Origin of the sequence: Devosia sp. 2618 (genome assembly GCF_040546815.1) — a bacterium.
Classification (GTDB): domain Bacteria; phylum Pseudomonadota; class Alphaproteobacteria; order Rhizobiales; family Devosiaceae; genus Devosia.
In genome coordinates, this window is record NZ_JBEPOO010000001.1 from 1,683,268 (window position 1) to 1,737,152 (window position 53,885).

A 53,885-nucleotide genomic window follows, 5' to 3' on the forward strand; every position below is an offset into this window, starting at 1 on the left:
AGATGACCGGGACAAGGGGCATTGCCCCGGTCAGTTGGGCGCTCGCCAGGGAGTTTTCGGCGAGCTGCGCCGCGCGGAGACTGACTTGCCCACGGGAGGAGGATGCGGACAGGGCAAACGCACGGAATGAGGATATGAGGGTCACGCCTGCACCTCCAACTGGAGGGATTCAGGCCGAGGGACGCCAGCAGGCCATTTGGTATCAGCAGGCCAAGAACTCGACAGCCACGCCATCGCCTTCTCATATCTGCCGGTTGTGACGTCGGCGCCATCACGAAGGCGGCCTAGAACCTTGCCATCGTTAAAAACCATCGTGGAAACGCGAGACTCGCTAAGCCGCTGCGCTTCCGCAAAGGCTTTGGAGACCAGAAGGAGCTGTGCTTTGAGCGTCATCATGCCAAAGCGGTACGATATATTTACCGCAACCGTCAACGGTAAACTTACAGCTACTGCAGTTGCGTCGGCGCGGTTAGATTACCGCGTATGAGTGACACCCTTGCCGCGCGCGTACAGCAACGCCTGTCCGAGCTTCACAAGTCCCCGCGAGCAGCCTCGCTTGAGACCGGGCTGAGTGACGCCTTTGTGTTGAATATCCTAAACGGCAAGTCCCGCTCACCGAGATCTGACAACCTCGCAAAGCTAGCCGTGGTGCTGAACACGACTGAGGCATGGCTTATTCACGGCGGCGACGACCCAACCTCAAACGTGCGCCATGATGTTTTCAAACCTGAACTCATCACGGGTAACTCACTAATCACCAATGACCGCAGCTTGCCGATCTATCCGGCCGCCATGGGCGGCGACGGACACGTGGTGATCACTTTCGATCCAATCGAATACGTGAAGCGACCGGCAATGCTTGAGCACGTGAAAGATGGATACGGCGTCTATATCGTCGGAGAATCTATGATCCCGGCTTACAAGCCAGGTGAGACGGCCCTAGTACACCCCCGCCTTCCACCTGCACGCGACACAGACGTGGTGCTTTTCCACACCCCGCCTGATGCTGACGCAGAATGCATGATCAAGCAGCTCAATGGCTTCAACGATGAAGTATGGCACCTGGAACAATTCAGACCGGCCAAAACCTTTGACGAGTTTCGTAAGGAATGGCCGATCTGCCATCGCGTTGTCGGCAAGTACAATCGTCGCTAAGCCGGGATAAGCATCGCCTCGATCACGTCATCTGGCACTTCCCCAAATCGAGCAAGAAATTTCGGGTCATCGAACTCATCGAAGTCGTTCGCCACTCGCATGAACGCCACGGCGCCGGCCCTCCTCCGTGCCAAGACTTCCGCCCTGCGTACCGCAGCCGCTTCACTGGCAACAACCTGCGGCACCTCCTCGATCAGCACCCCCTTGTTGCCTTTCTTGTACGACTGCACGGCGAAGTAGCTAGACATGCGGACTGCTCTCCTTCTCACAACCTGCGCCAATGTGACTCACCAAAAGAGAACATTACAAGAACAAACTGATTCGCATTTGACGGACTGTGGATAACAGCCCTAGCCGGCACCACAGGCCGCGTGCGGTATATTTATCGTATGACATTGACGCGGTATATTTATCGCATTACGTTTTCTCCAGTTTCATCGCTGGAGAGCACCATGTTTGTTTCCGCATCCCCCATCGAGCCAATCCGCAAACTCGCCGACAGCGCCCCCGCGCTCGACCGCATGGCGGACCTGTTTATCCGCAACAAGCGCAACGGCTACGACACCGACCTTGCCGACCTTCGCGCCGAGGACTTCAGCGAACACGAGATCCTCACCCTGCCCGCCAAGGCCCGCAAACTCGCCGATAAGGCATTGGCTGACCGCGACACGCGCGACGATGCAGTCACCTATGACCGCCCCCGCCGCATCGAAAAGCTGTCCACGCTCTTGCTTGGCCTGTTCGACAAGGACGGTGACGCTTGGGCACTGGCCCGCCGCTCTGGCTTCTCCACCCGCGAACTGACCGACCTTTGGCCCGATGCCCGTCACCGGATCGGCGAAATCATCGAAACCATCGGGCGGGAGGCGCACTGATGGGCACCCGCACTGACAAACGCAGCCGTTCCGGCGCCCACGTTCCCTGCCCCACCTGTGGCAAGCGCGTCCGCACCGCCAAGGGCCTGATCATGCACATCGGTGAAGTCCACCCCGACGACGACCAGGCCCGCGCCGCCGTCGAGGGATCGCCCCTTCCAGACGCCAATGAAGCGGTGCAGCCATGAGCCCGGAACAAGTAGAATTGGCTCGCCATGCGCTGGGGCTGCCCAATCGAAGCAACAAGAGTTACCGCAACCGGTTTGTCACCGCAGAGGATGACCCGAACTGGTGCGAAATGGTTCGCAATGGAGAGGCGAGGATGCGCTCTGCCAAAACCCTACCCTTCGACGGTGATGCCTTGTTCTGGCTGACCATCAAGGGCGCAACAGCAGCACTCAAGGGCAGGGAGACACTGTGCCCTGAAGACTTCCCGGTGGTGGTAGCATGAAGCCCTCTCAAGTCACTGTCTGGCTACGGAATGGCGACAACGCCTTTATCGCCCTGCAGTTCGTCATCATGCCGCCCTTACTGGCGCTTATCGTGATCGGGTTCTTCTGATGGCCCGCAAACCCGCAGACAAACCCGCAGACAAACCGGCTATTACCGCGTGGTTTCCCGAAACCGATCAGTTTCGCTTGGCCGTATTGGGCAAGCTTGCCGAGGAAGCCAGCGAACTATCCGCCCGCGCCTGCCGCTGCATCATCCAGGGCCTCGACGAACGCGACCCGGAAACCCAGCGCCTCAACCGCGAAGAACTGGCCCGCGAGGTCGCAGACGTTACCGCCTGCCTCGAAATCCTCCGCGAAGTCCTGAGCATCGTCCCCAGCGACACCCGCATCGCCAGCAAAGCCAACGGCTTCCGCAACTGGCACCACCTCATCGCAGGAGCGGACTGATGGTCCAGATCACCTTGAAGGGAAACGTGCCCCTCGACCCTCGGCAAAGAGTATTGGCCATCGAGGCTGCCGTTGAAGCACTCTGCCGCAGTGCCGGCGAGGACCCCGCAGACGCAGTAATGACCCTATTAACGGCAGCCGCGCATATCTGCCTCAAACAGACCGGCAAAGGACTGGACGAAATCACACCTACAATGGCGGAGTGCTTGGGCGCCGCGCTGATGGCGGCCGATGGATTTTTCACGTTGAGGGATGCAAATGCCTGACCGTATCCAGCTATCCCGCCAGAAGGGCTGGCGCATGCCACTCAACACCATCAGCGTGGCTCGACCCGGCAAATTCGGCAATCCGTTCACAGTTGCCAGCCTCCGAGAAACTGGCATCCGGTTGACCGAAGAACAGATGCGCTCCCGCGTCGTCGATAGCTTCCGCCGCTGGCTGGAAGGGAGTTCGCGCGACTGGATGGGGCCAGAGAGTGACGCTGCCCGCGCAGCCATGCTCGCCGCCCTCTCCGAGCTGCGCGGCAAGAACCTCGCCTGTTGGTGCAAACTGCACGGCCAGCCTTGCCATGCCGATGTTTTGTTGGAGAAGGCAAATGCATGACGCAAAAGACCAGGTGATCACCCGCGCCCGCACCCTGCTCGATGCCGTCACCTATGACAGCGACGGAATCATGATCGGCCACCAGCGCCAGGGCGGTAATGGCGGCCTCCTGTCCCGCGACAGCCTCAAAGCCGCCGACCAACTGCGCAAGGCCCTCGATGCGCTCGATAGCACACCAATCACCAAGGAGGTGGACGGCAACAAGCCGTCCTGACGACATGGGGATACGCTCATCAGCCCTTGCCGAACTGTCGGCCCCATCCCTGCCCCGCATCGGCTACACCCGCTCTGAGGCCGCCGAGATCGTCGGCGTGGGCACAGACCTGTTTGACCGCGCCGTCGCCGCCGGCGCCATGCCGCCGCCGCGCCAGCTGGGCAAGCGCCTGCTTTGGGACATTGACGAATTGGTCCGGGCGTTCCGCGACCTGCCGCACAAAGGCGCTTCCAATGCTGATGACGGCGAGTCATCCTCCGTCGACAAAGACATGGTCTGATGGAAGCTCAATTGGAAGAAGACAAGCGCGCCAAGGGGCTGATCAAGGATACTGATCGCCATGGCAATGACCGCTGGTATTTCCGGCGCAAAGGCATGCCGAAAGTGCGCTTGCGTGAAGCCTATGGCTCAGATGGCTTCTGGGAAGAATACTCGGCCGCCGTGCTCGGCGTCCCATATATCAAAGGCGGCGCCAAGCCGAAGCCGATCAGGATTGGCGCCAAGGCTACGCCCGGAACCTTCCGCCATCTCGTTGAGCAATATATGGCGCGCGCGGTTATCAACCAGGCGCCGCACACCAGATCGCGCAAGCGCCTCGTGCTTGATGAAATCTGCCTAGAAACCTGCCTCAGCAAATCCGGTGAAACCACCACTGGCGAGTTCGCCTATCGCAAGATGGAACCGCGCCATATCGCCATCATCCGCGACCAGAAGCCCGGACGCCCAGCAGCTGCGAACAATCGGCTAAAGATCGTCTCCGCGATGTTTGAATGGGCCATCGTGCCAGAGGTGGCCTTGGCCACGTTCAATCCCGCGCGAGGCGTCAGGAAGCTGGAAGAAAGCAGAGACGGTCATCACACCCTCACCGAGCAGGAACTGGCCGCCTACGAATCCCACCATCCCCTTGGCACCAAAGCACGGCTGGCCTTTGCGATCTTCCGTTACACTGGCCTGCGGGTCTGCGACGCTGCCGTGTTCGGCCGCCAGCACCTCTACCTCAACAGGCTCAATGACGGGACGGAAGAAGTTCGCTTCCGCATCACGCCTAAGAAAACCAGCAAGTCCACTGCCGTCGTGGTCGACATGCAGGTTCTGCCCCCGCTGGCCGACGCCATTGCGGCACTACCATTGAACGATCTGACGTTCCTCACGACAGAATGGGGCAAGCCATTCAGCGAAAAGGGCCTCGGCAACAAGATGCGGGATTGGTTCGATGAGGCCAAACTATTCCATTGCTCATCGCATGGCATCCGCAAGGCAGACGCAACGATCGCAGCAGAAAACGGCGCAACCGGACATCAGCTCATGGGAATGATGGGCTGGACGACGCTGAAACAGGCCGAAATTTATACCCGAAAAGCCGAGCGAAAGAAGCTCGCGACCTCTGGCGCACCCCACCTGCTCAAGCGCGGCTGAGAGTACGATTCGGGAACAAAAGTGTCCCACCTTTTAAAGGGTGGTGAGAAGTGGGACGAAAAGCCCCAAATTCTCTTTTAATATCAATGTCGGGAAAAAATGCTGGAGGCCTCGTCCGGAATTGAACCGGAGTACGCGGATTTGCAATCCGCTGCGTCACCACTCCGCCACGAGGCCTCTGGCGCGGGGTTCTAAGCCAGCGCACTTTCTTATGCAAGGGATCGGGTTGCCAAAGCGTTATTTTCCCGCAGCTATTGCAAATGGGCGTTTTGACGGGTTTCGAGCTTCACCAAGCCGTTGGGCTTGCATAGGCTGGCCGCGCAATACTTGAGGGGGCGTGGGTGAGCGAACAAACTTTGTCCGGCGGGGGCCGGCGCGACTATTTGCAGCCGGTGATGGCAGGGGCGCTGGCGGCCATTGTTGGTTATGCGAGTACGTTCACGCTGGTGCTGGCGGCGCTGACGGCGGCGGGGGCTTCGCCGCAACAGGCCGGCTCGGGGCTGATGTCGGTGTGTATCGCCATCGGCATTCTCAATATTGTGGTGAGCTGGCGGGTGCGGCTGCCGGTGAGTTTTGCCTGGTCGACACCGGGTGTGGCGTTCTTGCTAACGGTCGGGGAGCCGGTGGGCGGCTTTCCGGCGGTGGCGGGCGCGTTCCTCGTAGCGGCGGGGCTGATCCTTCTTACCGGGCTCATCAAGCCGCTGGCCAAACTGATTGGGGCCATCCCTGCCCCGATTGCCAATGCCATGCTGGCGGGCATGCTGCTGACGCTGTGCCTCGCGCCGATTACGGCAGTTGGGGAAATGCCAGCGCTGGCGCTGCCGATCGTTTTGGCCTGGGCCATCGGGATGCGGTTTGCGCGACGCTATGCGGTCCCGATTGCCGTGGTGGTGACCGGGATTTTGCTGGCGACGACGACTCACCTGCCGCCCGGTGCGCTGGACGGAACGTGGCCAAGCTTTGTGCCGGTGATGCCGGTGTTTACGCTGGACGCGATCATCCGCATCGGGCTGCCACTCTATATAGTGACCATGGCATCGCAGAATCTGCCGGGGCTGGCGGTGATGAAGGCCAACGGATTTGTGCTGGCCCCTGCTCCGCTATTTATCGTGACCGGCATCGCCAGCGGCGCGACGGCGCTGTTTGGCGGGCATACCAGCAATCTGGCGGCGATCACGGCGGCGATTTGCGCCGGGCCTGAGGCGCATCCGGACAAGAGCAAGCGTTGGCCTGCGCCAATTTCAGCGGGCGTGGTTTACCTTCTGCTGGCGCCAGCAGCGAGCCTGGCGGCAGCTTTCATCGCTGCATCGCCACCACTGCTGATTCAGGCGGTGGCGGGGCTGGCGCTGTTGTCGAGTCTGGCAGCGGCTTTGTCGGGCGCGCTGGCGGCTGAGGAGACGCGGTTGCCCGCCGTGCTGACCTTTGTAACGACGGCCTCGGGCATTACCATTATTGGCGTGGGCGCACCGTTCTGGGGGCTGGTGGCGGGAATCGGCATGATGGTGCTGCTGAGCGCCGGGCTGAAACCCGTTCGCGACATTACCGGGAAATGAGCCTGCCCCACGCCGTCATCATTGCCGGCGGCAAGGGCGAACGGCTGGGCGGTGTGCGCAAGGCGGATTTGCGAATCGGCGGTCGACGGTTGCTGGATCGGGTGATCGAATCGCTTGGGGCCGTGGCAGCGCCATTGATGCTGTCGACGGGGCCGACGCTGTCGATCAGCAGCGATTGTGTGAGTGTGGCGGACCTCAACGCTGACGTGGGCGGGCCTTTGGCCGGCTTGGCGGCGGCGGTGGCGCATTTGGACAGGGAGGGCGTTAGCAAGGGGCTGCTGGTTTCGGTGGCTGTTGATACGCCGTTTCTGCCGCGGGACTTCGTGGCGCAGATGAAAGATCGGCTTGGTGATTCCGCTGCAGCGTTTGCGGCATGGGAGGACGACTTTTATCCGCCCAATGCGATCTGGCGGATCGAGGCGCTGACTGACCTTCCGGAACGTGTGAGGCGCGGGAAGGCTCCGAACAGCCTTAAAGCCTTGCAGGTCGGGCTTTTTGCGCGGCGGATCGACTGGACAGAGGCCGGTGGCGAGAACCCATTTCGCAATATCAATACGATTGCCGACCTCTTGAGCCTGGGGAAAACTCTGCGCGGCTGAGCCTTCCACAGCAAGTTTTGCACACTGGGGGCTATTGGGGCTTGGCAAACCAAATCAAGTCCGTTACATGGACCTCGTTCTCGCAAGAGGGCACACGAATAGGTATTCCGCGGTAGCTCAGTGGTAGAGCAATCGGCTGTTAACCGATTGGTCGTAGGTTCGAATCCTACCCGCGGAGCCATTCGTTTCCAGTGACTTAGGTCACTCACCCCTCCCCCACAGACCACAAGTTTTCATGCAGCTGCTACCGGCAGGCTGAAGGTTTTGTGCTGTCAGGACATGCCGATCCAGAGCGGCCCGGCGGCCGAACCATAGATGGTGGTGGCGGGACTGGCGCGCTGTATGGGCAGGCTGGATGTGTGGCCGCGCGACAGATCGGCGACCAGGGTAAGGCTGTCGCCATTATGGGTGCGGCGGAAGGCCAGCAGGTCGGGGCCCAGGTCAATCGCCTCGTAATTTCCCTCAGAGAAGAGACTCGGCAGGCGGCGGCGCAGTTGCAGCAGGGTTTGGGTCAGAATCATTTTGTCATCGCGGCCCTCGAAGGGTGCTGCCAAGGCCTTGGCGAGCCTGGTGAAATCGAGCGAACGGCGATTGTCCGGATCGACGAAGCTTTGTTCCCAGTCTTCGGCGCCGCGATAAATGTCGGGTACGCCGGGCATGGTGAGTTTGAGGCCGAGCTGGATCAGCGCCTTGCGGCGGCCGATCGCGACGAGCGGTTCGTGGACGCTGTGGAAGCTGGCGAGAAATTCGGGGTTGGCCAGCAGGTCGTCTATTAGATCGGAAACCTTGCCCTCGTATTCGGCATTGATGACGGCCCAATCGCTGTGTTGGCGGGCTTCGCGGGCAGACTTGGTCATGGCGGCTTTGAGTCGGTTGGCGAAATTTGTGAGATCGCCGTTGATCAGCCACCCACCCAGCATGAGTTGCAGCAACAGATAGAGATCGCTGGCGGCGATGGCGTGCGGGGGAAGCATGGCTTGCCATGCCCGTGTGGCTGCGTGCCAGATTTGGGGTTCGTCACCGATGGCGGCGATGATGGCGCGGAGGTCTTCGCCGTGCTTGGTGTCGTGCGTCGAAGTGGCGAGCATGCTGTGCGGATGGGTCTTGAGGCGGCGTCGATTGCTGTCGTGGAAGGCGGCGATGGAGGTGCTGAAGCGATCCGGATGCGCGCCGACTTCGTTGAGCGCGACAAGGCGGTTGTAGCGATAGAGGGCGGTGTCCTCGAGGCCCTTGGCCATGACTGGGCCGGTATATTGCTGGAAGCGGCCGATGGCGGCGGTGATGGCAGCGACGTCGTAGGCCGGTGGCAGATTTCCGCATAGGAGCGCCGCGACGAAATCGAACACGGCGGCTGGGGTGTGCGGGCGCGTGAGCAGAGCTTTGGCTATGGCGAGGGCGATTTCGCGATGGTCGCGCGGCGACATGCCCTTTTCGTCGGCATAGGTGCGGTAGACGCTCAGGTGGGCGATGATTTCGCGCAGGGCGCGGCGGAGGGCGGCTTCGGTGAGGTCGGCTGTGAATTTGGATGACCAGGCGATAGCGGCGACTTGGCGCGTTAGCGTGGTCAGTTCGGCGGATAGTTCGTTGTCCATGATGCGGAGTTTGCAGCGGAATTCTTCTTCGGCTGGCGAGGTGACGGGGCCGATGAAATCGGCATAGGCGGTGCTGAGTTTGTGCTCGGCTTCGGGGCGCACGAGCACGCGGGTGAGCATGGCCCCGACTTCGTAGCCAGTGGTACCCTCGACCGGCCATTCGGCGCGGAGTTGTTCGTGCGGGGCGAGGATTTTTTCGACGGCCAGATAGATCGGGCGTGGCGACCTGGCACGCAGGGTTTGCAGGTAGGCTGTAGGGTCGAGCAGGCCATCGACGTGATCGATGCGGAGGCCGTCGACGTGGCCCTCGCCGATCAACGCGAAAATCAGGCTGTGGGCGTGGTCGAAAACCTCGGGGCGTTCGATGCGGATGCCGGCCAGTTCGCTATTGATGAAGAAGCGACGGTAGTTGATTTCGTCGGAGGCGACGGTGAAGTGGGCGATGCGCCAGTGCTGGTTGGCGATAAGGGCATCGAGTGCCGACCAGCTTTCGGCATTGCCTGGAATGCCGGTGTGGGCGGCGATGGCGTCGAGCGACAGCTTGGCGGCGTCTTCGTCGCGGATGGGCAGTTTGTGGGTGTCGTAGGCCCATACGGCAAAGCCGTCGCCATCGGGCTTGAGGCGTAACGAACCGGTTACCAGAGCCTCGGCGTAGCTTTCGCCGAGGAAGGGCACCAGAATTTTGCCCTGCATGCCGGGGCGCGCGGCATTCCAGTCGATATCGAACCAGTCGGCATATTGGCTGGCCGAGCCGTGCTTGAGAACGTCGAGCCAGAGCGTGTTGTCGGCGCCGCCGACGCCCATATGGTTGGGCACGAAATCGAGGATGATGCCCATGCCGTGCTGCTTGAGCACGTGGGCCAGCGCGCGGAAATCATCGAGCGTGCCGAGCTCGGGATTGATCTGGGTGTGATCGACCGTGTCATAGCCATGCGTGCTGCCGGGCTGTGCCTTGAGGATGGGCGAGAGGTAGGCGTGGCTGATGCCCAGGGCGTTCAGATAGGGCACAAGGGCCTTGGCGTCAGCGAAGGTGAAATGCTGGTTGAGCTGCAAGCGGTAGGTGGCGCGCGGCACAGTCATGGGCGCGGCTCGCTTTTCAGCAAGAGTGCTGTGTCGCCGGGGAGAATCCAGAATTGTGCGGGATCGAACGGGCGACGACCGGCGCCATCATAGTCGGGATGTTCGCTCGACCAGACGGGGCTCCATTTATGGCCGCGTGGCGGGGCGAGCAGCGGTTCGGCGACGACACCAATTTGCAGGTCACGACCAAGATTGACCAGCAGCAGGCGATGGCCTGCCGGGGCTGGCGTCAGATAGCGGATGAGCAAGGCGGCATCCCCGATGACGGCGCCGTCGATGCGGCGGTCGGTGGTCTGGGAGAAGGCAGGGTCGGTGCGGCGGAGCCTGAGCAGGTCGCGGTGTAGCGCGAGGACGGCTTTGTTCTGGGCGGACCAGTCGAGTTTGCTGAGCTTGAAGGTTTCGGTCGCGGCGGGATCGGGCAACAAGAGCTGCATGGCGGGATCAGCGACGCTGGGGAAGTTGGTGAGGGAATGGCGGCGGCCTTCTGCGACGGCCTTGGCATCATCGCCGTCGAGACCGAAGAAATAGAGGAATGGATTGGTAGTGCCGAATTCCTGCCCTTGGAACAGGCATGGGGTTTGCGGGCCGAGCAGGAGCAGCGCGGTGACGGCGCGGACGCGGGCTGGCGAGGTCAGCGCAGCCAGACGAAAGCCGCGGGCGGAATTGGCGACCTGATCGTGGTTTTCGAGGAAATGGACGAAGTGCTCCGGGGCGGTATCGAGATTGTCGGTGCCATAGGCCTTGTCGCGCATGTCGGAGCGCTGGCCCTGATAGAGGAAGCCGTATTTGATCGCTGACACCAGCTCCTGCGGCGAACCGAGATAGTCGCGATAGTAGAAATCGTTGTGGCCGGTGATGGCGACGCGGACGGCATGCTGGAAATCGTCGCTATACATAGCATCGAGGCCATAGCCGCCCCGCTCCGGGGAATCGATCATCCGGTGTTCCTGCGGCTGGTTTTCGACCACGAGATAAAGCTGGCGTGAACCGGCGGCGGCGCGGATGGATCGCGAAATTTCGGCGATGATGTGGTCGTCGCTGGCGTCGAACATGGCTTGGGCAGCATCGATGCGCAGGCCGTCGAGGTGGAAGTCGCGGACCCAGTAGACGGCGTTGCCGACGATGAAATCGCGCACGGCGCGGCTGCCTTCACCATCGAAATTGAAGCTGGCGCCCCACTCGTTTTCGTAGCGGGTGGTGAAATAGTGGTCGCTATAGGCGTGGTAGTGATCGCCGAGGCCGACGTGATTGTAGACGACATCGAGAATGACGCCGATGCCGAGGGCGTGGGCGGCATCGATGAAGGCGCGCATGTCGTCGGGGGAGCCGTAGGGCGCGAAGGGGGCGTAGGGAAGCGTGGTGTCATAGCCCCAGCCGAAACGGCCCTTGAAGGTAGCGACGGGCATGATCTGGAGGACGGTGACGCCGAGATCGTGCAATGCGGCGAGGCGCGATTTGGCGGATTGCCATGTGCCTTCACTGGTGAAGGCGCCGATGTGGAGCTCGTAGATGACCTGATTTGGGCACTGCACCCCGGGCCAGAGGGCGTCGGTCCATGGGAAGGCCGAGTCCGTCACCATGGAGGCGCCGTCATTGCCGTTCGGCTGGCAGCGCGAGGCTAGGTCCGGGTAGAATTGACCGCCGTCGATGCTGAAAGTGTAGCGGGCGCCGGGGCGGACATTGGGCACGTGGCCCGTGAAATAACCGTCGCCGACGGCAGAGAGTGCGAAGGTGCCCTGCCCGTCGATTTTGACCGAGGCCGAGGATCGCCCCAGGGCCCAGAGCGTGAAGCGTGTACCGGCTGCATCGGGCACGGCGCCCAGCGAGTCAGAATAGGACATGGATGCTGAACCGACCGGTAGGAGGAACTGGCAGAACGGGCCTCCGCGCCGTTCGTTCCTCCGGCCATGATTTGTCTGACGAATTTGGGCTTTTGCGGCCCAAATGCGGGCTGGATCGGCGCTTTTGTCACGAACCGGGTCGCGCGGTCGTCGGCGCGGCTGCAAGCCATTGCCAGCGCTCAGTTTGCGCGCTAGGGCTGCTCATAATTCAGGCAATCGGATTATTTCCCTCATGGACGCGGTAACGAGCAAGGCCCCTCCGGCCGTGCGTACTTCGCACAACATCATTCTGGCCGTCAGTGCGTCGCATCTGATCAACGACCTGATTCAATTTCTGCTGCCGGCGCTCTATCCGCTGCTGCGCGCCAACTATGAACTGGACTATTTCCAGATCGGCCTGCTGACCCTTGCGCAGCAGATCACGGCCTGCGTGCTGCAGCCGCTGATGGGGCTGTATGGGGATTCCAAGCCAAAGCCGTATCTGCTGGCAGTGTCGCTGCTGATCGTGACGCTGGGTGTGATCATGCTGGCGACGGCGAACAGCTTCCTGTTGCTGCTATTGGCGGCGGCGGTGCTGGGCGTTGGTTCGGCATTGTTCCATCCGGAAGCCTCGCGTGTTTCGCGGCTGGCCTCGGGCGGCAAGCTGGGCTTTGCCCAGTCGGCCTTCCAGGTGGGCGGCAATGCGGGCACGGCCATTGGCCCAATTGCGGCGGCACTGATCGTGTTGCCGCTCGGGCAGATGAGCACGGTGTGGTTCGGTTTTGTCGCCGTGGTTGGCATTTTGCTGCTGACGTATGTCGGTCGCTGGTATGCTGCCCATCAGCGTCAGGCTGCGGCGGCCGGTCCGATTGCCAAGCCGATCAAGCCTGCGATTTCGCGCAATCGGCTGATCGTGGCGTTCTCGGTGATCGGGGCGCTGCTGCTGAGCAAGTACGTCTATATCGAGACGTTCAAGAGCTATTACACCTTCTTCCTGATCGAGAAGTTCAACCTGCCGGTGCAGGACGCGCAGTTCTATCTATTCATGTTCCTGGGCGCGATTGCGGTGGGCACGTTCTTTGGCGGGCCGATCGGCGACCGCTTCGGGCGGCTGACCGTGATCTGGGGATCGATTGTTGGCGCCCTGCCCTTCACGCTGGCAATGCCCTATATGGACCTTTATGGAACGGCGGCGATGAGCATCATTGTCGGGCTGATCCTGTCATCGGCGTTTTCGGCCATCGTGGTCTATGCGCAGGAACTGGTGCCGGGCAAGGTGGGCATGGTCTCGGGCTTCGTGTTCGGATTTGCCTTCGGCATCGGCGCCATCGGCGCGGCGGTGCTGGGCGCCCTCGCCGACGAAATCGGCATGGTGCAGGTGTTTGCCTACTGCGCTTTCCTTCCCATATTGGGTTTTCTCACCATCTTCCTGCCACGGACCGCAGAATTGCGCCGGCAGGTTTCGCCTAAGTCTTAGGAGACATTATGAGCAACGGCATGGATATCGACGGCGAAAGCCAGATCACGCTGACCCGTACCATCGACGCCCATATCGATGACGTGTTTGCCGCCTGGACCGATCCGGCACTGATCGAACAGTGGCAGGCCGACGAGGCCGAACTCGATGCGTTCGAGGGCGGCGAATACAAGTTCACCACCTTCGGCGATGACGAAGATCCGGAAGATCACGTCGTCAGTGGCGAGATCCTGCAGTTCGTCGAAAACGAAAAGCTGGTCATGTCCTGGGTGCACAAGGACGATGAGGAAGACGGCGAAGACCTGATCTTCGTGCTCGAAATCGCCTTCCAGGCAATTGGCGAAGACCAGACACGGCTGACGCTGACGGAACGCGGTCTGGCCCATACCGACCCAGAATCGCGCATTTTCTCGATCGAGGCGTGGAGCGCCGCGCTCGAGCATCTTGCCGAAGTGATGGAATAGGCTGAACCAAAAGGGCCTCCGGGGCGTATCAGCAGCGGAGGCCTTTTCATGACATCGACGAGCTTAGTCTGGCTGCGCAACGATCTGCGCATTGCCGATAACCCCGCCCTCAGCGCAGCCGTCCGCGCGGGCGATGTGGTCATTGCCCTCTACATTCACGAGACGACCAAGGGTGTGCGCGCGCCCGGCGCTGCTGCGCGCTGGTGGCTGCATCACAGCCTTGTCGATCTGGGTGCGGCCTTGGCCGAGCGCGGCATTGCGCTGGTGGTCGAGAGCGGCAATGCGCTCAAGCTGGTGCCGGAACTGGTAGCGCGGCACAAGGCGGGCGCGGTATTCTGGAACCGGCGTTATGCGCCTTGTCAACGGGAAGCCGACGCGGCGATCAAGGCCAGTCTCAAGCAGGATGGCGTCAGCGTTGAGTCGTTTGCGGCCAATGTGCTGGTCGAGCCGTGGGATATCAAAACCGGTCAGGGCAAACCCTATTCGGTGTTCACGCCATTCTGGAAAACGCTTCGCGACATGCCGATCCCGCAGCCATTACGGCGGCCGGATGCGGGCGGGCCGATCAAGGCCATGCCGGTGGACTCGGACTATCGTGAACCCCATTGGAGCCCCAAGATGGCGCCGTATTGGGCCATTGGGGAAACTGCTGCGCAGCTGGCGCTGGTGGATTTTCTGGACGAGCGGCTGGACGGCTATAAAGACGGGCGCGACGTCCCTGCCAAGGAGGCAACGTCGCGGCTGTCGCCCCATTTACGGGCGGGCGAGATCAGCCCACGGCAGATCTGGTACGCGGCACAGGCGATTGCCCATGGCGATCACACCAAGCAGGAAGCGGTCGACAAATTCCTGTCGGAAGTGGCGTGGCGCGATTTCAGCTATCACCAGCTCTATCATCGGGCAGATATCGCCAGCGTGCCGATGCAGCCCAAATATGCGGGCATGCCGTGGCGCGGGGCCGAGGACGATCTGATCGCCTGGCAGCAAGGGCAGACCGGGTTGCCGATTGTCGACGCGGGCATGCGCGAGCTTTGGGAAACCGGCTATATGCAGAACCGGGTGCGCATGTTGGTCGCCTCGCTTTTGGCCAAGAACTTGCTGGTGGACTGGCGGCTGGGCGAAGCGTGGTTCTGGGATTGTCTGGTCGATGGCGATGTGGCGAGCAATCCGGCCAGTTGGCAATGGGTGGCCGGTTGCGGGCTCGATGCCGCGCCGTACTTCCGCATCTTCAATCCGGTAACGCAGGGCGAACGGTTTGACGCCAGCGGCGACTATGTGCGGCGCTGGGTGCCGGAAATCGCGGCGCTGCCAGACAAATGGGTACAGCAGCCAGCCGATGCGCCGGCAGATGTGCTCAGGAAAGCTGGCGTCGTGATCGGCAAGACCTACCCGGCCCCCATCGTTGACCTCAAGACATCGCGGGTTCGTGCGCTGGAGGCATCCAAGCATCTGTAACTGGCGGAATGGTATTGCTCGAAATCAACATAGGCGCACAGGCGTTGCGTTGGGGAATGTGCTCGCGAAAAGCCTTGCCGTGATGACCGTATAGGGTTGCGGGTGGCGAGCACGGCACCTACCATAAGTCACTCAAAGACCAGCCAGATTGATCCATGTCCAAGCACCAAGATCTCATCGCCGCCATTGGCAATACGCCGCTGATCCGTCTCAATCGCGTGTCCCAGCTCACGGGATGCGATATTTGGGGCAAGGCCGAATTTCTTAATCCCGGCCAGTCGGTGAAAGATCGTGCGGCGCTGTTCATCATCCATGATGCTGTCAAATCCGGCGCGCTCAAGCCCGGCGGCACCATCGTCGAGGGCACGGCGGGCAATACGGGCATCGGGCTGACGCTGGTGGCCAATTCACTGGGCTTTAAATCGGTGATCGTCATCCCCGATACGCAGAGCCAGGAAAAGAAGGACGCGCTGCGCCTTTATGGCGCCGAGCTGATCGAAGTGCCGGCCAAGCCCTACAAGGACCCGAACAACTACATCAAGATTTCGGGGCGGCTGGCCGAAAAGCTGAACCGCGAACTGCCCGAAGGCGCGGTCTGGGCCAACCAATTCGACAACACGTCCAACCGGCGCGCGCATATTGAAACCACCGGGCCGGAAATCTGGCAGGACCTGAATGGCCGGATCGACGGCTTTATCTGCTCGGTCGGTTCGGGCGGAACGCTGGCTGGCGTGGCGGAAGCGCTGCGGTCACGCAATTCGGACATCAAGATTGGCCTCGCGGACCCAGAGGGTGCGGCGCTCTACAATTTCTACGCGCATGGCGAGCTGAAATCGTCGGGCAATTCGATCACCGAAGGTATCGGTCAGGGCCGCATTACGGCGAACCTTGAAGGCCTCAAGATCGACTATCCGTATCAGATTTCGGACGGCGCGGCCCTGCCCTACATTTACGACCTGCTCGAGCATGAAGGTCTATGCCTTGGCGGTTCGAGCGCCATCAATATTGCGGGTGCAGTGCGGCTGGCGCGTGATCTGGGTCCTGGGAAGACCATCGTCACGATCCTTTGCGATTACGGCAATCGCTATGCCAGCAAGATTTTCAACCCGGTCTTCCTGCGCGAAAAGGGCCTGCCCGTGCCGCGCTGGACGGAAGATCGTGCGCCCATCGACATTTCGAGCGTGATCGAGCCGGTCGTCGCCTGACGGGCGGGATTGTCCAAACATTCTGCGCTGATAGAGTGCGGCCCTACCAACCAAGCAGGGCCCATTGATCGGCATTGATGACTTTTTGCGCGCGATAATTGCTGACCTGCACATCGTCGCGGCCATAACGGCCGCGATTTATCTTTTGGCGTTTGTCTGCGCCGTGCGCGAGATCATGAATTCGCGCACCTCGCAGGGCTCCATTGCCTGGATATTGGCGCTGGCCCTGCTGCCGATGCCGACGGCGTTTTTGTACCTGATCTTTGGCTGGAAGGCGTTTGACGACTACGCTACCGACCGCATTCGCAATGGCCGCTCGGCCCGCCCGTTGCGCGCCAAGGACCTGGCGCTGATAGACCGCGAAACCAGCCACAAATGGCCGGTACAGGTGAAGGTGTCGGAAGTGCCGTTTCTCAACGGCAACGAGGTGGAAATCCTTGTCGACGGCAAGGCGACGTTCGACTCAATTTTCGAGGGCATCGCCCAAGCCAAAAGATACCTGCTGGTGCAGTTCTACATCGTGCGCGACGACGCGCTGGGCAAGGAACTGGCTGAGCGGCTGATCGAACGCGCCAATGCGGGCGTCGAGGTCTTTCTGCTCTATGACGATATCGGCAGCACCGGCATGCCGCGCCGCTATCGGACGCAACTGCGCGATGCCGGCATCAAGGTGGCCGGGTTCAATCAGCGGCACAAGTTCCTGCGCTTTTACGGTCCGACGCGGATCAACTATCGCAATCATCGCAAGATCGTGGTGGCCGACGGCGAGCATGCCTGGGTTGGTGGGCACAATGTGGGCGTCGAATATCTCGGCGAAGACCCGCGCTTCGGGCGCTGGCGCGATACGCATGTGCGGGTGTCGGGGCCGGCAGCGCTAGGTTGCGCGCTGCTGTTTCGCGAGGACTGGGAATGGGCGACGGGGCAGTTTCTGGCCGACGCACCCCCTGAAACGGTAGCGACGCCCGGCGATCAGTCGGTGCTGGTGATGGGCAGCGGGCCGGCGGACAAGCTCGAAGAATGCGCCATTGCGTTCACCGACATTATCGGGCGGGCGCGGGAGCGGCTGTGGATCGTCAGCCCCTATTTCGTGCCGGACACCGATATTCGGACGGCCCTGTTTGCCGCCAAACTGCGCGGCGTCGATGTGCGCGTGATGTTGCCCAATGAACCGGATCACAAGATGGTTTGGCTTGCCTCGATCGCCCATGCCGATGCGATGATCGAGCATGGCGTATCGATCTATCGCTATCAGAACGGTTTTCTGCACCAGAAGGTGGTGCTGATGGACGACGAAATCGCCACCATCGGCAGCGTCAATTTCGACAACCGGTCCTTCGCCATCAACTTTGAAATCACGCTGTGGTTTGCCGACCGGCAGACCATCGACAATGTCGAGGCGATGCTGACCGAGGACTTCAACCATTGCCGCAAGGTCGATATGGATGAGGTCAAGGGCCGGACCTGGCCGATGCGTTTTCTCACGCAGGCCGCGCGCCTGCTTTCTCCCCTGCTCTGAGTATTTTCATGACCGAATTTTTGTTCCGCGAAGACAGCTATCTCCAATCCACGCCAGCAACGGTGGTGGCCATCACCGAGGACGGTGGCGTGGTTCTCGACAAAACGGTGTTTTACGCGGCGTCTGGCGGCCAGCCGGGCGATAGCGGCACGATCCAGCTGGCGGATGGCACATTGGTTGTGATCACCAGCGCGGTGCATCCGGACGGCGACAAGACGCGGATCGTGCATGTGCCGGCCGAGGGCCAGACTCTGCCCAAGGTGGGCGATGAAGTGGTCGCGACCATCGACTGGGAGCGGCGTTATCGGCTGATGCGGATGCATACGGCGCTGCATCTGCTGTCGGTGGTGTTTGCCTTCCCGGTGACGGGCGGTTCCATCGGCGAGGACAAGGGGCGGCTCGATTTCAGCATGCCGGAAGTTCCGGCCGATCTGCCCGCGCTTGAGGCCCAGCTCAATGCGATGATTTCTGCCGGTCACGCGGTGACGCAGGAATGGATCACCGATGAGGAAATGGCCGCCAATTCCGATCTGATCAAGACGATGAATGTGAAGCCACCGATGGGTCAGGGCCGCGTTCGACTGATCCGTATTGGCGATGTCGATCTGCAGCCGTGTGGCGGCACGCATGTGCGCAATACGTCCGAAATCGGCCGGGTGACGCTGGGCAAGATCGAGAACAAGGGCAAGCAGAACCGTCGGGTCAACCTGCTGTTTGCAGACTAAGGCCTAGCGCACGGGCGGCGCGTAGAGCCGCCCACCATTGGTCCAGAGGGAGTTCTGGCCACGCAGCAGCGCAGCGCCGGTCTGCGGGCCGAAGTGGCGATCATAGAGTTCGCCATAGTTGCCGACGGCACGGATCACATCGGCCATGAAGGATTTGCTCAGGCCCAGCGGCGTGCCGTAGTCGCCATCAACGCCCAGAATACGACGAATGGACGGGGTGCGGGTCGCCATCAGGGATTCGACGTTTTGCGAGGTGATGCCGACTTCTTCGGCATTGATCAGGGTGAACATGGTCCAGCGGACGATGTTGAACCATTGGGAATCGTTGTCGCGCACCACAGGGCCCAGCAGCTCCTTGGAGATGCGTTCGGGCAGGATGCGATGCGCCGACGGCACGGGCAGCAGCCGGCGGATGGCCTGAAGCTGGCGGCTGGACGCCGAAATCACATCGCAGAAGCCAGCCTGATAGGCGGCCGACAGGTCGGCGACGTCTTCATAAGGTACGTCGGAATAGCGAGCCTGATTGACGAAGAAGAAGTCCTGGATGCGCTCCATTTCTTCGCCGCCATCGAGGACGCAGACGCTGACATCGTCGAGCTCAAAGGCGGAGACGACGCCGAGGGCCTGGGGCACAAGGAAGGCCTGACCGTCGAAAAACGCCGTGCCGACATAAGTGGCGCCATAGACGGTGTCGCGGCGTTCGGTCCATGGACCACTGCGGGTCAGCACATCGACGGCGCCGGTTTGCAACGGGGCGAAGCGCGTTTCGCCGCGTAGCGAGCGGAACTCGATCTTGTCGGGATTGCCGAAGACGGCGGCGGCGATACCGCGGCAGAGGTCGACGTCAAAGCCAGACCAGCGACCTTCAGCATCTTGTTGAGAAAAACCGGGCAAGGGATTGGTGGCGCCGCAAATCAGGAAACCGCGCTCGCGCACGGTTTCGAGTGTGGTGGCGCGGGCGGGCAGCGCGGCAAGCGTCAGCGCGCAGGCCAGGCCCGCCGCCATAGTCAGTACACGCTTGAACACACCAGTCACTCTAGGGGCTTCCCCTGTTATTGGCGCTATATTGGCAGGCATGATCTGAGGGTCAACCCGCGCGGCCCAATGGCTTGTGCGAAAGCGGCAGGTCAAGCGGTATATTGGTGTGGGGGAGCAATGTGCGATGGGGCACCCACCACCATCTCAATATGGATCCCGGCCCAAGGCCGGGATGGCATCGCGGTTGGGAGGCATTCGGTGTGAATGATTGACGCACACCGAACGCTATTCTTGGTCCGACCTCAGTGCAGGATTTGGCTGAGGAAGAGTTTAGTGCGTTCGTGCTGTGGGTTTGAAAAGAACGCTTCGGGTTCGTTCTGCTCGATGATCTGGCCCTGATCCATGAAGATGACGCGGTTGGCGACCTGACGGGCAAAGCCCATTTCGTGGGTCACGCAGATCATGGTCATGCCTTCTTCGGCGAGGTTGATCATCACCTCGAGCACTTCCTTGACCATTTCTGGATCGAGGGCCGAGGTGGGCTCATCGAACAGCATGATCTTGGGCTGCATGCAGAGCGAACGCGCGATGGCGACGCGCTGCTGCTGGCCACCGGACAATTGACCGGGGAACTTGTTGGCCTGTTCTGGAATTTTGACGCGCTCCAGATAGTGCATGGCAGTCGCCTCGGCCTCTGCCTTGGGAATGCCGCGCACCCAGATGGGGGCCAGTGTCAGGTTCTGCAGGATTGTCAGATGCGGGAAGAGGTTGAAGTGCTGGAACACCATGCCCACTTCGCGGCGCACTTCGTCGATGCGCTTGAGGTCGGCGGTCAGTTCGGTGCCATTGACGATGATCTGGCCCTGCTGATGCTCTTCCAAGCGGTTGATGCAGCGGATCAACGTCGACTTGCCTGAGCCCGAGGGGCCGGCGATGACGATGCGCTCGCCCTCCATCACCTTGAGGTTGATGTCGCGCAGCACATGGAAATCGCCATACCACTTGTGCATGTCGATCACTTCGATGGCCACGTTGGTCTGGGAGACCTTCATGTGCGAGGTGTCGATACTCCGATCGACGGTGGTTTCGGAGACTTGGCTCATGGCTTACCTCTTATGCCCAGTGTCCAGGCGGCGTTCCATATACATGGAGTAACGGGACATGGAGAAACAGAAAATCCAGAAGACGAACGCGGCGAAAAGATAGCCGGTCATGGCCTGGGTGGGAGAACCCCAGACGACATCGGACGCTGCTGACTGAACGGCATTCAGCAGATCGAAGATGCCGACGATAGACACCAGCGAGGTGTCCTTGAACAGGGCGATGAAGGTGTTCACGATGCCCGGGATCACGTGCTTGAGCGCCTGTGGCAGCACGATGAAACCCATGGATTTCCAGTAGCTGAGGCCAAGCGACGACGCCGCCTCGTACTGGCCACGCGGCAAAGCTTGAAGGCCGCCGCGCACCACTTCGGCAAGATAGGCCGAACTGAACAAAGTGACGCCGATCAGGGCCCGCAGCAGCTTATCGACCGTCGTGCCCTGCGGCATGAACAGCGGCAGCATGACCGAGGCCATGAACAGCACGGTGATAAGCGGCACGGCGCGCCACAGCTCAATGAACATGATGCAGAGCGTCTTGATGATCGGCAGCTTGGACTGTCGCCCGAGGGCGAGCAGAATGCCCAGCGGGATCGAGCAGATGATGCCCACCAGCGAGATGATCAGCGTGACCAGCAAGCCGCCCCACTGTTCGGTCGGCACCGAGCGAAGACCGAACACACCACCATTGAGCAGGTAGAAGCAGACGACCGGATACACGACGAAGAACAGAACGGCGTTGATGACCTTGAACGGCGCCCGTGGGATCAGCAGCGGCACGATCAGCAGCGCGCCGAGCAGGAACACCAGATTGGGGCGCCAATACTCGTCGGGTGGATAAAAGCCGTAGATGAAGAAGTTGATGCGGGCGCCGATATAGGCCCAGCACGCCCCTGCCCCTGGCACCCGACATGCATCCGGCTCAAGGCCGAACGGAATGGCGTGGCCACCAAAGGTGGTGGGAACGAGGAAGAAGAACATCGGCGGGACGATCAAGAACAGCAGGCCGAGCACCACCAGCGACATGATGGTGTTGGGAATGGATGAGAACAGGCGTGTCCTCAGCCACAGGATGGGTCCGCTGGTGCGATGGGGTGCGGGTTGGGCTGGCACCATTTCCGAACGTATGAAGTGCGTGGTCATGGGCGGCTCCTAGCGTTCGACCAGCGCAACGCGGCCATTGTACCAATTCATGAAGGCCGAGGTGAGCAGGGAGAAGGTGAGATAGACCAACATGGTCATGCCGATGACCTCGATGGCCTTGCCCGTCTGATTGAGCGTGGTGCCGGCAAAAACGTTGACCAGTTCGGGATAGCCGATGGCGGCACCGAGCGATGAGTTCTTGGTCAGGTTCAAGTACTGGCTGGTCAGCGGTGGAACGATGACGCGCATTGCCTGTGGCAGAACCACAAGACGCAGGCGGTCGCCTTCCTTGAGGCCAAGCGATTCCGCAGCCTCTGTCTGGCCACGGCTGACCGCCTTGATGCCGCCGCGCACGGTCTCGGCGATAAAGGCCGCCGTGTAGATCGACAGACCGAATGCCAGAGCGACAAATTCGGGTGGAAGCTCAAGACCGCCACGGAAATTGAACCGCTGCAGTTCAGGAAAGTCGAAACTTACGGTCGCGCCGCTGAGCAGGAAGACCGCCAAGGCGATCAGAATGCTGCCCCCGAGGGCCGTCAGAAAGACCGGGAAACGACGACCTGTTTCAAACAGCCGACGGCGAGCCCACCGACGCAGGACGAAGCAGAACACGACGACGATGGCCAGAGCCAGCCACATCCAGACGATGCGCTCATCCCAAACCGGACGCGGCACGAAAAAGCCGCGCTGATTGAGGAAAGAGCCGAACGGCAGAGCCAGACTATCGCGGACTGCGGGCATGGCCTTGAGGACCGCGAAATACCAGAAGAACAGCTGCAGCAGCAGCGGGATATTGCGGATGATTTCGACGTAAAGCGTAGCAAGACGCGACACGAGCCAGTTCGACGACAGGCGCGCTATGCCGATGGTGAAGCCGAGGATCGTGGCAAAGAAAATGCCGATCGCGGCCACAAGCAGCGTGTTGAGCAGACCGACGACAAAGGCCTGCCAGTAATAGGAGGTGCGGTCGAAGGGGATGAGCGTGAAGCTGATCGAAAAGCCGGACGTGCGTCCGAGGAAGTCGAAACCAGTCGACTTGTTTTGCGCTGCAAGGTTTTGGGCCGCGTTGATGACGATCCAGGTAAAGAACCCGATCACCAGAACGGCAACCAGCAGCTGGTAGATATATCCCCGAATGACGGGGTCGTTATAGAAAGTCGTTTTTGGTGGGTTGCCTGAGGCACCATCCAGAGCGGCCATCGCGTCGCACCTAATGTCTGTGGCTGTTTGCTTCGGCTAACAGGCTGCAATTGCAGGGCAAAAAGCCTCTGCATCGGGCACGCGTGCCCGTTACATCTGAAAGACGAAGTGTAAAACCAAACTGGCGCCGTCCTTTGGGGGACGGCGCCAGCGTGATGGCTTACTAGCGGATTGGCGGCGAGTATTGCAGGCCGCCCTGGTTCCACAGAGCATTCAGGCCGCGCGGCACACCAATCGGGCTGCCTTCACCCATGTTGCGGTCAAAGGTTTCGCCGTAGTTGCCGACGAGCTTGACGATGCGATAGGCCCAATCATTGGTGAGGCCGATTGGAGCACCGAATTCACCTTCGACGCCCAGCAGGCGACGGACGGATGGATTGTCGGAGCCGAGCTGCTCATCGACGTTAGCCTGGGTCACGCCCAGTTCTTCAGCTTCGAGCAGTGCGTAATAGACCCAACGACCGATGTTGAACCACTGTGGATCGCCCGAACGGACGGAAGGCCCAAGCGGCTCCTTGGAGATGATCTCTGGCAGCAGGACGTGCTCGCTTGGATCCGCGAACTTGGTGCGGTCCGATGCCAGCTGGGACGCATCCGAGGTCAGCACGTCGCAACGGCCGTCTTCGTAGGCCTTGAGCACTTCGGGCTTGTCGACGAACACGACTGGGTTGAAGTCGAGATTGTGCGACGCGAAGTAGTCAGCAGCGTTCAGTTCTGTGGTGGTGCCGGATTCGATGCAGATAGCAGCGCCATCGAGGTCAAGTGCCGAGGCAATGCCGTCCGACTTGCGAACCAGGAAGCCCTGACCGTCATAGTACATCACGCCAGTGAAGCTGATGCCCAGATCGGTATCGCGGGACATGGTCCAGGTGGTGGTGCGCGACAGAACGTCGATTTCACCAGCAGACAGAGCGGCGAAGCGCTCCTGCGAGGTCAGCGGGGTAAAGCGGACGGCCTGCGCGTCATTGAAGATGGCGGCGGCGATGGCACGACAGTAGTCGACTTCTAGGCCGCTCCAGTTGTTGTTGGCATCTGGCTGCGACATGCCGGGCACGCCGGCGGTAACACCGCACTGGACGAAGCCCTTTGCCTTCACAGCATCCAGAGTTTGCGCCTGCACAGCAGTCGCGCCCAGGCCCATCGATGCTACAACCGCCATCGTTACGAGCGTTTTTTTCATTGTGATTGCCTTTGTTTCCTGACTTTTTTCCCCGAAGCTCATCAGGCTTGCGCCAGCGTCCCCGGTGGCACCGCCGCCTTTGTCTGGCGGGTGTGATGCTGCTAAGCATGCAAGCGTCTATTGACCTTCGCGTCAAGGGCCGAAGCCAGTATGGGACAGTACAGCTGTCTTTTTATTAGCCATATATACCCAACTGATCTGAATTTGAGCACCGAGCCTAGCATGAGTGATAATAAAAGCGGCAACCCCGCCAAGCTATCGATCGAGACAGCACTGACCCATCTCGGTCGTTCGCCCGATGATCATTTTGGATTTGTGAATACGCCCGTCTATCGCGGGTCGACGGTGTTGTTCAAAACGCTCGATGATCTCGACGCGCAAAACCAGCGCTTCCTTTATGGCCGCGCCGGCAACCCAACGACCGATGGCGTCGAGGAAATCGTCAACGCACTCGAAGGCGGCTACCGCACGCGGCTCCTGCCCTCGGGCGTGGCCGCGATCACGGTTGCGATCCTGAGCTGCGTGCGCGCAGGCGATGAAGTGCTGATCTGCGACAATGCCTATGAGCCCGGCCGGCAGTTCGCCGACGACTTCCTAGAGCGCTTTGGCGTGACGGTTCGCTATTACGATCCCCGCATCGGCGCGGGAATCAGCGAACTGATTTCGCCGCGCACGAAAGCGATTCTGGCCGAGAGCCCCGGCTCGCTGACCTTTGAAATGCAGGACATTCGGGCTTTTGCGGAAGCCGCCCATGCTGCGGGCGCCAAGCTGATCGTGGACAATAGCTGGGCATCGCCGCTCTATTTCAAGCCGCTGGAGATGGGCGCCGACATCGTGATTCATGCGGGGACCAAGATGTTCGTCGGCCATTCGGATGCGTTTGCCGGAACGGCAACCGCGACCGAGGAACGCTGGGGCGAGCTGGAGCTGACGCGGCGTCGACTTGGCTTTTTCACCTCAGGCGACGAGGCCTTTCTGGTGGCGCGTGGCTTGCGCACGCTTTCTATCCGCATGGCGGAGCATCAGAAGCGGGCCCTGGACATTGCCAGCTGGCTTGAGGGGCAGCCAGAAGTGGTTTCGGTGTTGCACCCTGCCCTGCCCAGCCATCCCGATCATGCGCTGTTCAAGCGCGACTTCACCGGGTCCGGCAGCCTGTTCGGCGTGATTCTGGCACCGGCCCCGCGCGCCTCGGTGGCGGCATTTGTCGATCAGTTACAGCTGTTCACCATGGGCTATTCATGGGGCGGCTATGAAAGCCTGTGCCTGCCGGTGAACCTCAAGGGCATCCGCACCGTCAAGCCATGGATGAATGAGGGGAACCTGTTCCGCCTGCATATCGGCTTTGAGGGCGTCGATGACCTCAAAGCCGATTTGAGTGCAGCAATGGAGCGCTACGCCCGGGCGCGCTGAAACGCACGCCTGAGGACGGCGAATCGCCGACGGACGATTCGTCCGTCGGGCCTGATGGTGAACAGCCAGCCGCGCCGCGCGAAGAAATAGCGCACCAGATAGGCGCCGAGCATGCCGACGATCAGGCCGGCAAAGACGTCGGTTGGGTAGTGCATGCCCACGGGCACGCGGGAAATCCCCACCACGACGCCGATTGCCAGAAACAGCAGGAAGAATCGCGGCCACAGAAAGCCGATGACGAAGGCCAGGGCGATGGCGGTTGTCGTGTGGCCGGATGGAAAGCTCTGGAACTGCCAGTCGTTGAGGACGTGCTGGAACGAAAAGGCCCCGTATGTCTCAAATTCCACCGGACGGACGCGACCAATGAGTCGCTTGAGCAGATTCGCCATCAATCCGGGGGCGCCGACCCCGAGAAAAAAGAAACTTGAGAGCAAGGCGACGTGCCGCGCGATGAATCTGGGCTGGTTTCGCAGAATAAACGCGGCGGGAATCGCGATGATCGTCACGATCAGCGACGGAATCAGCACCCAATCGGACAATCCGTAGTCCGTTATGAGGAAAAATGGCGCTCGCCACTGCTCTGGCCAGCCAATTGCGCCCTGCGAGGCCCACACATCAATCTGTGACAGCAGAGCCACGCCAATAATGACGCCGAGGCAAAAGAGCGGCCAGCGTCGGCTATTCAGCCCAAAAGGCCAGGGTTTGGTGAGATCTGTCATGGCGCGTTTTTGCGTGTCCACAGGCTATCCCGTCAATAGTGATGATAGTTGCAAACGACGCTTGCCCTTTTCAAATCCATTGGTTAGAGAGGCGCTGTCTCGGAGTGTAGCTCAGCCTGGTAGAGCACCGGTTTTGGGAACCGGGGGTCCAAAGTTCGAATCTTTGTACTCCGACCATACTTTTTATCGCCGTTAGCGCATCGTGTTGAGGACCTTGCATGACTGCCCGAATTTACCGACCGGCTCCCAACGCCATGCAATCGGGTAAGGGCAAGTCAAAGCAGTGGGTCCTGGTCCACGAGTTGGCTTCGCAGCGCGGTATTGACCCACTGATGGGTTACACCACGTCCACTGATACGCGTCAGCAGGTTCGCCTGAGCTTTGATACGCTCGAGCTGGCCGAAGCCTATGCGCACAAGAATGGCATCGCCTATTCCGTGCAGCCTTCGCAGGAAGCCACGCCCAAGCGTCAGAGCTATCCAGACAACTTCCGGTCTGACCGCAAGACGCCCTGGACGCACTGATCGTCCCACAGATAGATTTTTCAATGCGCCGCAAGTGATTGTGGCGCTTTTGTTTTTGGGGACCTTTGTTGGACGCAAGCCTCTTGATCATCCTGGCGGGCGCTGCCGCAGCTGGCTTTGCGCAGGGCGTGTCAGGTTTTGCGTTCTCGCTGGTGGCGCTGTCGATCTGGGCCTGGGCGATCGAGCCGCAAATGGCAGCACCCATGGCGGTGTTTGGCGCGCTGGTGGGGCAGCTGGTCGCCCTGCCCTGGGTGTGGCGCGGCTTTGAGTTCAAACGACTGCTGCCACTGGTTGTTGGCGGGCTGATCGGGGTGCCACTTGGCGCATTCCTGCTGCAATGGCTGGACCCGGTGCTGTTCAAATTCGCGCTGGGCGTGTTCCCGCTGATCTATTGCCCGCTGATGCTGCTGCTGCCGCCGGACTTCTCGCTGCGCCATGGTGGGCGCACGGCTGATTGGGCGGCAGGCTTTGTTGGCGGGGTGCTGGGCGGGCTGGCGGGCATCTCGGGACCGATCCCGACGCTGTGGACGACACTACGCGGCTGGGACAAGGACACGCAGCGCGGCGTGCTGCAGGCCTTCAACATCGCCATGCATGTGACGACGCTGACGGTCTATGCGCTTTCGGGCAGCATCACGCAGCAGACGCTGGTGATGTTTGGCTGGATTACGCCGGCACTGGCGATCCCGGCGGTGTTGGGTGTGCTGCTGTTTCGGAGGCTCGCGACGCGGACATTCCGTCGCCTGATTCTGGTGCTGCTTTTGCTGTCTGGCATGACCCTTGTCTGGGGCAGCGTGGTGCAGTGGCTCTAGCGGTTGGCGCGGCGTGACCTATCTGTCAGGCTAGCCCGTCCAAGGAGAAGCCCACGATGAAGCTATCAGCGCGCCGCCTGATCACCGCAATTGTCGCTCTTGGAATGACGTTGCCTGTCCACGCCGCACCGGCTTTGTGGGAAGTCAGCGACGATGACAGCAGCGTTTGGCTGTTTGGCTCATTCCACATGCTGCCCAGCGACATCGAATGGCGAACGCCTTTGTTTGATTCGGTTCTGGCCGACGCGGATGCCGTGGTGTTTGAGACCGATGTGCGTCCATCCGCCATGGCCGTGATCGGCGGGAAGTCATTCGCGCGCGGCATGTATACCGACGGAACGCTGCTCTCCGAAGTCATCGGGGCACAGACCGAATCTGATCTCCGAAGCTGGGCTGACCAGATGGGCATGCCGATGGGCCCATTGCTGGCGATGAAACCGTGGATGGCCACGATGACCATTTCCGCCGCTGCAACCGCCGATATTGGCTTTGATGGCGAAGGGGTTGAGTTCTCGCTGCTGCCCGAGCTGACCGATGACCAGTTGGTGTTTCTCGAAACCGATGACGAGCAGCTCGACGTGCTGGCGGGCGGCACGGAGGACGAACAGGTCGCCTATCTGCGGGCAACGCTGGACGAGCTTGGCTCGATGTCCAAGGTCATGAGCAAGATGCTGACCAATTGGGCCAAGGGCACGCCGGAAGCGCTGGAAAAGATGTTCGCGATGGAAATGGGCGGCTATGAGGGCGAGTTTCTCAACCGACTGATCTTTGAGCGCAACGAGAACTGGATCGCGCCGATCGAGGGCATGCTGGCGGACAATCAGCACAACCTGATCGTGGTCGGGGCGGCGCATCTGATCGGCGATGGCAGCGTGGTCGATCTGCTGGAAAAGGCGGGGTATCAGGTCAAGCGGATACAGTAGGTTTGGAGGGGATACCCCCGCCTAGCCTCCCCCTGATAGGGGGAGGAATCTGGCCAGCGGGCATGGCGCGATCGTGCCACACACTCGATAGGCTCCTCCCCCTTTTCAGGGGAGGTTGGATGGGGGTACTCTTAGACCTCGCTGAGCTTGGTCCACTTGCCGTCATTGCTGCTCGACTGCACCGAGGCGACGATGAACTGCATGCCTTCGATGCCGTCGGCCATGGATGGCAGCAGCCCTTCATAGGCTGCACCCTCGCCGCGGATGACGGCGGCAAACTGGCTATAGAGCGTGGCGAAAGCTTCGAGATATCCCTCGGGGTGACCGGACGGAACACGTACATTCATGGTCGAGGCGGGCTGGCCGGTGATCGAGCCGCCGCGGGTCAGCAACTGCTTGGGTTTGCCGAATTCGGTGAACCACATGTAGTTCGGATTATCCTGACGCCATTCAAGTCCGCCCTTGTCGCCATAGACGCGCAGCTGGAGGCCGTTCTCGTTGCCGACGGCAACCTGGCTGGCCCAGAGCATGCCCTTGGCGCCGCCTTCGAAGCGCAGCATGATGTTGACATTGTCGTCGAGCTTGCGGCCCGGCACGAAGGACGTCAGGTCCGCCGAGACGGCCGAGGTCTTGAGGCCGGTGACGAAGCGCAGCAGGTTATAGGCGTGGGTGCCGATATCGCCGATGGCGCCGCCAGCGCCGGAACGAGCCGGATCGGTGCGCCATTCAGCGCCAGGGGCATTGCCGGACTGTTCGACGGCTTCGGTGAGCCAATCCTGAGGGTATTCGGCCTGCACGACGCGGATATTGCCCAGAGCGCCCGAAGCGACGACTTCGCGGGCCTGACGCACAAGCGGATAGCCGGTGTAATTGTGGGTCAGCAGAAATTTGGCGCCGTTCTTGGGCTTGATCTCGGCCAGCTTGCGGGCGTCTTCGAGCGTGCTGGTGATCGGCTTGTCGCAGATGACGTGGATGCCAGCTTCAAGGAAGGCCTTGGCCGGGCCGTAATGCATGTGGTTTGGCGTGACGATGGCGACGGCTTGGATGCCATCGGGACGCGCGGATTCGGCGCGGGCCATGTCTTCGTAGGAGGTGTAGATGCGGTCATCGGCGAGGCCGAGATTGCGACCGGATTCCTTGGCGACTTCGGCGCGCGACGACAGCGCGCCAGCGACGAGGTCGTAATCACCATCAATGCGGGATGCGACGCGGTGAACGTAGCCGATAAAGGCTCCCGTGCCGCCGCCAACCATGCCCAGGCGAATGCGCTTTGCGCCGTTCTCAGCCATATTCTTGTCTCCTCAATTCTTGTCTGTGGCGAAGTCTGTGCCACGCCCTCGTGGTTCGAGGCTCGCGAAGTGCTCGCACCTCACCATGAGGGCTGCTGTTACACCAAGCTCAAAGTAGCCCTCATATTGAGCCAGGCAGTGCTGCAATCCCATCCATCTATCGTCACCACCCGGGTTGTCCGGGTGGTCCATGGATTGCCCGGACAAGCCGGGCAATGACGGCGTACCGGATATCCTACTGGACTACGAGAGTCCCAGGATCTTGCGATTGGCGGCGGCGTCGGTGCCGGCGGAGGCGAAATCGTCGAAGGCGTGTTCGGTGACGTGGATGATGTGGTTCTTAATGAACTCGGCACCTTCACGTGCGCCATCTTCGGGGTGCTTGATAGCGCATTCCCATTCGAGCACGGCCCAGCCAGCGAAATCATATTGGGCCATCTTGGAGAAGATGGAGGCGAAATCGACCTGGCCGTCGCCGAGCGAACGGAAGCGCCCTGCCCGATTGATCCAGCTCTGGTAGCCCGAATAAACGCCCTGACGACCGCTTGGGTTGAACTCGGCGTCCTTGACGTGGAACAGCTTGATGCGCTCGTGATAGATATCGATGAAATCGAGATAATCGAGCTGCTGCAGCACCATGTGGCTTGGATCGTAGAGAATGTTGGCGCGCGGATGGTTTTTGACGCGGTCGAGGAACATCTCGAAGGTCACGCCATCGAACAGGTCTTCGCCGGGGTGCAGTTCGTAGCCGACATCGACGCCGTTTTCGTCAAAGGCATTCAGGATCGGGGTCCAGCGGCGGGCCAGTTCGTCGAAGGCCTCTTCGACCAGACCGGCCGGACGCTGTGGGAATGGATAGAGGAACGGCCAGGCCAGCGCGCCCGAGAAGGTCGCGTGTTCGGTGAGGCCGAGGTTTCTCGAGGCCTTGGCTGCCCAGTGGAGCTGCTGGACCGCCCATTCCTGACGGGCCTTTGGATTGTTGTGCACCGCTGGCGGCGCGAAGCCATCGAGCATGGTGTCATAGACCGGGTGCGCTGCAACAAGCTGGCCCTGCAGGTGGGTCGACAGTTCGGTGATTTCGAGACCATGGCTGGCGGCGGTGCCCGTGAGCTCGTCGGCATAGGTCTTGGAGGTCGCGGCCTTTTCCAGATCGATCAGGTTGGTAACCCAGGTCGGGATCTGGACGCCCTTGTAGCCATAGTTTGCGGCCCAGCCGCAGATGGCGTCAAAGGTGTTGAACGGCGCAGCATCGCCCGCGAACTGTGCCAGAAAGATTGCGGGACCCTTGATGGTGCGCATGTCGTCTCTCCTCTGTGGGCGCTTGGCGCCTCGGTTTTGTATCATGTCATGAAAACAGGCGACGAGTGACCGCCGCCTGTCTTTATTCCTCACCATAGTTTTGACCGGCGCATGACGCCTGTCAATGAGGTACGCACCTCATTACTTCAGCAGCGCCCGTGCATCGGCCGGACCGAGGGCTAGCGGACGCTCGCAGGTGGTGGTCAAGGTGATCACCTGCCCGCTTTCGCCTGCCTTGAGCAGGCTGGTCATGACGTCGACGACATGCAGCGCCACATCGAGGCCGCAGCGGGCGCGGTAGCCGCCTTCAATGGACGCCATCATGTCGGCGAGGCCTGCCGCGCGGTAGTTGGCGCGCGGGATGGGCTGGTCGAGTTCCTGATTGGCAACGCCAAAGGGATGGTCCCATGGCGTAACGTTGGTGCGTTCGCCGGCAATGTCGGCCGTCACCAGATCGCCGCCGAAGAAGTTCGGGTCGGGCAGGAAGATCGAGCCGTCGGTGCCGTAAAGCTCGATATTGTGGTGACCATGCGCGGCCACGTCCCAGCTCGCACCGATGGTGACGATGGCGCCGGAGGCAAATTCGAGCACGCCATGAATGGTGGTGGGCGTGGCGACCTTGACGAAGGTGCCCTTGCAAGGGCCCTCGGCGGTCACTTCGCGTTCGGTGCGGGCCATATTGGTGAAGGCCGACAGGCGTTTGACCGGACCGAGCAGATGGATCAGGTCGGTGACGTAGTAAGGACCGAGATCAAGGATCGGGCCGGCGCCGGGCTGGAAGAAGAAGTCCGGGTTGGGGTGCCAATGCTCCATGCCACGGCTCATGACGTGGGTGGTGCCACTCATAATCTTGCCGAGCTGGCCGCTGTCGATGATTTCGCGGGCCTGCTGATGCGCGCCGCCCAGGAACGTGTCCGGCGCCGAGCCAACCTTGAGGCCACGTTCGTCGGCAGCTTTACGGAGGGAGACACCCTCCTCCAGCGACAGCACGAACGGCTTTTCGGAATAGGCGTGCTTGCCGGCCGAGACGATATCCATCGACACCGCATAGTGGGCCGATGGGATGGTCAGGTTCACGACGACGTCGATTTCGCTGTTCTTGAGCAGCTCATCGGGCGTCTGCGCGGCGACGCCAAACTCGGCGGCCTGCTTCTGCGCTGCGGCGGGAGCAATGTCGGCGATGGCGCGGACATCGAGCCCCTTGAACAGCGGCGCAAGGCGGAGATAGGCGCTGGAAATATTGCCGGCACCAATGATGCCGACGCCAAAAGTCTTGGCCATCTGGATTACTTCCACTTGCTGGCGGTTGCGATCGAGCGCGCGGCGAAGCGCTGCTCGTCCGACGGCTTGTCGTGTTCGGCGACGAAGTACTGCGCCTTGGTCTTGGCCTGAACGGTTTTGATCAGCTCATCCCAGTTGAGCGTGCCGTGGCCGATATCGGCCCAACCATCTTCATCGAGCGCTTCGCCGACGGGAGCGATGTCCTTGACGTGGACGGCGCTGATGCGATCGCCGTATTTGTCAAACCAGGCGATCGGGTCGGACTTGCCGCGTACGATCCAGGCAATGTCGGCTTCCCATTCGATGTGCGGCGCACCCTCAAGGATGATGTCGATGGGCAGACGGCCGGATGTGGTGGGCACGAACTCGAAGTCATGGTTGTGCCAGCCGAAGCCATAGCCTTCCTTGGCGTAAGCCGCGCCTGCCTTGGCGAGAATATCGGCCAGTTCGAGCCACTTGGAGTCGTCGGCGCTGCGCTGTTCGGGCGTAATATAGGGGCAATAGATGCGCTTGATATCGAGGGTTTCGGCGGTCTTGAGCGTGGTGGCGACGTCCTGAATTTGGTCGAGGCCAAAATGGCCAGTGGGCATGGCCAGACCGTGCTTTTTCAGAGTGGCGGCAAGCGTCGGCGCGTCGGCATAAAGCCCGCCGTAACCCTCGACCTGCCTGTAGCCAAGGGCTGCCAGTTTGGCGAGAAAGTCCTCAAGCGATGGGGTGTTGCGGGCGCTGTAGAGCTGGAATGACAATTCGGTCATTGTGGCCTCGTTGGTAACGTTGTGGCTACGGGTCGTCGTATGGCGACCGAGGCAGCCTGTTGTGGTTTGTTGCTGGAATGCAGGCGTAGAAGGCCGCGCGGCGCCGTTGGACGTCGCAGCGGAAGGGGTGTTTGCGCTCAGAGGCGGTTGGTGGTTTCCGAGCTGAAAATCGAGCCGCGACCGGGGTCAAAACCGATCACCAGCTTCTGGCCGGGATGCAGCGGAACATCGCTGGCGGCGCGGAAGGTGACGGGGTGGCCGGCGATCTTGGTCCAGGCCAAGGTGTCCGAACCCATCGGCTCGACGATCTCGATTTCCACCTCGGCCGAGTACGGCATTTTCGCTGCTTCGGCGCCCAGTACGATGTGTTCGGGACGAACGCCGAGTACCGCCTTGGTCGCGCCACTGGCGGGTGTGCTGAACTCGTAGCTGCCGACGGGGACGACGGTGCCGTCGTCGGCCGTGAAGGTGGAGCCCTCCAGCGCGCCTTGCAGCATGTTCATCGAGGGCGAGCCGATAAAGCCGGCGACGTAGAGATTGACCGGCTTGTTGTAGATCGTGTGCGGATCGGCCAGCTGCTGGATGACGCCGTTTTTCATCACGGCAATGCGGTCGGCCAAGGTGAGCGCCTCGATCTGGTCGTGGGTGACGTAGATCATGGTGTTCTTGAGCCGCTGGTGCAGCCGCTTGATCTCGACGCGCAGGTCCGAACGGAGCTTGGCGTCGAGATTGGAGAGTGGCTCGTCGAACAGGAAGACGTCCACATCGCGGACCAGCGCCCGGCCGATGGCCACGCGCTGACGCTGGCCGCCCGACAGGGCCGCCGGCTTGCGGTTGAGCAGCGGCTCGATCTGGAGGATTTCGGCGGCACGGGCGACGCGACGCTCGATCTCGTCCTTTTTCATGCCCGAGACGCGCAGCCCGAAGCTGAGGTTTCGCTCCACCGTCATCTGCGGATAGAGCGCATAGGACTGGAACACCATGCCGATGCCACGATCCTTGGGCTCGGCCCAGGTGACGTTCTTGCCGTTGATGAAGATCTGACCTTCGGTGACTTCGAGCAGGCCAGCGATGCAGTTCAGCAAGGTGGACTTGCCGCAACCCGACGGCCCAAGCAGCACGACAAACTCGCCCTGCTTGATGTCGATGTTCATCTTTTCGAGGACGCGAACGGCCCCGAATGCGACGGACAAGTCCTTGATTTCTACACTGTTAGTCATTGGCTTAGCCCTTCACGGCGCCGGCGGCGATACCGCGGACGAACCATTTGCCGGAGATGAAGTAGATCGTCAGGGGGACCAGGCCAGTGAGAATGGTGGCGGCCATGTTGACGTTGTATTCCTTCACGCCCTGCATCGAGTTGATGATGTTGTTGAGCTGCACGGTCATCGGGTAGTTCGACGTGCCGGCAAAGACGATGCCGAACAGGAAGTCGTTCCAGATGCCCGTCACCTGCAGGATGACCGCGACCACAAAGATTGGCAGCGACATCGGCACCATGATCTGGAAGAAAATCCGCCAGAACCCTGCCCCGTCGACACGTGCCGCCTTGAACAATTCCTGCGGCAGCGACGCGAAGTAATTGCGGAACAGCAACGTCAGGATCGGCATGCCGAAGATGGTGTGGATCACGATCACGCCCTGCAGCGTGGCGAAGATCTTGGCCTGCGACAGCAGGATCACCAGGGGATAGAGCATCACCTGATAGGGGATGAACGAGCCAAAGATCAGGATCGCGAAGAACACTTCGGAGCCCTTGAAGCGCCAGTTGACCAGAGCGTAGCCATTTAGCGCGGAGATAAAGACCGAAACGATGGTGCTCGGGACGGTGATCTTGACCGAGTTCCAGAACCCGACCTTGAGGCCTTCGCAATAAAGGCCGGTACAGGCGCTGTTCCAGGCCTTGAACCAGGGTTCAAGCGTCCAGCCCTGCGTCGGTGGCGAGAAGATCTGGCCCAGACGGATTTCCGGCATTTCCTTGAACGACGTCATCAGCATGACGTAGAGCGGCAGCAGGAAGTAAATCGCGAACATGGTCAGGATCACGTAGATCAAGATCCGCTGCGGGGTCAGGAGTTTTTTGGGCTTGGGACCGGATGGGCCCTTGAGCTCGGTGGTGGTGATTTCAGTGGTCATTGCCGCACCTCAACGATCGCGCCGGGGTCTAAATTCATAGAATGCCCACGGAATGAGGATGATGAGCACGGTGAGGAGCATGACGGTGGATGCGGCAAGGCCCTGCCCAATATTGCCGGCTCCGAACATGTAGTTGAAGACGTATTTGGTCGGCACTTCCGAGGATATGCCCGGCCCCCCTCCGGTGAGCGCGACCACAAGATCGTAGAGCCTGACAATGCCGGAGCCGACGATCACGAACGTGGTGACGAAGGTGCCGCGCATCATGGGGATGATGATGGAAATGTAGGTGCGCCAGGTGGGAATGCCGTCGACGCGGGCGGCTTTCCAGACTTCTTCGTCCACCGAGCGCAAACCGGCCAGCAGCAGCACCATGACAAAGCCCGTGCCCTGCCAGATGCCGGCGATCAGCAGCGCGCCGATCACCATGTTACGGTTGGTCAACCAGTCGAAGGTGAAGCCCGCCCAGCCGAGGTTACGGACCGATTCCTGCAGACCGAACGCCGGGTTCATGATCCACTGCCAGACAAGGCCGGTGACGATGAACGACAGCGCAAACGGGTAGAGATAGACGGTACGGAACACGCTTTCGAAGCGGATTTTCTGGTCCATCAGCACGGCAAGCAGGAAGCCAACCACCATGGTGAAGGTCAGCGAGAACACCCCATAAATGGCGATATTGCGTACCGAAGTCTGCCAGCGACTGTCCTTGAACAGGCGGACATACTGATCGAAGCCGATGAAATCGAGCGACGGCAGCAGGCGGGAATTCGTGAAGGAATATGTGACTGTCCACGCGGTGCAACCGATGAAGATCACCAGCACCGTCAGCACCATGGGCGTTACCGCCAGTTTGGAGCTGAAATTGCGCAAAAACAGGTCGTGAAAGAAGCCAGTGGGTCGGCCAGTTGTCCGCATATGGGTCACCATTAACAAATGGCCGGCTGAGGATAGTGTCCTAGCCGGCCACGCGGTTAAAATGGGAGGAAGGCTTACTGAGCCGAAGCGATGATGTCGGCGAAGCGGTTCTGGGCGTCGTCAACGGTGATCGAGTGATCCGAGAAGAACTCGCTGATCAGATCTTCAATCTGCTGCTGGGTATCGCTGGTGAGCTGCGATTCAGAAGCGGGCAGAACCTTGGTTGGGTCTGCGAAAAGCTTGAGAGCCTTCTGCATGCAGGCATTGGCCGTGCTGGTATCGACGTCGCCACGAACCGGGGTCGAACCCTTCTTGAGGTTGAACGCAACCTGCACATCTGGCGAGAGCAGCAGCTTGGCCAGACGAAGCTGGGCAGCGGTGATCTCAGGATCTTCGTTCTTGGGGAAGTAGAAGCTGTCGCCACCGGTATCGACCAGTTCGCGCACACCCAGACCTGGCAGGCAGTCATAGTCTTCGCCTGCAACTTTGCCGGCCACGGCGAATTCGCCCTGTGCCCAGTCGCCCATGATGTTGCCGGCAGCCTGGCCAGTGATCACGAGGTTGGTGGCTTCGTTCCACAGGCCCGTCTGGGTCGCTGGATCAAAGCTGTCACGGACGTCGGCGAAAGCCTGCAGGGCCGCCTTGAAGTCGTCGCTGCGGACAGCATCGACGCTCTTGTCGCGGTAGATTTCCTGCTGGACTTCAGGACCGGCGATATCGACGAAAATCTGGTTCCAGGCGTGGGTGACGGTCCAGGCTGGACCCATTGACAGCGGGATGATGCCCTTGTCCTTGAGCGCTGGGAAGCTGTCGACGAACTGGTCCCAGGTGGTGGGGACTTCAAGGCCGTTGTCGAGGAAGACGTGACGGTTCAGCCACAGCCAGTTGTTGGAGTGGATGTTGACCGGGACGCAATAGACCTTGCCATCGACCTGGCACGGCGCGAACACGGACGCCGGACGGATCACGTCAGCCCAGTGCTCGGCGGTTGCGACTTCGCTCAAATCCTGCATCAGGCCGGCCTGGATGAGTTCTTCGGCATCGCGGCCGGTGTTCATCTGGGTGGCGCCCATCGGGTTACCACCAAGGATGCGGCTGATGATGATCGGGTTCGCCGTCGAGCCGGAACCGGCGATGGCGCCGTCGACCCAGTGGTCACCCTCGGCGTCGAACGCCTTGGCCAGTTCGGCGACGGCAGCAGCTTCGCCGCCCGACACCCACCAGTGGGTGACTTCGAGGTCCGTTGCCATGGCAGTGCCGCACATCAAAGCAGCCGCGAGTGCGGCCGCTGCAAATTTCTTCATATTCTGTCCTCCCAAACGATCACTTGGAGCCAAGCGCTCCCGCGAACCGGCCAGCAGCATGGTTGTCTTCTTGTGAGACCTCCCGTGCTGGCGGCGTGTAATCGATTGCATTGAGCCGTTTCGAAAATCTCTGCAATCGATTGCATGAGTTTCATACACGACTTGCGCAGCTGTCAAGATCGAATTAAATCGATTGCATAACTCTAAGCGAGGGAGGCGCGCTGAGAGATGGAACCAGTCAGAAAAGCGCCGACGATACAAGATGTTGCTCGCGCTGCAGCGGTTTCCACAGCCACTGTCAGTCGCGCCCTATCGGCCCCTGACCGGGTGAGCGAGAGCACCCGCGCGCGCATTTCGGCAGCGGTTCTGGCGACCGGCTACACACCAAATCAGTCGGCTAGGTCGCTGCGCCAGCGCACTTCGCGCACCATTCTTGTCGCCCTGCCTGACCTGCGCAATCCGTTTTTTGCCGCTGTGCTGGACGCCATCGAGCGTGAAGCAACAGGGCGCGGTTATGGCATGCTGGTGGCCAATCGGTTCCCCGGCATCGAGCCGGCTCGGCGCATGCGCGACTATTTTTCATCCAACCGTATCGACGGGCTGCTGTTGCTCGACGGCACCGTCGATCTGCAGCAGCTCATTGCATTGGCCGGCGATCCACAGCCGGTGCCGTTGATCGTGGTGTGCGAGGAAATTCCGGCGGCGCCGTTCCATACCGTCAAGACCGACAATGCCAAGGCTGCCGCAAGGGCGACCCGCTATCTCATTGAGCTTGGACACCGCCGCATCGGCCATATCAGGGGGCCCGACGACAATATTCTCACAGGAGAACGTCAACGCGGCTTTGAGGCTGCCATGAGTGCCGCAGGGCTCGAAATTCGCAAAGAATGGCTGTTCCAGGGTGCGTTCGATATGGAGACCGGGCACGCCGTCGCGCATGAATTTGCCGCGCTCAAGGAGCGTCCCACCGCGCTGTTCGTGGCCAACGACGCCAGTGCCATTGGCTTTCTCGCCGGGCTGCGCGAGCACGGGCTCGATTGTCCCCGGGATGTCTCGATCATCGGCTTTGACGATCAGGCCATCGCCACCCATAGCTGGCCGCCCCTTACCACGATGCGCCAGCCGCGCGCCGAGCTGGGCCGCATTGCGACTGCCGCACTCATCGATGTCATTGAGGGCAAACAGGATGCGCTGCCCAGGAGCCCGGTCGTGCTGCAATCCGAACTCATCATCCGCGCCAGCACCGCCCCCCTACCCCGTTAACCTCGACATTTGCCGTGAAGGACCCACGCCAGCCACAACAAGACCGTTCCCTTTGTCGCAAAATGGGGTAAATGGGACCTGCGCTGGTCCCGTAGCTCAGCTGGATAGAGCAGCAGCCTTCTAAGCTGTTGGTCGGTGGTTCGAGTCCACCCGGGATCGCCATATACTCCAAAATATTCAATTATTTCAATGCGCTCGCCCCGCACATGGGTGTTTTTCGGGCCATTGATTCCATTAACAGAATCGGCGCGGCCCCCGCACCTTTTCTGCCCTGTTCCTCATGGGTAAGGAGATAGACGATGGCATATGCAGAGACGACGAGCGTTTCAGTCGAGAAGACCGAAGGCCAGATCAAAGCGATGATCAAAAAGGCTGGGGCAACTCACTTCGCGACGATGGACGAAGCGGGCATGGCGATCATTGCTTTTTCGATGAAGGATCGGGCCATTCGCTTCAACCTTCCCCTATCTCGTCAAGATGATCGGAACTTCGCGCTCAATGGTCGAGGTGCGGCTCGGACTGCAGATCAGCGCTACGCCGCATGGGAGCAAGCTTGCCGTTCTCGGTGGCGCGCGCTCTACCTATGCATCAAGGCCAAGCTTGAAAGCATCGAGAGCGGCATCGAGACTTTCGAAGATGCGTTCCTCGCCAACATTCAGATGGCCGATGGGCGGCTGGTTAGCGAAATCGCGCGCCCCCCAGATCGCGGCCTCCTACGCGGGCGGCGATGTTCAGTTGCAGCTAACCGGACCTGTCCACTAGCCCCATCCCCTTCACGATAGGAAGAGACAGATGAGCGAATGGCAGCTTGAAGCGATTTTCGCCAAGTACGCCCCCTGGTTCATGGGCTTCTCGATGTTCTGGCCGGTGTTCCGCGACTTCGTGCAGGGCTTTTGTCGGGGGCTCTTGGGAGGCTAAGTGCCGCCCTTACCCCGGCTCGGCGGCTTCCCATCCTGCCAGTACGTTTCATCCGTCCAGCGCCAGATCTGTTTAGGCCTCCGACACACGCATTCTAAGAGGTATCGCCCAACCGGTTGACGCGGTACACCTGCAGGGCAACCTAACAATGGTGATACCAAAATGTCTTGGATGAGCGTCAACACGAAGATCGTTCGACTGTCTGGCCTGACCCTATGTGCCTTGGCATTTTCGGCGGGTGCTTCGATTGCGCAGGATTTGTGCGCAGGTATCGATGTGCCACTGACGGACCAGTTGAAACAAGAATATGTCGCGCTGACTTCCGCCGCACTCAAAGAGGATGCCCCCGGCAAAATCGACGTGGATCAGATCCTCGCTAGTGGCGATTGGAGTGTAGCCTCATTCAGCCCTCAGAATCTGGAAGATGGCTATGCCTTCTTTGAAGAAAAAGACGGGACGAAGATGTTCCAAGATGTTTGGGGCGGCGTAGCGATGCCCGACGAAGGGCCTGAAGTCGCCTCATGGGTAGAGACTTTGGGCGCGCCTGCAGATCTAGCCGCGTGTTTTGCTGACCAGGTGACTGGCGAGGAATAAGCCAGCAGCTGATATTCCGGCCACTTACGTTTGATAGTGGCCGGAATACCCAGCTCCAGGCCCACGGGGCCTGTGATCACCTCGTCGCTCCGCTATGCTGCTTTCTCAAGGAGTGGTTCGTGGGTCCAGCCGCTGGAGTATTTCCCGCATCACTCGAATATCGGTGCCCAAGCTGTTGACCGAAGTTTTCAGTTCCTCGACCGACCGGGCGAGGTTGGCGCTGCCCTGCTCTTGAATCGTGAGGCGATAGGCCAGCTCGTCTATCTTGCGGGTCTCTCCCTCAAGGTTGGACAATCGCTGGTCCGTTCGCGCCTCAATGCCAGTGACCGTCGCCAATCGGTCTTTGTGGGTCTGCTCGTGGTTGGCGATCCAGCCATCATATTTGCGGCCCATCTCATCGACGCTGGCCTTGAAGGTGGTCGCGCTCGCTGTCCACCCCAATACCGATACGATTAGTGTCAGTGCGAAACCGCAGACCGCGATTGTCGTGTTGATATTCCAGCCTTTTGGAACGTGCATTTCGGCACCTGTTTGTGTCGTCAATGAACCCGAGCCCCGAGAGATAGATAGACAGGCGCGCCGGAGCGCGCCCGGTGGTTATTTGCCGGTCAGGCGTTCCCAGAGGGTGCGGGGCGGCTGTCGCAGCTTGGCAATGGCCTCCGCTTCTTCCGAGCCCGAACGAGACAGAGGAAGCTTCTTGCCGCCACTCGTCACAACCTGGGCCTTGGTCGTGGCCCGATAGGACTGCAGCTGCGTCCAGATATACCAGCCGAGGCCAATGGCGGCCGAAATGGTCAGCCCGCCGCCCTGCCCCGTAAAGATGGCGTGCACGTCGTCCTTCATGCTCTGAGGCATGGCCAGATAGATCGGCACGAAGATGGTGGCGAGCGAGCCGAGTTCCCGCGCGCGGCGCCACAGCCAGCCAGCGGCAGCGGATTGAATGATCGCGGTCAACATGGGTCAGAACCTCACTTGAGTGGACAAGAAAAAGGCCGCTCCAACGGCGGCCAGAATGATTGCGGTGATGATGATGGCTCGCCATGGCGGGCCAGAGCGGGGCTGACCTGCAGCAGGCTCCGGATCGGGCACCGGCGCTTTGCCCCCGGCCTTCTCCCAAGTGTCGAGCGCGACTTTGGCTCACTGATTGCGGCTCGGGTAATGCTTCACCCCTGCTCGCAGAAATGCGAGCTCGAAGGCCTCGACCTTGGCGTCGAGCCCTTTGGCAGCCACGGTCTTGCCGATGGCGGCTTTCTCGCTGCCCTCGATGCCTTTGAGTTCGATGAACAGATAGGCGTAGTTCGCGTCATCGCTGGCTGGGTCTTTGCCGGTGCGCTTGCAATACGCCTCGTAGGCGCGGCGGCGCGGGCTGGTCCATTGAGCCCACACAAACCCGCCACGAGAGCCCGCCACGGTCGGCTTGATTTCCTGCAGGATGGTGAGGCCGGCGCTTTCGTGCCCGAGGTTGCCAAGAATCGCCGCAGCGTCCTCAACGCCTATCGGGAAGTCACTGCGAAGCTTTGCCATGATGGCAGGAGCCTTCGCGCGGAACGTTTGCTCCGCGTTGAGTTTGGCCATGATGGCCTCCTGAGTTTAAATTGAAATAGAAATGGTGTTCAATGGAGGCTGTATAGTTCTTGCTGGACGGGGACGCGCGATCAACAACAGAGCAGCGAGGGGAAAATGAAAATTTCGGTTCTATTCTCTCAACCGACCAGAGAGTTGCTCATCCTGCCATTTACCGAAGATCCACTGGTGCCAATCGCGCTGCAAGACAAGACTTGGCGTCCGCTGGTATCGAGCAGCCTCGATGACAAACTGCTCTACCCTTCAAGGCCAATCATCGCAGCGGAAATCGATTTGAATGGCTACGCTTTACTCGCGCTAACGACCGGCGAGTAGGACAGCAGCTCTTCCAGTCTTTTAGTGTCCGGTAATCCTTATGGCCATGATGTCCTCCTGTGATTTGGACAAAGAAAAACCCGCCGAAGCGGGTTGGGTGCAGCATGCGACTTTATTTGCCGAAACAGTTATGGCTTACAACCTGCGGCTTTCGCGAGAGGATTGTTGATGCAGAAATCCACCTATCGCCCTGATATTGACGGCCTAAGGGCGATAGCCGTACTGGCGGTTCTGGCTTATCACCTCGGCTTTAGCTTTATACCTGGAGGCTTCGTTGGTGTTGACGTCTTCTTTGTCATCAGCGGCTACCTGATCACCTCCATCATCGTGCGAGAGATGGCGCAGGGGGAGTTTTCGTTTCTAGGGTTCTACGCACGCCGTTTCCGCAGAATCTTGCCTGCCCTTTTGGTGGTTATCCCAACGTCTTTGGGGGCAGGATGGGTCCTTCTGCTTCCGACGTATTACTCGAACCTATCAGAGAGTGCCACAGCTGCAACCTTCGGTCTGAGCAACATCTTTTTTTGGCTCAACACCGACTATTTTGACCAAGCGGCAGACCAGCTGCCGTTGCTCCATACGTGGTCGCTAGCGGTTGAAGAGCAATTTTACATTGTTTGGCCCATCGCCTTGGTTATCCTTGCTGGTTTGTCGCGGACACACCTGACCAAGACGGCAACAATCGCGCTGGGTGCTGTCATTGTCGTGTCTCTGGTCTGGTCCGAAGTCATGGTCCGCCAGCAATCGTCTCAGCCGTTTTTTCTTACACATCTGCGGGCATGGGAGCTGGCGATCGGGGCGATCATTGCCCTCGCGCCAGCTGTCAAACGCCGATGGTTAGCGTTCGTCATGGACGCTCTGGGCATTACCTTGATCGGCTATGCAGTTTTCCGACTGAGTGCAGCCTCGCCCTTCCCAGGAGCTTCCGCGCTCTGGCCTTGCGTCGGTGCAGCCTTGATAGTCGCCCAAAAAGACCGGGCCTCCCCGATAGCTTGGCTGTTGGGTACACGGCTGATGGTATGGGTCGGGCTGATTTCGTATTCCCTCTATCTTTGGCATTGGCCGATCATTGTTTTCTACCGATATTACATCGGGGGTGACGCGTTCAGCACGCACGAAAAGATCGCTCTCGGCGCAGCCTCGGTTGTTGTCGCGGCTCTGTCTTGGAAGTTTGTAGAGTTACCGTTTCGTCGCCCGACCAGCGTCAATAGCGCGATGACCATCTATTTCGGTTTGGGGGGAATGCTCGGAGCTGCAGTATTGGCGGGTGGGATAGTTTGGCAAGGAGGGCTATATCAGCGCTTCTCGCCGGAGGTTCAAGTTGCCGCTCGCTACCTTGACTACCCGATTCCCGGGGATCCTTTGGGGCGTCGGTGCTTCATCACCAGTGGAATTGCCAACGCGGATGCATTCGACCCTGACTGCGTTAGCGTCCTCGATGGCGGCTACAACGTCCTTGTCATTGGTGATAGCCACGCAATGCACTACGCGTCAGGCCTATTCGAGACCTTTCCCGACGTCAATTTTTCTCAAATCTATGCGTCTGGATGCCGCCCGGTCATTGGCACTCGCGGCTCAGGCTATTGCGTCGACTTGATGGGTAGAGCTTTCGAAGAGATCATACCTGCACACCAATTCGACGAGATAGTGGTCTCCGCTCGATGGGCAAGTGGCGCTGGCGTGCCGGCCTCCTTGCAAAGAACCATTGAGTGGCTTCGCACAAAATCGCAAACCGTCGTGATAATTGGCCAGAACCTTGAGTACTCAGCCGCCCTGCCAGAACTTCTAGTCGCAGACGCTGTGTCTCGTAGATCAGTACCCGATATGGAGGAGCGTAGAAGCAGTGCGGTCGAGGTAAATGCCGAACTGAGAGCCCTGAGCGACAGAACGGGGGCCCTATTCTTCGATCCTCTGGCATCGGTCTGCGAAGACGGAGCATGCAAGCATCAGACACCAGACGGAGCGCCAATGCTGTACGACAGCAATCACCTGACGACAGACGGGGCCGCCTATGTGCTCAGAGATTTCAGAGCCCAAGGCCTCTTTAGGGTGCCTGCGTAACGAGTTTCCAGCCTGTGCTGCCTGTCCCATTTGACTTCATGTATTTTACCCCTCCTGTCGTATCATTCCATTCGCACCCAACGGCGCTGTGACCAAGCCTTCCGGTGAACCTGGGCCGCCCGAAATCCAGTGTGTGGCAGTGAAGAAAAACCGCGTTGCGTATAACCATATGGTCGCGCGCCGAATTCGATGTCGCAGCAGTCTCGATCCCAACCGTTCCGATACCGGTGCCATCAACCGCCCCCACTTTCAGCCGCGCAGAAGTTGCGAACGCGGACCCTGTGCGAACAGTCATGTTGCCCTCGGTGGACAAATTCCCACGAAGACTTAGGCCACTTCCTCGTATAAGGCCGGGGTTGAAATATGAAATCGAAAGGGCGCTCGGCGGCTGTTCGGAAAGCACCCCCTCGCTATCCTTAAAGATGTTTGCGACGTTACCGCCTTGGCCTAACCAAGCCAGCGAACCAGCCGCCGTCGCCGAGAACTCGATGAAGGCGTCCATGTTACTGGTTATCAGGCCGTAGACACCCAACATCGTAAGCGAAGCGCTCGTGCCCGTGACCGCGTACAGAATAGGCGTTCCTAGAGAGGAAGGCGAACCGTCTTTGTTGACGCGGGCTGAACTGCGACGTTTCAAGTACGACATGGGTGTTGTTGCCACCCGAGACGATGATGTGGCGCGCCCCACCCTCGAAATATCCGCTGAGATAGGCCTTCACACTGTCCAGTCGAACGTGAAACTGCGAGGCCTCGGTCTGAACCAACCGGTTCACTTCACCTCGCACACCTCAATCCAAACCGTCGCGCTGTTGGTGTTGGACGATATGACATCAATTCCCTGATGACATCTCTGCATGTCTGGGCGCTCAATAGTGCCTAGCGACGGGAAGATATGATACAATTTTCGGACTCTGTACTCGCCGCCGCCGATGATCCTAATTCCCCAGTGAACGACGTCCGCTCGGATGCTATCGCGCTTCGTAATGCCGTGCGTGACATTAGAGAAAAAGACGTCGTTGAAAACGATGTCGTCTTTTGTCCAAGTTACGTCAAAACCTAGCCGTTTACCGAACTGGCGAAGTCCTTCTCATGACCGCGATAAACCTGCTTGGTCATGACCAGTTCGTTTTCGAGGATCATCACCGCCTCCTTGGCGAAGATATCCGGGGTAACGATAGTGTTTGCCATCTGGCGTCCCTTTCAGGGATTGAGGTTCAGTCCTTCTGGGATTTCCGCCACTTGGCGTATTCATCCATCGACATTTTCGAAGGGTCTGGCGCGCTGCCTGCGCCCCTCGTGCCGAGAGTTTCAACCGGTGGTGGCGTTGAGCTGATTTTGCGGGGTTTGGGCGTGAGTTCGGCCTCGATACGGCCAATTTCTCGCCCCTGCTGGTGCGGCGTCATTGCCGCAAACTGCCGTGCGCGCGGGAGGTCTTTTGCGAGGACGTAGGCCACGTCTGCCGCCATGTCGGATTCGAGCAGGGCTTTGGCGACTGTTGGGGTGAAGACATCGCCGGGGACCGCTGCGATGACTTCGTTGAAGTCGGCAAAGCGGGTCTGGGCATCTTCACGAGAGGCGTTCCACTTCTCTGCCGCTGCCGTTTCGGCTTCGGCTCGGGCTGTGGTGGCCTCATGTTTGGCTTCGTCTCCACGGGCGGCTTTCGCGGCCCATTTCGCGCGGTCGGCTTCAAAATCGTCTGGGTCCTTGTAGTCGGCACGCTTGGGCGCCGGTCCTTCAAGTTCCTTCAAGCGCGCTTCCGCCTTTTCGGCCCGTTTTTCGGCGTCATGGCGTGCGCGGATCAGCTCGGCGATACGTTCGCCGGCCGGTTTGCGATTGGGCTTTTTGGCCTTCTCGGGGTCGCCGTCCTTTTCGCCCTCTGCCGCTGCCGTTTCAGCATCGGTTTGGGCGGGATCGGCATTAGCACCCGTTTCATCTCCTTCGGGCTTCGGCGTATCTGCTGCATTATCGACCGCATCAGGGGACGTTACCTCGATCTCTTCAGATGCAAGGGCATTGGCTTCGGTGGTCATGGTAGGCTCCAACAAAAAGCCGCCACCCTTGCGGATAGCGGCGCATCAACAGTGGAATGTTGCGACGATGGGGTTAGAACTGCGGCTGTTGGGGCTGCGCAGCGCAGTATTCGGCATCTGTTGCGGTTTTCGCCGCGTTCAGAAGCAGGGATTTGTCTTGGTGCTTGTGGGTATGGGCGGCCTTTTCGGCGTCCAGTTCCAGTTTGACCGGGGCGAGCTCGGTCGCGACGGCGATCTGCTCTGCCTTCGCGGCATTGAGCATGGCGGCCGTCTCGTCCTTGTTGATCTTGGCTTCCTCGCTCGCCATCGCCAACCGGCCCATAGCCTCTTGGATAGGATCGGGCGGAGGCTGTTGGCTTTCGGCCTGCTTTGCCAAGGCTTCCTCGTCGCAGGTAATCTCTTGTGGGATCATGCGATTGAGGCGTTCGGCGATTTCCTTCGCCTCAGGCCAATCCATCGCCTTGACGATTAGATCGCCTGCAACCTGCCATAGAGCCGGTTTTGCCTGGGTCGCGGCCATCATGCTCTCGCGGGCTTCTTCGCGCTGTGTGGAGAACGATGGGCCAGCAGTAACACGCACGTCGAACTTGCCCACCGACAGATCGTTGAGGACTGTCTCGACATACTCGACCGGATCAAACGCGGGCTGGTTGACCTGCGTATATTCCGGCTCGGCTTCTTCCTAGCCGATGATGCGCACGGTGCGCGGCGCGTCATAGATGGCAGGGATCAGGTCAACGAGAATGACCCCTGCCCGCTTGATGGCGGCCTTGAAGTTGTCGAAGTAGTGATACGAGCCGACATCGCCTTCGCGCTGCTGCGCCATGATCGCGCGTCCGCTGGTTTCGTTTGATCTGGCGCCGAGGGAAGCGTCGTGAATGCCGGTGGTGGCCTTCATGTCGTCGGTGGCGAGTTGGACCTCTTGCCAGAGCGCAGGGCTAGCCTGTGGCGGGTCAAGGCGCTGTGGGGCACCCGGCGCCGCTGGATCAGCGTTGTAAGGGAGCCACGGCCGGGGGTTGGTGTTGGCCGTATTCCATTCCGCTTCATAGCCCTTCACTTGGCCAGTAGTCAGAATGAATGGCGAGCGCGGCTGCTGGCCGATCAGTTCGGCTTGGCTGAAGAGGTAGTAGTTATACATCCGCTGCGGGTCTTTGAGCCAGCGCACGAGCCCGTGCCGCACGATACTTTCGTCCAGCGGGATTTCAGTCCCGATAGCGGGCACGATGGGGATATGCTTCCCGGCCCAGTCGTTCGGCCCAGACAAGATCTCCGAGCCCGAAAGCATGTACTGCTTGAGGCGGTAATCGGTGAACGTGCGCTCCTGTTGGATCGGCAGGAACTTGCGATCAGCCTTCCGCACATCGGTGATGTCGACGGTCGAGCCGTCCAGCATCAGCGCGAGGGTGCGCTCGTATGGCTCTTTGTGCCAGAACTCGGCAACACGAATGCTGTCGTCGGAGCGCCAGAACAGCGCCGAGCCCTGATCGAAGTGCGGAAAGTCGTCTTCGCCGGCCTTTGGGTATTTCTTCTTGAACACCCGGCGCGGCATTAGCTCCGTGACAAAGCAATGAAGTGCGTCGGAACGATCAATCATCACCGCCGCGCTATCCCAGACCACGGCGAGCGGGTTGATGATGCGCTCGATAGTGATTTCCTGATCGGAAACGCTGTCCTGCGCGTACTGTGTGTTAATGCGGAAATGCCCGATACCAATGCCGGCCGAACACTCAAAGGCATGGGCATAAGCCTGCGTGGTGTTCGAAGCGTATTCGATCTGCCGGATGAGGCCTTCGTAGATTTCCGCCTTCTCGATGTCGCCCGCGTCATCCACTGGCAGCACGTTTATCGACGTGGGGTTGAGGCGCATATCGCCCGTCACTGCCGCACGAACTGGCCAACGCGGTTGATCGTCACCATGGGGCGGCGCGCGGCCTCACGCTCGGCGCGGGCCTGAGCGTCCCACTGGTCGCCCGCAAGGAATCGCAGATCGTCGTAGCTGGCGTCCCGGTTGGCCTCGTCGGCCTTCCAGTCCTCATTGAACAGTTCGAGGATTTCGGCGTGTTCTAGTTTGGTCATGCCCAAGCTGAGCCTCCGCCTAGTCCTGCATTCAGATCGAGTGCTGGGGTGTTTTCGTTGACCGGCTCGGCGAAGGTGAGCGCAACGGCATCCCACTCGTCAGGGGAACGCATGCCGCGCTTGCGCATCGCTTCTTTGCTCTCGATCAGGAGATAGCTGTTGGAACTGTAGTGGTAGCCTGGGGCGCAAGCGTCTGCCTGCAACCCGTCGTCATCTGGAATGTCAGCGCCACCGGGCTCATTCAGCCAGTCGCGCGAGCGCATCCACATTTCGGCACGGCGATTGTAGGGGCCAGGGCGTTCTTCGCCGCTCGGCAGGATCATTACCGACTGCTGCGGAGTGCCTGAGAAGTCGATGGGCACCACAACCTTGCGCGGGTCGGTCGTGCCGTATTCCCAAGCATAGCCCCACGATTTCAAAAGGTCATAGACACCTGCGCCGACGCCGCCAACGTCGATAAAGACGCGGGCGGGCTTATCGGTATCGATGACCTGTTTGACCCAGTTTGCACCAGCAACAACGTCGATCTTGCCTTTGCTTTCGAGCTTCTGAACCTTGCGTCCCTTGCGCCATGCCAGCGAGAAGCGGTCATTGCCGAAGCGCGCCGGGTCTGCGCCGATGATCAGCGGCCCGACGGCTTCGTTCTCCGCCTTGCGCGCTGCCAGCACCACCTCAGGTTTGATGAAGCTGTCATGGCCGGTCATCTGGAATGCCTCGGCCGCTGTCGCTGGGTATTCCTGCTTGAACAGTAGCGGGCCTTCGAGTTCTGCCAGCTTCGCGCGGCGCCATGCCATCTGCTCAAGCGTCAAGCCATAGGCTTCGGCATAAGCTTGTTCTTCGTTATCGAGCGCAAACCCTTCAGCCACTGGACGCCGATATTCGTCCTGCCAATACCAGGGCACAAAGATCGCCTGATAGTCGCCTATTCCGGCCTCGGCCTGCTGCCAGCGCCCGTGGAACTCGCCTCCCATGCCGTTGGCCGTGGATTCGAGGAGCCGGCAAAGTGCGTTTTAGCGTGGGGCCAGAAGGCGGCCTCGGAACCATGCAGGAGAAGGATCGTCTTGGATCGCCCGACAGCCTTGGTTCCTGCCGTGCCAATCGTGTAACCGCTGTCGAGGCGCGGGAAGTTCAATTCCTTGGCGTTCGCTGCGCCGGTCTGCGGCGCCAGCCCGTTATTGTCGTGATACCGCGACACCATCTTGAACAGGTTGTCAGTCGCGTCCTGCTCGTGTGTCAGGATGAAAGCGTTGATGCCGCGATTGAGCGAGGTACGATGATAGAAGCGCCCGCCGATATAGGTTGAGGCTCCTTGTTGGCGGCCCTTGAGCAACAGGGCGCGCACATAGCCAATCTTGGCCTTTTGCGCCTCTAGCCGCTCGTGGATGTAAAGCTGGGCCTTGTTCAGAGTGAACGGGACGATAGCGCCCGACTTGGTTTTGATCTTGAGGCATTCCGACGCGAATGTCGGGAAGTCAGCGCGGATCGCCGCGAGCTTAACCAGCCTTGCCGTCGAGTTGGTCAAGCAAGTCCTCCACAGAGGTTTGCGCGCTCAGGTTCTTCTCGACCACAAGGCCATTGAGCTTTGCGGCGTCCATCAGCGCAGCGCGAGCGACGGAAAGCATCGGGGCGTCGGAAGATTTCTCCGGCTTGGTCGCGATGTTCAGCAGCCGGTCCGTTATGGATGCGACGGTCACAACGGCGCGTTCGGCGGCTCTGTTCTGCAATTCTGCGAGCCGGTCTAAAATGTTCTGATTTGCTCTAAGGGTTGAGGCGTTGCCGCGATGCGGCTTGTAGCCCGCTTCGACGTAAGCCTCGTCTGCCGTCATGCCTTTTGCCAGCCCTTGGGCGAAGCGCTCGTGCTTTGCGTTCTTGAGCACGGCCATCACGCAAATCCATTTCTTCCAGCCGGTGAAGGCTTGGCACTTGGCGATAGTTTTGTTCTAGTCGGCGTGCAGTTTTTTGGGGGGGTATTGATGATTAGTTTTGCGACAGCGCTCGCTTCTGGCGCTCTTTGGGTTTGGTCAAGCGTGGTGTGGTGGGATCTATCGAAGGTCAAGAGCCCATTTAAACTGGTGGGCCAGCGAGGCGCTGTGCGGATTGTGGTCGCAGATGCCGGGGAAGCGGTGTCGGGGAATATGTTCAACGGACTTGATTGGGACCCGGTTGAAGTTGATCAATACTACCATGACCAATCGCGACTGAACACAAAAGCGGCGGTACTCAGTGCAATAGTTGCTGGAGCGACTTGTATCACCACCATCCTTCGTGCACTGGGGCTATAACTCCCCTGGCCGTTATACCAAGGGCTGGGGAATGGGGTTAGGAGGCATCGTAGGCGATGAGCTTAGTCAGGAAGCGATTGGCGACACGCTGCGCTTCAGGGCGCGTGGGCCAGAAAGCGCGGCCACCTTCCCCGACAGGCTTGCCGTCAACCTTCGGGAAATAGCTGCCGTCCTTGGTCGTCTCACCGAGGGCGAGTTTGTGAGCAGTGGCACGAGCTTTCATGCTGTCTCCAATGCAAAAGCCCCACCGGTTAGGGAGGGGCTTGAATTAGCGGACTTGTATCGGCGGGAAACGGCGCGGAGCCGCGGGCCTTAGCGGCCTTTAGCTGCCATCTCTTCGAAGTAGGCTGTCGCCTCAGCGCGGCTAATAAAACCGTCGCCGTCAGCGTCATGTCGATCAAACAGGTCGTCCACCATACCCACCGGCCCATAATTCCATGGGTTGTTGATATTGGTCTTGGACGGTCCCGCGTATGCGAACCCCACCATGGCAACGACCAAAGTTGCCACCAGCAATGTCTTTGATTTCATCGAGTACCCTCCTAGCCTCACTCCTAGGCTTTAGGGAACCACTCGTTCGTTTTCCCTTAATCGCCAAGCGCCAATACTGCGCTCCAATGCACTTACCTGCTGGGAGAGATTGAGGCGGCTGTTTGCGCTATCCCTCGGGGTCCAGTTTCGCCCGAGAGGGCTTTGCCATCGTCAAGGGAACGCTCCCGCGCACGCTTGGCCGCCTCAATAACCAATCCTCTGACGGGGATTTCTGAATCAAAAGACCCGCACTGGGCGGGCCTGTATCTGTCGGGCGCAGAACGCCACCATACCCAACATATGGGGTGATTTGGCCTGAACAATCAAGCGGCTTTGTTCGGCTCAACGGTGGACAATTCTTCATGACTGTTCATATCGAAATGCTGTCCGCGAATCCGGGAGCGGTCTGGGGCAGTTCCGGCATATCCGAAGTGTTCGCTGAGGTCGGCAACTGCATCTTTGAGGCGCTGCGTCATACGTTCCCGAGCAGCACCGCCCTCCCCCTCCCCGCGAGCCTTCGCCAGATCGCGAACGGACATGTCATGCACCACGATCTGCTCAACGATGCTTGAGGCGTCCATCCCGAGCCGCTGGACGGCACCCATGTACTCGCGGCGGGCTTGGTCCCCAATTTCAAACACGGCCTCCTCTGATGGCCCTGACGAGTCCACCTTAACGGCCTCATAGTCCATTGCCCGAGCGCCCCCGAGCTGGGCGCGTTCATAGAGGCCACGAAAGCGAGCTGCAGCCATGGTCTCCGCCTCTGTGCGGTTGCGCACGCGGGAGAAGCCGCCGATGAGCGTGGCCATCTTGACATTGACCTCGATCCGCCCTGGCTGTTGTGCGGCTGGCTTTTCGTCCAGTTCGTGCAGATAGGTGGCGGTCGTGCGCAAGGGACTATCGACCATGCGCTTTTCGATGCCGGTCTCTGCAGCAATCTTCTGCTTCCGGCCCTTCTTCGATTTCGCCATTCGCTAGTGCCCCTTGATTATGGTCTATCTGTATTAGTCGGTGGTGGAGGTTAGGCGAGGACTGAGCCCATTCGATCCTCAGCAATTCGGAAATAGCCCGCGTCCTGCTCAATCCCGGTGAAGCGGCGGCCACTCTGCAGACAGGCGACACCCGAGGTCCCGCTGCCCATGCAGTTGTCCAAGACGACATCGCCGGGGTTGGTGTAGGTTCGGATAAAATACTCCATCAGCCAGACTGGCTTCTGAGTGGGATGGAGCGCCGCCTTCTGCTTGTCGGTCGGGCCGTAGATCACGCTGCGGGGGAACCGCTCTGTGCTGTCGTAGCGAATAGGATCAAATGATTGCGCGCCATAGTTCGGCGTCGTGTCAGAGCGCCTAGTCGCGCTCTTTCGTGCATGGCCTGACGTCTTCTGGGGGTTGTAGGTCGGTGCACGGTCATAAAACACCAGCACATTTTCATGCGCTTTCATCGGCGCGATCTGGGCGTTGAGGTGGCCTGTGGCCTCGGTCTTCTCCCAAATCCACTCGTATCGCAGCCAATCAACGTTTGATGCCCCGAGAACCTTGTCGAATGGAGTCTGCGCTGTCAGGACAACAGCGCCACGGCAGATGCGGCGGTACTCGGCCCACAGAGCGTCCAGTGGCAGCACGCTGTCCCATTTGTTTTGGGTCGTGCCGTAAGGAAGGTCGCAAAGAACGAGGTCAACCGATTGGCTCTCGATGTTTGCCATCAAGTCCATGCAATCGCCCTGCCAGAGCGTGACATCATCCAGTGCCAAGATTTGCGCTGCAGCGGACATACTCATCCTTCCCTATCCTTCTTGGCTGGGGAGTGGGGGACTCTGCCGAACCGCTGGTAATAGCGATTGGCGACATTGCGGAAGTGTTGGAACTGCTCTTGGGTCCAGTAGGCCCGTTGCTAGTGCTCGCCGACGCGTAGCTCGTCATCACATCCGCCCTTTTCAGACTTGGCTTTCATGCGGAAAACCACGTCACGCAGGATCGCCGCCTTCTTGGTGAAGAACCGTTTCCCGTCGAGGGCGCGGTAAACTGTGGTCGTCTCCGGGCTCATCTCGTGTTCCTTTCCTGCGCCTGCTGGCGGTCGTTGGCGACGAATTCTTGGTAGGCTGCGAGGGTAAGAATGATCCCCTCAGCTATATCGACGGCGGCTTGTGTCTCAGGCTTGGTCCTGGCCAGTTCCCTGCCCTTGCCCCGGTGGCGCTCCATGTAGGAAGTCTGGGAGGAGAGAGGGACGATCATGCGGCGATCTTCTGCTGCATCTGGGGTGGCGCGAGGCAGCCAGGCTCGCAGGGAGGCGGCCCCCAGGCGCCCCATGTGCCGCTCTCGCGGAACACCTTGAGGCGGGCTGCCCAGTCGATCTGTGGCGCTTCTGGCTTGGCCGGGATGGCAACGCGCTCGGCGGCACGCTGGACGATCACTGTGGCGAAGAACTTCCAGCTGCCGATGTCGGGCCGGGCCTTTTCGCTGACGATGGGCAGAATATCCCGGTCGAGGTCGTAACCTTGGGCAATGAGGTCGGTGATCTGCCCGATGCCCATGGCAAGGTTTGGATGGCATGGGCCACGAGACGACGCGGCTTCGATCAGCCGATCATACAAAAATGCGCTCGGGCTAAGCTGCGCA

General features: G+C 60.2%; 61 protein-coding genes, 4 tRNA genes and 1 pseudogene (1 of these 66 running past the window's edge). 32 read left to right on the forward strand and 34 right to left on the reverse strand.

Annotated features, from left to right (window positions below; genetic code table 11):
- The first annotated feature begins 483 nt into the window (after positions 1–483).
- Positions 484–1,155 carry an XRE family transcriptional regulator gene (locus ABIE28_RS08440; RefSeq protein ID WP_354061907.1) on the forward strand — a complete coding sequence of 224 codons (672 nt, stop codon included), beginning with the start codon at positions 484–486 and terminating at the stop codon, positions 1,153–1,155.
- Here the strand turns inward: ABIE28_RS08440 and ABIE28_RS08445 are convergent.
- Complete coding sequence (locus ABIE28_RS08445; RefSeq protein WP_354061909.1) at positions 1,152–1,403, reverse strand: hypothetical protein; 252 nt, start codon at positions 1,401–1,403, stop codon at positions 1,152–1,154. The two genes, ABIE28_RS08440 and ABIE28_RS08445, sit on opposite strands and share 4 nt — an antisense overlap.
- A gap of 204 nt (positions 1,404–1,607) precedes the next feature.
- Between ABIE28_RS08445 and ABIE28_RS08450 the strand changes: the two genes are divergently transcribed.
- From ABIE28_RS08450 to ABIE28_RS08490, 9 genes are all read left to right on the forward strand, one after another.
- Positions 1,608–2,030 (forward strand): hypothetical protein, encoded by a 423-nt coding sequence (locus tag ABIE28_RS08450; RefSeq protein ID WP_354061911.1) that lies wholly within the window; start codon positions 1,608–1,610, stop codon positions 2,028–2,030.
- The gene (locus ABIE28_RS08455; RefSeq protein ID WP_354061913.1) at positions 2,030–2,218 is read left to right on the forward strand and encodes a C2H2-type zinc finger protein; all 189 of its coding nucleotides are present in this window, start codon (positions 2,030–2,032) and stop codon (positions 2,216–2,218) included. Before ABIE28_RS08450 ends, ABIE28_RS08455 begins: the two co-directional genes overlap by 1 nt.
- Positions 2,215–2,481, forward strand: a complete 267-nt coding sequence (locus tag ABIE28_RS08460; RefSeq protein ID WP_354061915.1) for a hypothetical protein — start codon at positions 2,215–2,217, stop codon at positions 2,479–2,481. The genes ABIE28_RS08455 and ABIE28_RS08460 overlap by 4 nt, the downstream gene beginning before the upstream one ends.
- A gap of 109 nt (positions 2,482–2,590) precedes the next feature.
- Positions 2,591–2,929: a nucleoside triphosphate pyrophosphohydrolase family protein gene (locus ABIE28_RS08465; protein WP_354061917.1), complete on the forward strand. Its 339-nt coding sequence runs from the start codon at positions 2,591–2,593 to the stop codon at positions 2,927–2,929.
- On the forward strand, positions 2,929–3,195 hold the full coding sequence (locus ABIE28_RS08470) for a hypothetical protein (RefSeq protein WP_354061919.1): 267 nt from the start codon (positions 2,929–2,931) through the stop codon (positions 3,193–3,195). Before ABIE28_RS08465 ends, ABIE28_RS08470 begins: the two co-directional genes overlap by 1 nt.
- Entirely contained in the window at positions 3,188–3,532 is a 345-nt protein-coding gene (locus ABIE28_RS08475) for a DUF4326 domain-containing protein (RefSeq protein ID WP_354061921.1), read from the forward strand. Before ABIE28_RS08470 ends, ABIE28_RS08475 begins: the two co-directional genes overlap by 8 nt.
- Positions 3,525–3,746 (forward strand): hypothetical protein, encoded by a 222-nt coding sequence (locus ABIE28_RS08480; protein ID WP_354061923.1) that lies wholly within the window; start codon positions 3,525–3,527, stop codon positions 3,744–3,746. Before ABIE28_RS08475 ends, ABIE28_RS08480 begins: the two co-directional genes overlap by 8 nt.
- A gap of 4 nt (positions 3,747–3,750) precedes the next feature.
- The gene (locus ABIE28_RS08485; RefSeq protein ID WP_354061925.1) at positions 3,751–4,026 is read left to right on the forward strand and encodes a helix-turn-helix transcriptional regulator; all 276 of its coding nucleotides are present in this window, start codon (positions 3,751–3,753) and stop codon (positions 4,024–4,026) included.
- Positions 4,026–5,162: a tyrosine-type recombinase/integrase gene (locus tag ABIE28_RS08490; protein WP_354061927.1), complete on the forward strand. Its 1,137-nt coding sequence runs from the start codon at positions 4,026–4,028 to the stop codon at positions 5,160–5,162. The genes ABIE28_RS08485 and ABIE28_RS08490 overlap by 1 nt, the downstream gene beginning before the upstream one ends.
- A 103-nt stretch (positions 5,163–5,265) precedes the next feature.
- Here the strand turns inward: ABIE28_RS08490 and ABIE28_RS08495 are convergent.
- Positions 5,266–5,339 (reverse strand) — tRNA-Cys (locus tag ABIE28_RS08495).
- 164 nt (positions 5,340–5,503) lie between these two features.
- Here ABIE28_RS08495 and ABIE28_RS08500 point away from each other — a divergent pair.
- From ABIE28_RS08500 to ABIE28_RS08510, 3 genes are all read left to right on the forward strand, one after another.
- Positions 5,504–6,715 carry a benzoate/H(+) symporter BenE family transporter gene (locus ABIE28_RS08500; protein ID WP_354061929.1) on the forward strand — a complete coding sequence of 404 codons (1,212 nt, stop codon included), beginning with the start codon at positions 5,504–5,506 and terminating at the stop codon, positions 6,713–6,715.
- Complete coding sequence (gene mobA, locus ABIE28_RS08505; protein WP_354061931.1) at positions 6,712–7,314, forward strand: molybdenum cofactor guanylyltransferase; 603 nt, start codon at positions 6,712–6,714, stop codon at positions 7,312–7,314. The genes ABIE28_RS08500 and mobA overlap by 4 nt, the downstream gene beginning before the upstream one ends.
- 106 nt (positions 7,315–7,420) lie before the next feature.
- Positions 7,421–7,495 (forward strand) — tRNA-Asn (locus tag ABIE28_RS08510).
- Positions 7,496–7,586: 91 nt separating this feature from the next.
- On the opposite strand, the gene treY is transcribed toward ABIE28_RS08510, so the two are convergent.
- Both treY and ABIE28_RS08520 read right to left on the reverse strand, forming a co-directional pair.
- Entirely contained in the window at positions 7,587–9,986 is a 2,400-nt protein-coding gene (gene treY, locus ABIE28_RS08515) for a malto-oligosyltrehalose synthase (RefSeq protein ID WP_354061933.1), read from the reverse strand.
- The gene (locus ABIE28_RS08520) at positions 9,983–11,827 is read right to left on the reverse strand and encodes an alpha-amylase family glycosyl hydrolase (RefSeq protein WP_354061935.1); all 1,845 of its coding nucleotides are present in this window, start codon (positions 11,825–11,827) and stop codon (positions 9,983–9,985) included. Before ABIE28_RS08520 ends, treY begins: the two co-directional genes overlap by 4 nt.
- A gap of 232 nt (positions 11,828–12,059) precedes the next feature.
- Here ABIE28_RS08520 and ABIE28_RS08525 point away from each other — a divergent pair, with 232 nt between their 5' ends.
- The 6 genes from ABIE28_RS08525 (at position 12,060) to ABIE28_RS08550 (ending at position 18,648) form a co-directional block, all read left to right on the forward strand.
- Positions 12,060–13,283, forward strand: a complete 1,224-nt coding sequence (locus ABIE28_RS08525; protein WP_354061937.1) for an MFS transporter — start codon at positions 12,060–12,062, stop codon at positions 13,281–13,283.
- A gap of 8 nt (positions 13,284–13,291) precedes the next feature.
- Positions 13,292–13,747, forward strand: coding sequence for an SRPBCC family protein (locus tag ABIE28_RS08530; RefSeq protein ID WP_354061939.1), 456 nt, complete (start codon positions 13,292–13,294; stop codon positions 13,745–13,747).
- Between the two features lie 48 nt (positions 13,748–13,795).
- Positions 13,796–15,202 (forward strand): cryptochrome/photolyase family protein, encoded by a 1,407-nt coding sequence (locus ABIE28_RS08535; RefSeq protein ID WP_354061940.1) that lies wholly within the window; start codon positions 13,796–13,798, stop codon positions 15,200–15,202.
- Between the two features lie 155 nt (positions 15,203–15,357).
- Entirely contained in the window at positions 15,358–16,407 is a 1,050-nt protein-coding gene (locus ABIE28_RS08540; protein WP_354061942.1) for a cysteine synthase A, read from the forward strand.
- A 64-nt stretch (positions 16,408–16,471) separates the two neighbouring features.
- Positions 16,472–17,923 carry a cardiolipin synthase gene (gene cls / locus ABIE28_RS08545; RefSeq protein WP_354061944.1) on the forward strand — a complete coding sequence of 484 codons (1,452 nt, stop codon included), beginning with the start codon at positions 16,472–16,474 and terminating at the stop codon, positions 17,921–17,923.
- A gap of 8 nt (positions 17,924–17,931) precedes the next feature.
- On the forward strand, positions 17,932–18,648 hold the full coding sequence (locus ABIE28_RS08550) for an alanyl-tRNA editing protein (protein WP_354061945.1): 717 nt from the start codon (positions 17,932–17,934) through the stop codon (positions 18,646–18,648).
- A 3-nt stretch (positions 18,649–18,651) separates the two neighbouring features.
- On the opposite strand, the gene ABIE28_RS08555 is transcribed toward ABIE28_RS08550, so the two are convergent.
- From ABIE28_RS08555 to ABIE28_RS08575, 5 genes are all read right to left on the reverse strand, one after another.
- Positions 18,652–19,674 (reverse strand): amino acid ABC transporter substrate-binding protein, encoded by a 1,023-nt coding sequence (locus ABIE28_RS08555; protein WP_354061947.1) that lies wholly within the window; start codon positions 19,672–19,674, stop codon positions 18,652–18,654.
- Between the two features lie 254 nt (positions 19,675–19,928).
- A complete protein-coding gene (locus ABIE28_RS08560) occupies positions 19,929–20,729 on the reverse strand; it encodes an amino acid ABC transporter ATP-binding protein (protein ID WP_354061948.1) in 801 nt (266 codons plus the stop codon).
- A gap of 3 nt (positions 20,730–20,732) precedes the next feature.
- Positions 20,733–21,869: an amino acid ABC transporter permease gene (locus ABIE28_RS08565; protein WP_354061950.1), complete on the reverse strand. Its 1,137-nt coding sequence runs from the start codon at positions 21,867–21,869 to the stop codon at positions 20,733–20,735.
- 9 nt (positions 21,870–21,878) lie between these two features.
- The gene (locus tag ABIE28_RS08570; protein ID WP_354061952.1) at positions 21,879–23,069 is read right to left on the reverse strand and encodes an amino acid ABC transporter permease; all 1,191 of its coding nucleotides are present in this window, start codon (positions 23,067–23,069) and stop codon (positions 21,879–21,881) included.
- A 163-nt stretch (positions 23,070–23,232) separates the two neighbouring features.
- The gene (locus tag ABIE28_RS08575) at positions 23,233–24,249 is read right to left on the reverse strand and encodes an amino acid ABC transporter substrate-binding protein (protein ID WP_354061953.1); all 1,017 of its coding nucleotides are present in this window, start codon (positions 24,247–24,249) and stop codon (positions 23,233–23,235) included.
- 222 nt (positions 24,250–24,471) lie between these two features.
- Here ABIE28_RS08575 and metC point away from each other — a divergent pair, with 222 nt between their 5' ends.
- Positions 24,472–25,659, forward strand: coding sequence for a cystathionine beta-lyase (metC, locus tag ABIE28_RS08580; RefSeq protein WP_354061955.1), 1,188 nt, complete (start codon positions 24,472–24,474; stop codon positions 25,657–25,659).
- Here metC and ABIE28_RS08585 read toward each other — a convergent pair.
- The gene (locus ABIE28_RS08585; protein ID WP_354061957.1) at positions 25,641–26,378 is read right to left on the reverse strand and encodes a phosphatase PAP2 family protein; all 738 of its coding nucleotides are present in this window, start codon (positions 26,376–26,378) and stop codon (positions 25,641–25,643) included. The two genes, metC and ABIE28_RS08585, sit on opposite strands and share 19 nt — an antisense overlap.
- Before the next feature lie 100 nt (positions 26,379–26,478).
- On the opposite strand from ABIE28_RS08585, the gene ABIE28_RS08590 reads away from it, so the two are divergent.
- From ABIE28_RS08590 to ABIE28_RS08605, 4 genes are all read left to right on the forward strand, one after another.
- Positions 26,479–26,555, forward strand: a tRNA-Pro gene (locus ABIE28_RS08590).
- A gap of 41 nt (positions 26,556–26,596) precedes the next feature.
- Positions 26,597–26,902, forward strand: a complete 306-nt coding sequence (locus ABIE28_RS08595; protein ID WP_354061959.1) for an ETC complex I subunit — start codon at positions 26,597–26,599, stop codon at positions 26,900–26,902.
- Between the two features lie 68 nt (positions 26,903–26,970).
- The gene (locus ABIE28_RS08600) at positions 26,971–27,714 is read left to right on the forward strand and encodes a sulfite exporter TauE/SafE family protein (protein ID WP_354061961.1); all 744 of its coding nucleotides are present in this window, start codon (positions 26,971–26,973) and stop codon (positions 27,712–27,714) included.
- Between the two features lie 56 nt (positions 27,715–27,770).
- Positions 27,771–28,637 (forward strand): TraB/GumN family protein, encoded by an 867-nt coding sequence (locus tag ABIE28_RS08605; RefSeq protein ID WP_354061962.1) that lies wholly within the window; start codon positions 27,771–27,773, stop codon positions 28,635–28,637.
- Positions 28,638–28,768: 131 nt separating this feature from the next.
- Here ABIE28_RS08605 and ABIE28_RS08610 read toward each other — a convergent pair whose 3' ends face one another.
- From ABIE28_RS08610 to ABIE28_RS08645, 8 genes are all read right to left on the reverse strand, one after another.
- Positions 28,769–29,926, reverse strand: a complete 1,158-nt coding sequence (locus tag ABIE28_RS08610) for a Gfo/Idh/MocA family protein (RefSeq protein ID WP_354061964.1) — start codon at positions 29,924–29,926, stop codon at positions 28,769–28,771.
- A 243-nt stretch (positions 29,927–30,169) separates the two neighbouring features.
- Positions 30,170–31,225, reverse strand: coding sequence for a sugar phosphate isomerase/epimerase family protein (locus ABIE28_RS08615; protein ID WP_354061966.1), 1,056 nt, complete (start codon positions 31,223–31,225; stop codon positions 30,170–30,172).
- 141 nt (positions 31,226–31,366) lie between these two features.
- Positions 31,367–32,506 carry a Gfo/Idh/MocA family protein gene (locus ABIE28_RS08620; protein ID WP_354061968.1) on the reverse strand — a complete coding sequence of 380 codons (1,140 nt, stop codon included), beginning with the start codon at positions 32,504–32,506 and terminating at the stop codon, positions 31,367–31,369.
- 5 nt (positions 32,507–32,511) lie between these two features.
- Positions 32,512–33,261 (reverse strand): sugar phosphate isomerase/epimerase family protein, encoded by a 750-nt coding sequence (locus ABIE28_RS08625; protein WP_354061970.1) that lies wholly within the window; start codon positions 33,259–33,261, stop codon positions 32,512–32,514.
- Positions 33,262–33,398: 137 nt separating this feature from the next.
- On the reverse strand, positions 33,399–34,481 hold the full coding sequence (locus ABIE28_RS08630) for an ABC transporter ATP-binding protein (RefSeq protein ID WP_354061972.1): 1,083 nt from the start codon (positions 34,479–34,481) through the stop codon (positions 33,399–33,401).
- Between the two features lie 4 nt (positions 34,482–34,485).
- Positions 34,486–35,397 (reverse strand): carbohydrate ABC transporter permease, encoded by a 912-nt coding sequence (locus tag ABIE28_RS08635; protein ID WP_354061974.1) that lies wholly within the window; start codon positions 35,395–35,397, stop codon positions 34,486–34,488.
- Positions 35,398–35,406: 9 nt separating this feature from the next.
- Positions 35,407–36,315, reverse strand: coding sequence for a carbohydrate ABC transporter permease (locus tag ABIE28_RS08640; protein ID WP_354061976.1), 909 nt, complete (start codon positions 36,313–36,315; stop codon positions 35,407–35,409).
- Positions 36,316–36,389: 74 nt separating this feature from the next.
- Positions 36,390–37,619, reverse strand: coding sequence for an ABC transporter substrate-binding protein (locus tag ABIE28_RS08645; protein WP_354061978.1), 1,230 nt, complete (start codon positions 37,617–37,619; stop codon positions 36,390–36,392).
- Between the two features lie 228 nt (positions 37,620–37,847).
- On the opposite strand from ABIE28_RS08645, the gene ABIE28_RS08650 reads away from it, so the two are divergent.
- From ABIE28_RS08650 to ABIE28_RS08670, 5 genes are all read left to right on the forward strand, one after another.
- Positions 37,848–38,882 (forward strand): LacI family DNA-binding transcriptional regulator, encoded by a 1,035-nt coding sequence (locus ABIE28_RS08650; protein WP_354061980.1) that lies wholly within the window; start codon positions 37,848–37,850, stop codon positions 38,880–38,882.
- Positions 38,883–38,967: 85 nt separating this feature from the next.
- Positions 38,968–39,044, forward strand: a tRNA-Arg gene (locus ABIE28_RS08655).
- A gap of 137 nt (positions 39,045–39,181) precedes the next feature.
- Complete coding sequence (locus ABIE28_RS08660) at positions 39,182–39,664, forward strand: hypothetical protein (RefSeq protein ID WP_354061982.1); 483 nt, start codon at positions 39,182–39,184, stop codon at positions 39,662–39,664.
- Between the two features lie 10 nt (positions 39,665–39,674).
- A complete protein-coding gene (locus ABIE28_RS08665) occupies positions 39,675–39,800 on the forward strand; it encodes a hypothetical protein (protein ID WP_354061984.1) in 126 nt (41 codons plus the stop codon).
- Positions 39,801–39,971: 171 nt separating this feature from the next.
- On the forward strand, positions 39,972–40,394 hold the full coding sequence (locus ABIE28_RS08670) for a hypothetical protein (RefSeq protein ID WP_354061986.1): 423 nt from the start codon (positions 39,972–39,974) through the stop codon (positions 40,392–40,394).
- Positions 40,395–40,499: 105 nt separating this feature from the next.
- On the opposite strand, the gene ABIE28_RS08675 is transcribed toward ABIE28_RS08670, so the two are convergent.
- From ABIE28_RS08675 to ABIE28_RS08685, 3 genes are all read right to left on the reverse strand, one after another.
- Positions 40,500–40,913 (reverse strand): hypothetical protein, encoded by a 414-nt coding sequence (locus ABIE28_RS08675; RefSeq protein WP_354061988.1) that lies wholly within the window; start codon positions 40,911–40,913, stop codon positions 40,500–40,502.
- Positions 40,914–40,991: 78 nt separating this feature from the next.
- A complete protein-coding gene (locus ABIE28_RS08680; RefSeq protein ID WP_354061990.1) occupies positions 40,992–41,351 on the reverse strand; it encodes a hypothetical protein in 360 nt (119 codons plus the stop codon).
- A 180-nt stretch (positions 41,352–41,531) separates the two neighbouring features.
- The gene (locus tag ABIE28_RS08685; protein WP_354061992.1) at positions 41,532–41,969 is read right to left on the reverse strand and encodes a phage tail tip lysozyme; all 438 of its coding nucleotides are present in this window, start codon (positions 41,967–41,969) and stop codon (positions 41,532–41,534) included.
- A 105-nt stretch (positions 41,970–42,074) separates the two neighbouring features.
- Here ABIE28_RS08685 and ABIE28_RS08690 point away from each other — a divergent pair, with 105 nt between their 5' ends.
- Positions 42,075–42,293, forward strand: a complete 219-nt coding sequence (locus ABIE28_RS08690; protein WP_354060219.1) for a hypothetical protein — start codon at positions 42,075–42,077, stop codon at positions 42,291–42,293.
- A 168-nt stretch (positions 42,294–42,461) separates the two neighbouring features.
- Positions 42,462–44,351 (forward strand): acyltransferase family protein, encoded by a 1,890-nt coding sequence (locus ABIE28_RS08695; RefSeq protein WP_354061994.1) that lies wholly within the window; start codon positions 42,462–42,464, stop codon positions 44,349–44,351.
- Positions 44,352–45,407: 1,056 nt separating this feature from the next.
- On the opposite strand, the gene ABIE28_RS08700 is transcribed toward ABIE28_RS08695, so the two are convergent.
- From ABIE28_RS08700 to ABIE28_RS08735, 6 genes and pseudogenes are all read right to left on the reverse strand, one after another.
- A complete protein-coding gene (locus ABIE28_RS08700; protein WP_354061996.1) occupies positions 45,408–45,539 on the reverse strand; it encodes a hypothetical protein in 132 nt (43 codons plus the stop codon).
- A 26-nt stretch (positions 45,540–45,565) separates the two neighbouring features.
- Complete coding sequence (locus tag ABIE28_RS08705; protein WP_354061998.1) at positions 45,566–46,381, reverse strand: hypothetical protein; 816 nt, start codon at positions 46,379–46,381, stop codon at positions 45,566–45,568.
- 73 nt (positions 46,382–46,454) lie between these two features.
- Positions 46,455–48,457 (reverse strand): annotated as a pseudogene (locus tag ABIE28_RS21140) (portal protein).
- Positions 48,454–49,428, reverse strand: a complete 975-nt coding sequence (locus tag ABIE28_RS08725) for a hypothetical protein (RefSeq protein ID WP_354062006.1) — start codon at positions 49,426–49,428, stop codon at positions 48,454–48,456. The pseudogene ABIE28_RS21140 and the gene ABIE28_RS08725 overlap by 4 nt, the downstream one beginning before the upstream one ends.
- Complete coding sequence (locus ABIE28_RS08730) at positions 49,380–49,979, reverse strand: hypothetical protein (RefSeq protein WP_354062008.1); 600 nt, start codon at positions 49,977–49,979, stop codon at positions 49,380–49,382. The genes ABIE28_RS08725 and ABIE28_RS08730 overlap by 49 nt, the downstream gene beginning before the upstream one ends.
- Positions 49,951–50,340, reverse strand: a complete 390-nt coding sequence (locus ABIE28_RS08735; RefSeq protein WP_354062010.1) for a terminase small subunit — start codon at positions 50,338–50,340, stop codon at positions 49,951–49,953. Before ABIE28_RS08735 ends, ABIE28_RS08730 begins: the two co-directional genes overlap by 29 nt.
- A gap of 33 nt (positions 50,341–50,373) precedes the next feature.
- Between ABIE28_RS08735 and ABIE28_RS08740 the strand changes: the two genes are divergently transcribed.
- Complete coding sequence (locus tag ABIE28_RS08740) at positions 50,374–50,739, forward strand: hypothetical protein (RefSeq protein ID WP_354062012.1); 366 nt, start codon at positions 50,374–50,376, stop codon at positions 50,737–50,739.
- Between the two features lie 37 nt (positions 50,740–50,776).
- Here ABIE28_RS08740 and ABIE28_RS08745 read toward each other — a convergent pair whose 3' ends face one another.
- From ABIE28_RS08745 to ABIE28_RS08775, 7 genes are all read right to left on the reverse strand, one after another.
- Positions 50,777–50,962 carry a hypothetical protein gene (locus tag ABIE28_RS08745; RefSeq protein WP_354062014.1) on the reverse strand — a complete coding sequence of 62 codons (186 nt, stop codon included), beginning with the start codon at positions 50,960–50,962 and terminating at the stop codon, positions 50,777–50,779.
- Between the two features lie 89 nt (positions 50,963–51,051).
- On the reverse strand, positions 51,052–51,270 hold the full coding sequence (locus ABIE28_RS08750) for an EF-hand domain-containing protein (protein WP_354062015.1): 219 nt from the start codon (positions 51,268–51,270) through the stop codon (positions 51,052–51,054).
- A 323-nt stretch (positions 51,271–51,593) separates the two neighbouring features.
- The gene (locus ABIE28_RS08755; protein ID WP_354062017.1) at positions 51,594–52,241 is read right to left on the reverse strand and encodes a hypothetical protein; all 648 of its coding nucleotides are present in this window, start codon (positions 52,239–52,241) and stop codon (positions 51,594–51,596) included.
- Positions 52,242–52,291: 50 nt separating this feature from the next.
- On the reverse strand, positions 52,292–53,047 hold the full coding sequence (locus ABIE28_RS08760; protein ID WP_354062019.1) for a DNA-methyltransferase: 756 nt from the start codon (positions 53,045–53,047) through the stop codon (positions 52,292–52,294).
- 113 nt (positions 53,048–53,160) lie between these two features.
- On the reverse strand, positions 53,161–53,313 hold the full coding sequence (locus ABIE28_RS08765; protein ID WP_354062021.1) for a hypothetical protein: 153 nt from the start codon (positions 53,311–53,313) through the stop codon (positions 53,161–53,163).
- The gene (locus tag ABIE28_RS08770) at positions 53,310–53,501 is read right to left on the reverse strand and encodes a hypothetical protein (RefSeq protein ID WP_354062023.1); all 192 of its coding nucleotides are present in this window, start codon (positions 53,499–53,501) and stop codon (positions 53,310–53,312) included. The genes ABIE28_RS08765 and ABIE28_RS08770 overlap by 4 nt, the downstream gene beginning before the upstream one ends.
- Positions 53,498–53,885, reverse strand: partial view of a YdaU family protein gene (locus tag ABIE28_RS08775; RefSeq protein WP_354062025.1) — the 3' portion only. The gene runs 410 nt beyond the window's last position; only the last 388 of its 798 coding nucleotides appear in the window; its start codon lies off the right edge, out of view; it ends in the stop codon at positions 53,498–53,500. Before ABIE28_RS08775 ends, ABIE28_RS08770 begins: the two co-directional genes overlap by 4 nt.

Coding starts and splice junctions, on each gene's coding strand:
- ABIE28_RS08440 (WP_354061907.1), top strand. CDS start 484: ATGAGTGACACCCTTGCCGCGCGCGTACAGCAACGCCTGTCCGAGCTT.
- ABIE28_RS08445 (WP_354061909.1), bottom strand. CDS start 1,403: ATGTCTAGCTACTTCGCCGTGCAGTCGTACAAGAAAGGCAACAAGGGG.
- ABIE28_RS08450 (WP_354061911.1), top strand. CDS start 1,608: ATGTTTGTTTCCGCATCCCCCATCGAGCCAATCCGCAAACTCGCCGAC.
- ABIE28_RS08455 (WP_354061913.1), top strand. CDS start 2,030: ATGGGCACCCGCACTGACAAACGCAGCCGTTCCGGCGCCCACGTTCCC.
- ABIE28_RS08460 (WP_354061915.1), top strand. CDS start 2,215: ATGAGCCCGGAACAAGTAGAATTGGCTCGCCATGCGCTGGGGCTGCCC.
- ABIE28_RS08465 (WP_354061917.1), top strand. CDS start 2,591: ATGGCCCGCAAACCCGCAGACAAACCCGCAGACAAACCGGCTATTACC.
- ABIE28_RS08470 (WP_354061919.1), top strand. CDS start 2,929: ATGGTCCAGATCACCTTGAAGGGAAACGTGCCCCTCGACCCTCGGCAA.
- ABIE28_RS08475 (WP_354061921.1), top strand. CDS start 3,188: ATGCCTGACCGTATCCAGCTATCCCGCCAGAAGGGCTGGCGCATGCCA.
- ABIE28_RS08480 (WP_354061923.1), top strand. CDS start 3,525: ATGCATGACGCAAAAGACCAGGTGATCACCCGCGCCCGCACCCTGCTC.
- ABIE28_RS08485 (WP_354061925.1), top strand. CDS start 3,751: ATGGGGATACGCTCATCAGCCCTTGCCGAACTGTCGGCCCCATCCCTG.
- ABIE28_RS08490 (WP_354061927.1), top strand. CDS start 4,026: ATGGAAGCTCAATTGGAAGAAGACAAGCGCGCCAAGGGGCTGATCAAG.
- mobA (WP_354061931.1), top strand. CDS start 6,712: ATGAGCCTGCCCCACGCCGTCATCATTGCCGGCGGCAAGGGCGAACGG.
- treY (WP_354061933.1), bottom strand. CDS start 9,986: ATGACTGTGCCGCGCGCCACCTACCGCTTGCAGCTCAACCAGCATTTC.
- ABIE28_RS08520 (WP_354061935.1), bottom strand. CDS start 11,827: ATGTCCTATTCTGACTCGCTGGGCGCCGTGCCCGATGCAGCCGGTACA.
- ABIE28_RS08525 (WP_354061937.1), top strand. CDS start 12,060: ATGGACGCGGTAACGAGCAAGGCCCCTCCGGCCGTGCGTACTTCGCAC.
- ABIE28_RS08530 (WP_354061939.1), top strand. CDS start 13,292: ATGAGCAACGGCATGGATATCGACGGCGAAAGCCAGATCACGCTGACC.
- ABIE28_RS08535 (WP_354061940.1), top strand. CDS start 13,796: ATGACATCGACGAGCTTAGTCTGGCTGCGCAACGATCTGCGCATTGCC.
- ABIE28_RS08540 (WP_354061942.1), top strand. CDS start 15,358: ATGTCCAAGCACCAAGATCTCATCGCCGCCATTGGCAATACGCCGCTG.
- ABIE28_RS08550 (WP_354061945.1), top strand. CDS start 17,932: ATGACCGAATTTTTGTTCCGCGAAGACAGCTATCTCCAATCCACGCCA.
- ABIE28_RS08560 (WP_354061948.1), bottom strand. CDS start 20,729: ATGAGCCAAGTCTCCGAAACCACCGTCGATCGGAGTATCGACACCTCG.
- ABIE28_RS08565 (WP_354061950.1), bottom strand. CDS start 21,869: ATGACCACGCACTTCATACGTTCGGAAATGGTGCCAGCCCAACCCGCA.
- ABIE28_RS08570 (WP_354061952.1), bottom strand. CDS start 23,069: ATGGCCGCTCTGGATGGTGCCTCAGGCAACCCACCAAAAACGACTTTC.
- ABIE28_RS08575 (WP_354061953.1), bottom strand. CDS start 24,249: ATGAAAAAAACGCTCGTAACGATGGCGGTTGTAGCATCGATGGGCCTG.
- metC (WP_354061955.1), top strand. CDS start 24,472: ATGAGTGATAATAAAAGCGGCAACCCCGCCAAGCTATCGATCGAGACA.
- ABIE28_RS08585 (WP_354061957.1), bottom strand. CDS start 26,378: ATGACAGATCTCACCAAACCCTGGCCTTTTGGGCTGAATAGCCGACGC.
- ABIE28_RS08595 (WP_354061959.1), top strand. CDS start 26,597: ATGACTGCCCGAATTTACCGACCGGCTCCCAACGCCATGCAATCGGGT.
- ABIE28_RS08605 (WP_354061962.1), top strand. CDS start 27,771: ATGAAGCTATCAGCGCGCCGCCTGATCACCGCAATTGTCGCTCTTGGA.
- ABIE28_RS08610 (WP_354061964.1), bottom strand. CDS start 29,926: ATGGCTGAGAACGGCGCAAAGCGCATTCGCCTGGGCATGGTTGGCGGC.
- ABIE28_RS08615 (WP_354061966.1), bottom strand. CDS start 31,225: ATGCGCACCATCAAGGGTCCCGCAATCTTTCTGGCACAGTTCGCGGGC.
- ABIE28_RS08620 (WP_354061968.1), bottom strand. CDS start 32,506: ATGGCCAAGACTTTTGGCGTCGGCATCATTGGTGCCGGCAATATTTCC.
- ABIE28_RS08625 (WP_354061970.1), bottom strand. CDS start 33,261: ATGACCGAATTGTCATTCCAGCTCTACAGCGCCCGCAACACCCCATCG.
- ABIE28_RS08630 (WP_354061972.1), bottom strand. CDS start 34,481: ATGACTAACAGTGTAGAAATCAAGGACTTGTCCGTCGCATTCGGGGCC.
- ABIE28_RS08635 (WP_354061974.1), bottom strand. CDS start 35,397: ATGACCACTGAAATCACCACCACCGAGCTCAAGGGCCCATCCGGTCCC.
- ABIE28_RS08640 (WP_354061976.1), bottom strand. CDS start 36,315: ATGCGGACAACTGGCCGACCCACTGGCTTCTTTCACGACCTGTTTTTG.
- ABIE28_RS08645 (WP_354061978.1), bottom strand. CDS start 37,619: ATGAAGAAATTTGCAGCGGCCGCACTCGCGGCTGCTTTGATGTGCGGC.
- ABIE28_RS08650 (WP_354061980.1), top strand. CDS start 37,848: ATGGAACCAGTCAGAAAAGCGCCGACGATACAAGATGTTGCTCGCGCT.
- ABIE28_RS08660 (WP_354061982.1), top strand. CDS start 39,182: ATGGCATATGCAGAGACGACGAGCGTTTCAGTCGAGAAGACCGAAGGC.
- ABIE28_RS08665 (WP_354061984.1), top strand. CDS start 39,675: ATGAGCGAATGGCAGCTTGAAGCGATTTTCGCCAAGTACGCCCCCTGG.
- ABIE28_RS08670 (WP_354061986.1), top strand. CDS start 39,972: ATGAGCGTCAACACGAAGATCGTTCGACTGTCTGGCCTGACCCTATGT.
- ABIE28_RS08675 (WP_354061988.1), bottom strand. CDS start 40,913: ATGCACGTTCCAAAAGGCTGGAATATCAACACGACAATCGCGGTCTGC.
- ABIE28_RS08680 (WP_354061990.1), bottom strand. CDS start 41,351: ATGTTGACCGCGATCATTCAATCCGCTGCCGCTGGCTGGCTGTGGCGC.
- ABIE28_RS08685 (WP_354061992.1), bottom strand. CDS start 41,969: ATGGCCAAACTCAACGCGGAGCAAACGTTCCGCGCGAAGGCTCCTGCC.
- ABIE28_RS08690 (WP_354060219.1), top strand. CDS start 42,075: ATGAAAATTTCGGTTCTATTCTCTCAACCGACCAGAGAGTTGCTCATC.
- ABIE28_RS08695 (WP_354061994.1), top strand. CDS start 42,462: ATGCAGAAATCCACCTATCGCCCTGATATTGACGGCCTAAGGGCGATA.
- ABIE28_RS08700 (WP_354061996.1), bottom strand. CDS start 45,539: ATGGCAAACACTATCGTTACCCCGGATATCTTCGCCAAGGAGGCGGTG.
- ABIE28_RS08705 (WP_354061998.1), bottom strand. CDS start 46,381: ATGACCACCGAAGCCAATGCCCTTGCATCTGAAGAGATCGAGGTAACG.
- ABIE28_RS08725 (WP_354062006.1), bottom strand. CDS start 49,428: ATGGGAGGCGAGTTCCACGGGCGCTGGCAGCAGGCCGAGGCCGGAATA.
- ABIE28_RS08735 (WP_354062010.1), bottom strand. CDS start 50,340: ATGGCCGTGCTCAAGAACGCAAAGCACGAGCGCTTCGCCCAAGGGCTG.
- ABIE28_RS08745 (WP_354062014.1), bottom strand. CDS start 50,962: ATGAAAGCTCGTGCCACTGCTCACAAACTCGCCCTCGGTGAGACGACC.
- ABIE28_RS08750 (WP_354062015.1), bottom strand. CDS start 51,270: ATGAAATCAAAGACATTGCTGGTGGCAACTTTGGTCGTTGCCATGGTG.
- ABIE28_RS08755 (WP_354062017.1), bottom strand. CDS start 52,241: ATGGCGAAATCGAAGAAGGGCCGGAAGCAGAAGATTGCTGCAGAGACC.
- ABIE28_RS08760 (WP_354062019.1), bottom strand. CDS start 53,047: ATGAGTATGTCCGCTGCAGCGCAAATCTTGGCACTGGATGATGTCACG.
- ABIE28_RS08765 (WP_354062021.1), bottom strand. CDS start 53,313: ATGAGCCCGGAGACGACCACAGTTTACCGCGCCCTCGACGGGAAACGG.
- ABIE28_RS08770 (WP_354062023.1), bottom strand. CDS start 53,501: ATGATCGTCCCTCTCTCCTCCCAGACTTCCTACATGGAGCGCCACCGG.